Raw genomic sequence first — 56,151 nt, forward strand, 5'->3', positions numbered from 1 at the left:
GCCGGCTTCGCCGCCAGCCTGACGCTGGTCGTCTCGGTCGGGCTGATCCTCGACTGGCGCACGCCGAGCGGGTCGAGCGACTACACCCCGGACGCGTTCCGGTGGGCCATGAGCTCGCAGTACGTCCTGTGGACCGTCGGGCTCGCCCAGATCGTGCGCTACCGGCGTCGCGCCCGCCGGGTCATCGACCGGTCGGCCCTCGAGGCCGGCCTGGCCGTGACGTGAGCGAGCCGCGCCCGCAGGTCGAGCACACCCCCGACGGGCACCATGTCGTCATCGACGGCCGCCGCTGGCGCGCCACCGACCCCGACATCCCCGACGTACGGCGCGACGAGCTGCAGCACGTGCTGATGGCCTGGCGACGCGAGGTGCGGCGCACGAAGGGCACCGACGAGGAGCGGCGCGCCCGCGACGGCGTCCAGGCCGCGAAGGTGGCGCTGGGGGAGCGCGGCGACCCCTGGTGGGAGCAGACCGACGCCGAGCGCCGGGCCCGCTGGGAGACCGAGGTCCCCGAGCCGTAGACCCCAGATTTTTACCTCCCGGGTGCTGACCCGCAGCCGGGCGGCGGCTTACATTCTCGGCCTGGCCGTGCGCATCGGGGTGCGCGGCACGCAGATCGAGGTGCGCCGTGCATCCAGAGGTCCCAGCCTCACCGGGCGGTCCCGGTGCCGACGACGTCCCTGCGGCGGTCCGGTCGGTGCCCGCCTTCGCCCACGCGCCCAGCGCCCAGGTCGCCCCGCCCCGGCGCCGCCGCGGGCGGCCCCGACCGGCGCTCGTGACGGCCCTCCTCGTCGCGCTCGTGGTCGGGACCGCCGGGGCGGCCGCGGTCGTCCCCGTGGTCCGTGACCGCCACGACGCGTCGCTGGGGGTCCTGCGTCCCGGGGCCGACGACGCCCCCGTCCTCGTGGCCGACGCGGCGCCGGCCACGACCGAGCCGGCGGTCGAGCGTCCTGCGCGCCCCGGACCCGTGCCGCTGCGACCCCGGGTGCGGGTGCGTGCCGACGACGGGGCGCTGCGGGTGCGGTTGTCCGCGCCGGTCCGCGGGACCGTGCGCTGGCTGCTGCGGGGCCCGCAGGGACGCGTGCGCGACCGCCGGGTGCTGGTCGTCGGGCCGCGACCCACCCGGCTGACCGTCGCCCGCCTCGCGCCCGGGCGCTACCGGTGGCGGGTCCTCCCGGTGGCCGCCGGTCGCCCGCGCCACGGCACCGCCGTCGTACCGCCCGTCCTCCCGGCGCCGGTCCCACCACCGGTCGCCCCACCCGCCCTACCCGTCCCACCCACCGCACCCACCGCACCCACCAGCCCGGCCGGCACGCCCGACCCGACCGGCCCGCGCCACCACCGGGGGCCACGCCGCCACGGCAGTCCGTCGGCCGAGCCCGAGGACCCCGCCGACACGATCGGCCCCGACGACATCCCCGACCCCGTCGACCCCCACCCCTGAGCAGGCAGGAGCGCCGATGCACCCCTCTCCCCGACGCGCCACCCTCGCAGTGGCGGCCGTGGTCGCGACCGTCCTGGCGGTGCTCGCCGGGCCCGCCCCGTCACCGGCCGAGCCACCGCCCCCGACCGCCGCGCGCGTGCGACCCGCGGACCGGCCGTGGACCGGGTTCGCGATCCCGCGGACCGGGCGCGCCGCCTCGGGCTGGATCGGCGCCCGCCGCCTCCACGGCGCGGTGGTCGTCTACCGCACCGACCCCCGGCGCAGGGCCACCTCCCGGGCCTTCGTCGGCGCCCGGACCACCCGCAGCTTCCGCGCCGGCGGCGGCCGCCGGGTCGGTCCCTCCCGGACGGCGTGCGCCGCGCTCCTGCTGGGGCGCTACGGCGTCCCGGCGCGGTCCTCGACCCCCGCCGAGCGACGGCTCCAGGCCGCGGCGGTCGACGTGGCGGTGCTGCACCTGCTCTTCGGGCGCGGCTACCGCTACGACGGGCTGGCCCAGCGGCGGCGTACCGACCAGCGCCGCAACGGCCCGCTCATCCGTGCCTACGCCCGCGAGCTCCTCGCCGGCTGTGACCAGGCCGGCCCCTACCGCGTCCGGCTGGAGGCTGCGACGGACCGGGTCGACGTCGGTGACCGGGTCGACCTCACCGCGACGGTCCTCTCGCGCGCCGGACTCCCGGTGGCCGGGGTCACCGTCGGGGTGACGCCGGGCGACGGGAGCCCGCCCTATGACGTGGTGACCGGGTCCGACGGCACCACCACCGTCGCGGTGACCCCGCGCTCCTCCGGCCCGCTGACCCCGGCGACGGTGACGCGGCGCCTGCCGTCGACCGCGCTGCGGGTGCTGGTGCCCCGGGCACGGGGCGCGTCGCGCGTGGTGCAGGCCGGGCTCAAGCTCGGTGACGCCTACCCGCGCAGCGTGACGGTCGTGGTGCAGGGTCAGCCGACGCTGCGCCTGCTGGCGGTCGGTCCCGTGGACCGCAACACGCAGTTCCGCACGACGTTCCGGCTGGGCGCTGCCTACCCCGGCCGGCGTACGGCGACCGTGCAGGTCTTCGGGCCGCTGGCGTCCGAGCCGGTCGTCGCGGGTGAGCCCGACCCGCGGTGCCGGCCGCGGTCGCTGGTCCGGCAGCGCCGGGTGGTCGTCGACGCCGCCGGCACTTACCGCACCGAGCCGCTGGCGCTCGGCAAGCGCGGCACCTACGTGTGGCGGGTCGTGGTGCCCGGCGACACCTACAACAAGCCGGTCTCGCTGTGCGGGGGGCAGTTCCGGGTGCGGTGAGCCGCGCTCACGCGGCGACGCGGAAGCCGATGTTGCCGGTGTGGTCGGTCAGCAGGTTCTTGTCGCGGGCCGCGACGCGGTAGCGGTTGCAGTAGGAGTCGTGGCACAGGTAGGAACCACCGCGCCGGACCCGCTGCTCGGGGTCGACGACGCCGTCGAGCGACCACGGGTCGGCGGTCCACTCCCAGACGTTGCCGGAGGCCTGGTAGAGCCCGTAGCCGTTGGGCCGGTGGGTCTTGACCGGGGTGGTGCCCACGGCGGCCGGTCCGCCCTCGTGGCGCACCGGGAAGTCACCGCGCCAGATCGTGCACGGCGGCGTCCGCAGCGACTCGGGGTGCTCGTCGCCCCAGGGGTACGTCGCCCCCTCGAGACCGCCGCGCGCCGCGCGCTCCCACTCGGCCTCGGTCGGCAGCCGGGTGCCGCTCCACGCGCAGTAGGCCTCGGCGTCACCGACCGAGACGTGCACGACGGGGTGCTGCGCCATCCGCCCGGCGTCGCTGCCGGGGCCGTGGGGGTGGCGCCAGTCGGCGCCGTCGACGCCGAGCCACCACTCGGCCCCACCGGCCCGGCCGCGCACGGCCGCGGGGTCGGCGACCAGCAGGTGGAAGACGAACGACCAGCCGGTCCGCTCGGCCTCGGTGACGTGGCCGGTGGCCTTGACGAAGGTCGCGAACTGCTGGTTGGTCACCGTCGTCGCGCCGATCCGGAAGGCCGCGACCTCGACGTCGCGTACCGGTCCCTCGCCCTCTCCCGGGTTGACCAGGAGGCCGTCGTCGCCCATCGCGAACGTCCCGGCCGGTACGTCGACCAGACCGGTCGCGCGGACCCGGGCGGCTCGTGCGACGGGCGCGACCGGCGCAGCTGACGCTGGCGCGGTCTCCGGGTCCTCGGTGCGCGAGGGGGCGCAGCACGAGTGCCCGGGACCCGACTCCATGACCGCCAGCCTAGTGAGCGACGCCTCGGACCCCGATCGGTCCGGTCCAGCACCGGTCGTCCACCTCGGTCTGGGACGCTTCGGCGGTGACCACGGCACGGCGACCCGACGACGTCATCTCGCTGAGGACAGCCGCCGGGGCGTGGTTCCTGATCTCCCTGCAGACCTTCGGCGGACCCGCCGGCCAGATCGCGGTCATGCAGCGCACGCTGGTCGACGAGCGCCGGTGGGTCGGTCAGCAGCGCTTCCTCTTCGCGCTGTCCTACTGCACCCTGCTGCCCGGCCCCGAGGCGCAGCAGCTGGCGACCTACGTCGGCTGGCTGCTCAACGGCCTGCGCGGCGCCCTGGTGGCCGGGATCCTCTTCGTGCTGCCCGGCGTGGTCGCGATCATGGCCCTGTCGGTCGTCTATGTCTCCTACGGCGACACGACCGTGCTCGACGGGCTGTTCCTCGGCCTGGGGCCGGCGGTGCTGGCGATCGTCGTGCAGGCGGTGGTCCGGGTCGCGGGCAAGGGCCTGACCCACCCGGCCCTCGTGGCGGTCGCCGCCGCGTCGTTCGTGGCCCTCACCTTCCTTGCGGTGCCGTTCCCGGTCGTGGTCGCGGCGGCCGCCGCGACCGGCTGGGTGCTGGGGCGGCGCTACCCGTCGTTCGCGCGGCCGGCACCGGTGGGCGCCGCCGACGGCCCCGCCCCGCTCGTCCCCGACGACGCCCTGCACAGCGAGCGGCCCACGGTGCGGCGCTCGGTGCTGGTGCTGGTCGTCGGGCTGCTGCTGTGGACGACCCCGGTGCTCCTGGCCGGGGCCGTGCTCGGCCGCCAGAGCATCCTGGTCGACCAGGGCCTGTTCTTCGGCGGCACCGCGGTCGTCTCCTTCGGCGGCGCCTACGCGGTGCTGGCCTTCGTCGCCCAGCGCGCCGTCGAGGTCTACGGCTGGCTCGCGCCGGGGGAGATGGTGCGCGGTCTCGCGCTGGCCGAGACCACGCCGGGGCCACTGATCATGGTGGTGCAGTTCGTGGCCTTCGTCGGCGCCTACCGCGACCCCGGTGCGCTCGCCCCGTGGGTCGCGGCCGTCCTGGCCGCCCTGCTCACCACCTGGGTCACCTTCGTCCCGAGCTTCGTGTTCATCCTGCTCGGGGCGCCGTACGTCGAGCGGTTGCGGGGCAACCGGGCCCTGGCCTGCGCGCTGGCGGGCATCACCGCGGCGGTCGTCGGGGTGATCGCGAGCCTGGCGCTCTACTTCTCCCTGCACACGCTGTTCGACCAGACCCGTCACCTCTCGCCGTGGCTGCTGTCGTTCGACGTGCCCCGCCTCGCGACCGTGCGCTGGGACGCCGTGGCGATGGCCGGGCTCGGCTTCGCGCTCGTCCTCGGGGCGCGGTGGAGCGTGCTGCGCACGCTGGGGGTCTGCGCCGCCGTCGGCCTGGCGGTCGGGGTGGCGCGCAGCCTGGCGTGAGCAGTGCTCTCGTAAGGCCTCAGCCGGCGATCGCCGCGAGCACCACCAGCACGGCCACGCCGGCCAGCCCCACCAGCAGTGCGTGACGGCCGAGGGGGGCCAGGGCCTGCGCCGGGCCCCGCGACGTCGTGCTGCCGGTCCCAGTCGCGGTCCCGGTCCCGGCCAGCGCTGCCGCCACCACACCGCCGGTGGCCGCGACGACCAGGAGCCGGCCCACCGGGAGGTCGACGCCCGCGAGCAGGTCGGGGTCGGGCGTGCGACCGGTGGCCAGCAGCCAGGCGCCGACGGCGCCGTAGGCGACCACGGCCGCGGTGAGCGTCACCGCCCCGGCCCGCGAGGCCAGGAACGCCCCGACGGCGCGCCGGTGGACGCCGAGCACGAGCCCGTGCACCAGCAGCAGCTGCCACACCAGGGGCGGGAAGGCGTCGACGACCTGCGCCGGCGACCACTGCGGGTCCCAGGCCCGGCCCACGGCCCACAGGGCCCACGACAGCACCAGCGCGAGCCACCACGACCGGCGTACGAGCCACAGCGCGGCGGGGGTCACCACCGCCAGCAGCACGAACAGGCCGAGCATCGAGGTGACCCACGGGCCGACCTCCAGCAGGAGCAGGCGTCGCGCCGGTCCCCACGGGGTCGGGTAGTCGAAGAGGCGGTCGGCGTCGGGGAAGAGCTGTCGGCGCTCCCTGGTGGCAGGGTCGGTGATCGAGGTGAGGCGCCCCAGGTCGACCCCCGGCACCACGGACACGACGTGCACGACGAGCGCCGTGGCCACGGCCGCGAGGTAGAGCATCAGGGCCCGGCGGACCGCCGGCACGGCCGGCGCCACCGCCAGGGCGAGGCCCGAGACCACGACGAGACCCTCCGGCACCGGCACCGACCCCAGGACCGTGCGCACGGCGTCGCGCTCGCCGAGCAGGACGACGGCGCTGCCCACGAGCGCGACGGCCACCAGCAGGCCCCGCACCGCGTCGAGCCGCGGGTCGCGCGCCCCGGCCTCGCCTCCGGGCGCCGGCCCCGGATCCGGCGTCGCCGAGGTCGGGCGCGAGCGCCGGACCACGACGGCCGCCAGGAGCAGCAGCAGGACCCCGGCCGCCAGGGTCATGCCCAGCGCAGTCGGCGCGGGCGTCACCGTCGGCACGACGTCGCTGGTCGGATCGGGGAGCTCGCGCGCGCCGTCACCCGGCCCACCGGGCACGCCCGGCCCGCCCGTGCCGCCGGGACCGCCGGTCCCGCCGGTCCCGTACGGGTCCTCGACGACCTTGCTCACCGGGCCGAGGTCGACCGAGGACGTCGACAGGTCGGCGCGGATCGCGCGCGCGATCTCGGGGTCGACAGTCACGCGCCAGTCGACGGCCTGGGTGGCGACCTCGGGCTCGATGCGGTTGACCTCGAGCCAGCTGATCAGCCCGATCAGCGGGTGGTCGGCGGCCGAGCCGAAGACCTGGCGCCACCACGACCGCTTCAGCGCGAGCTCGCTGGCCCCCGGCACCGCCGGGTTGTACAACGCGGAGGTCTGCACGAGCATCGGCCGGTCGCCGTCGGCGGCGAAGCGGTCGTAGAAGCTGGCGCGGCCGGCGTCGTCGCCGTACCCCCAGGTCTCCTGCAGCCGGGCGGTGAACTCGCCGCGTGGGACGACGTTGCGCTCGATGCCCTGGTCCTGGCCGAAGCGGTAGAGGGTCAGGCCCACCCAGTCGACGACGTCGTCACCGGGGAAGTAGGGGCCGTAAGGGTCGTCGCGCCGGGTCAGGCGCCCGTCGCCGTCGGTGTCGAGGGGACCCGACTCGCGCTGCTCGGACAGGTCGCGGGCGCCGTCGGCGTCGCGGTAGGGGTACCCGGAGCCGTAGACCGGCGACCACACGGTCTCGACGTGGGGCGCGGTCGTGGCCAGGGCGGCGGCCAGGGTGCGGAACGCCGCGATGAAGGCGTCGGGCTGCTGGCCCCATGGCTCCCACGAGCCGTTCATCTCCGCGGCGAACCGCACCAGGAACCACGTGCCGAGCTCGTCGTGGAGCGTGTCGAGCATCCGCCCGAGGTCCTCGGCGTCGGCGGTCGTCAGCCCGGCCAGCCCGGCGCGCGGCTGCAGGTCGAGGACGACGACCGAGCCGAGCGTCGAGATCGCCCGCACCTGGCGCTCGAGGAACACCTGGTCGTCGGCCACGACCGGGTAGTCGATCTGGAAGGTGAACGACGAGGGTGAGGCCCCCAGGTCGTCGGCGTAGTCGGCCGGGACGGCCGTCTCGATGTCGAGCTCGGGCCCGAACCACGGGTGACCGGGCTCCGGTCGCGGCATCGTCGCGTCGCCGTCGGCGGCGCCGGCGGCGCTGCCGGCCGAGGTGCCCAGCAGCACGACCAGGGAGAGCGCCAGCAGCGGGGACAGCAGGACACCGAGGGCGCGACGAGACGGCGACGCCACGGTCAGCTGCCGCCCCGCAGCACCACGAGGTCCCAGAGGTTGCGCCCGTCGATGCGTCGGTAGGACAGGCTGTCGAGAGCCGCCTTCGCCAGCGCCAGGCCGCGACCGTCCTCGGCCAGCTCGTCGGGCATCGTGGCCTTGCTGAGGTCCATCTCGACCGGGATCCCGTTGTCGCCCAGTCGTGCGACGACGTCGTCGCGGCCGACGTCGAGGACGATGTCGAAGCGGCGTCCGTCGCCGGGTGCGCTGCCGACCAGGGCGTGCTCGACGATGTTGCCGAGGATCTCGATCACGGAGGTCTCGAACCTCACCCGCTGCTGCGCGGTGACCTCGTGGGTCGTCCACAGGTGGGCCATCATCGCGTGCACCAGCTCGAGGATCTCGGGCGTCGCCGGGGCGGAGAGCTCCAGGCGACCGTCGCGTCCGGTGTAGTCGGGCACGGGGTCAGTCATCGAAGGCGCCGTCGACGGAGGGACGAGGCCGCAGGATGCGGTCGAGGTTGGTCAGCTCGAAGACCGACAGCACCGCGGGGGAGACCCGGGCCACCCGGAGGTCACCGCCGGCCTGCCGGGCGGTCTTGAGACCGCCGATGAGCGCCCCGAGACCGGAGGAGTCGACGAAGGTCGTCTCGCCCAGGTCGACCACGATCCGTGAGGTGCCCCGCTCGACGAGGCCGACCAGCACCTCCCGCAGGCGGCGTGCCGACACCATGTTGAGGCGACCCTCGGGGGTCACCACCCCGACCCCGTCGGCCCGGGTCTCGACGCCGAACTCGGTCATGATGCTCCTTCTGTGGTGCGGTCGGTGGTGCGGTCGGTGGTGCGGGGTGAGGTGTGATCGTCGTCGGCGACCTCAGGCACGTCGTCCACGCCCGCAACGGGCGCGAATCCGCGGTAGCGCGCCGCCTGGATGATGACGGAGAAGATCAGCAGGTCGAAGGCGACCCACACGAGGTTGAACGCCGTCCCGGGCACGTTGGCCTGACCGGTCGCGACCCGGACGACGCCGGCGACGGCCGCGACGACCAGCAGCGCCATGGCCCACAGCTGGGGACGCACCAGGTGCCAGGCGGGCCCCTGTGGCTCGCGCCGCGTCTTGGGGGTCACGGCGAAGTCGAGGCTGCGACCGCGGAAGACGTTGCCGAACGCGGTGGTGACCGACGCGATCCACACCGGGAACAGCGCCAGCGAGTACTGCTGGCCGCGCCAGGTCGGCCGGCCGTCGGCGACGACCCAGAACAGCAGCTGGTTGACCACCAGGAAGGGCACCAGCCGAATGAAGAACTCGGTGCTCAGCGCCGAGACGGGCAGGATGCCGAGCGTGAGGTAGACCACCGGCGCCGCGATGTAGACCAGCGCGGCGAACCCCGCGAGGTAGCTCCACATGGTCGCGAAGTACATCAGCCGCTGGGCGATCGTGAGGCCGCGCTGCACCAGGGGGTTCTCGCGGAACATCACCTGCATCGTGCCCTGGGCCCAGCGCAGCCGCTGGGTGAGCATGGTCTGCAGGTCCTCGGGCGCCAGCCCGTGCGCCAGGACCTCGTCGTGGTAGGCCGATCGCCACCCCAGGCCGTGCAGCCGCATGCAGGTGGCCATGTCCTCGGTGACCGAGATGGTGGCCAGCGGCATGATCGCCTGCGCCTCGCCGGACCGGTCGACGTCGACGGCCTCGACCAGCGCCTGCACGGTCTCGACCGCGCCCAGCGGCGACCAGTCGCGGTGGGCCAGCTGCTGCAGGACCCCCTCGTCGACGTCGGCGAACACGAGGTCGGGGTCGGCACCGATGCCCTCGAGCTCGGCGATGGCGGCGAGGTCGGACTGCAGGGTCTGCAGGTCGGCCGCCACCAGCTGTCGGCGCACGTCGGCGACGCGCTGCTGGAAGCGGTAGGTGACGTCGTACAGCGCGGCGCCGCCGCTGATCGCGCGGCGCGCCTCGGTGACCTCGCGGGCGATCGAGTCGAGGGCCTCGCGCACCACGACGTCGTCGCGGGCCACCGAGCGGCGGGCCTGGCGCAGCACCGCGCGGGCGGTGCGCAGGGCGCGGTGGACGCCGAGCTCGACCTCGCCGACGTAGCGTGAGACACCGAGCTGCATCATCGCCTCGCGGCGGATCACGGCGTTGGACCCGCAGAAGAACGCGGCGTTCCACCCGTCCTTGCCCTGCTGGATCGGACCGTAGAACAGCGGCGCCTGGCTCCCGAGCGGGTCGTGGTCGGGCACGTTCTCGAACCACTGCGGGGTCTGCACCATCGCCATCTTCTCGTCGGCGAAGTAGCCGAGCGTCTTGTCGAGGATGTCGGGCAGCGGCACCTGGTCGGCGTCGAGGATGAGGAAGAACTCGCCCTCGGTGGCGAGCAGGGCGTTGTTGAGGTTGCCGGCCTTGGCGTGGCGCGGCATGCCGGCCCAGTCGGCGGAGCGCGTGAGCCACTCGATGCCCTCGGCCTCGGCGGCGCGGCGCATCTCGGGGCGGTTGCCGTCGTCGAGCACGTAGGTGCGGTGCGGGTAGGTGATCGCCTGGGCGGCCCGCGCCGTGCGCATGACCAGGTCGATGGGCTCGTTGTAGGTCGCGATGAAGACGTCGACGGTCAGGCCCGGCTCGGGGGGCGGCGGGGTGTCGCGGTCGCGCAGGCGCCACATGGTGAGCCCGAAGAGCAACGAGTCGACGAGGCTGTAGGTCTCGGCGACCACGAGGGGCACCGCGATCCACCAGGCGTCCCAGTTGACCGAGACCAGCCACCGCCAGGCGACGTAGTTGACGCCGAGGAGCGCCGTCAGGACGACGATCACCCGGACCACGAGCAGCCGGAGGTTCACCGCCCGCCCTCCGTGCCGCGGAACACCGCCACCGCGGTCACGTCGTCGAGCGGGACCCCGTCGCGGGAGAGCCGGGCCAGGGCGGCCAGGAGGTCGGTGGTGTCGCGCGCGGCTCTCACCAGCTCGGCCAGCGGCTCCCACCAGGTGAGGGGGTCGTCGAGGAGGTCGAGGACGCCGTCGCTGAGGACGAGCAGGCGCGCCCCGGGCGCCATGGTGGCGGTGTGCTCGGTCCAGGAGTCGTCGTCGAGGATGCCGAAGGGCCGGTCCCGGCTGCTCAGGCGCCGCGTGGTGCCGTCGGGCTCGACCAGCAGGCACAGCCCCGACCCGGCATCGACGTAGCGCACCGTGCCGTCGCGCAGGTCGAGGACGGCGCGGAACAGCGTGACGAACGAGGTGGCCCGCTCGAGGTCGGAGATCAGGCTGCGGGCGACCCGGGTGGTGGTGGCGCCCAGGTCGGCCCCGCCGGCGACCTCGTCGTCGGTGGCGCGCAGCGCGGCGCGCACGCCGGCACCGACGAGCGCGGCCCCGGTGCCCTTGCCCATGACGTCGGCCAGGCTCAGGTGGGCGACGTCGCCGGCCAGGCCGTGGTCGTAGAAGTCGCCCCCGACCGCGAGCGCCGGCACGCAGGCCCCGGCGATCTCCCAGCCGTGGGCGCGGATGGGGTGCGCGGGCAGCATCGAGGCCTGAACCTGACCGGCCTGCCTCATCTCGCTCGACGCGGTCAGCTCCTGCTGGGCCCAGCAGGCCAGGTCGAGGAAGGCGACCAGCAGGTCACCCTCGAGCGTGCGGGGTCGGCTGTCGTAGAGGCAGAAGGTGCCGATCACGTGCCCGGCCGGGTCGTGCAGCGGCTGGCCGGCGTAGAAGCGGATGGCGCCGGCCCGCACGGCCGGGAGGTCCTTGAAGCGCTCGTCCTGGGTGGCGTCCTCGACGAGGATCAGCTGGTCCTCGGCCGTCGTGCGGTCGCAGAAGGTCTCGTTGCGCGGGGCCTCGGTGACGTCGAGCCCGGCCGACCCCGGGAACCAGGCGCGGTCGCCGTCGAGGACCGTGATGGTCGACAGCGGGACGCCGAACATGGTGCGGGCCATCCGGGTGAGCCGGTCGAAGCGCTCGGTCTGGGGGTCGTCGAGCAGCTGCAGGCTCTCGACGGCCCGTTGCCGGTGCCGTTCGACGGCCTCCGTACGGGCACCGGACGTCATCGTGGTCGCCTTCCTCGAGATCGCTGCGCACGAGCCCGTCGGGGTGACGGGTCGAGCAGACGGGCAGGGCGGCTCTGCCCCAGCCTGTCTATCGGCAGGCCGTGCCCGTTCCTTGAGGTGTTCATGCCCGTCCCCGCGGACCGGGACCGAGCGCCTACGCCAGACCCTTGGGCCAGCGCTGCTGGCGGGCCTGCTTCTTCTCCAGACGACGGGCCTCGTCGCGCACGATCTCGTCGCGCGAGGCCAGCACGCGTCCGAGGTTGAGCAGCGACAGGGCCGCGAACGCCAGGGGCCAGTAGATGTCGAAGGAGGCCACGAACCCCGTGACGACCAGGACCGTCAGGAACGAGAAGACCGCGCTGCGTCGACGGCTGTGCCACGTCTCGACCGCGCGGTCGTGGATCTCGGCGGGCGACAGGGGGGCCAGGGAGCTCGGCCGGACGATCGCCGGCGGCTTGAGCGGCACCAGGTCGGACACCAGGGGCGGCAGCTCGCCCAGGGTCCGCGCGGCAGCGACGTCGGCCATCCGCTCCTCGAGTTCGTCGCGCTCGAGCCGCCCGTCGGCGAAGGCCGAGGTGAGCACGCCGGTGATGCGGTCGCGGTCCTCGTCGGAGGCGCGCAGCCCGGCGTGGGCGCGGTCGCGCGGGTCGAGGGGGAACGTGGACCACAGGTCGACGCCGTGCGCCATCGAGATACCTCCCCTCCCGGGTGCCCGGGCCCGTCCACGGCGGTCCCGGCCGGTCCGGGACGACGATCCGACATTCCGCATCCTAGAGAGCGGCCCCCACCTACCCTGGTCGGCACGGGGTGACGGCGGTCACCACAGAGGTGCCCACCACACCCCTAAGACGGCTCTCGTTGTCCAAAACGAGAACACGTTCTATGGTCGGGGCCTTCGTGCCGACGGGACTCGTGGGGAAGGGGTGGCGGCGATGGCGCTCAGCGCTGCGGGCGTCATCCGCGGGCCCGGCGAGGTGGCGGTGATGACCGTCGACGTGGTCAAGCGCCTGTTCACCACGCGCTTCCAGTTCCGCGAGTTCGTCGAGCAGGCGTGGTTCATCACCAGCGTCACCCTGATGCCGACGATCCTGGTCTCGATCCCGTTCGGAGCGGTCATCTCGCTCCAGGTCGGCAACCTCACCGGCCAGCTCGGCGCCCAGTCCTTCGCCGGGGCGACCGCCGTGCTCGCGGTGGTGCGCGAGGCCGCACCGATCGCCGCCGCGCTGATCATCGCCGGGGCCGCGGGCTCCGCGATCTGCTCCGACATGGGCGCCCGCAAGATCCGCGAGGAGATCGACGCCATGGAGGTCCTCGGCGTCGATCCGCTCGAGCGCCTGGTCGCGCCCCGGGTCGCGGCGACGATGTTCGTGGCCCTGATGATCATCGGCATCGTCATCGGTGCCGGCATCGGCGGCGGCTACTTCTTCACCGTGATCGTCCAGGGCGGCTCGGCCGGGGCGTTCTTGTCGAACTTCACCGCCCTCGCCTCGATCAGCGACCTCTACATCGCGATCATCAAGGCCGTCGTGTTCGGCGCGATGGCCGCGATCGTCGGCGCCTACAAGGGTCTCAACGCCGGCGGCGGCCCCAGCGGCGTGGGGCGTGCGGTCAACGAGTCGGTGATCATCGCCTTCATGCTGCTGTTCTTCATGAACGCGGTGATCACGGCGATCTACTTCCAGGTCGTCCCCCCGGTGGGCATCTGATGGCCTCTCTCGGATCGGTCGCCGGCGCGGCCCTCAAGGCTCCCCGGCGCTCCCTCGAGGGCTACGGCGACCAGCTGCTGTTCTACGTCCGCGCCCTGGTCTGGGTGCCGCGCGCGATCCGCCGCTACCCGCGCGAGATCACCGCGACCCTCGCCGAGGTGACCTTCGGCTCGGGCGCCCTCGCCCTGATCGCGGGCAGCGTCGGCGTGATCGCGTTCCTCGCCTTCTTCGCCGGCACCGAGGTCGGCATCCAGGGCTACGCCTCGCTGAGCCAGATCGGCGTCGCGAAGTTCAGCGCGTTCATCTCCGCCTACTTCAACACTCGCGAGGTCGCGCCGCTGATCTCCTCGATCGCCCTGGCCGCCACCGTCGGGTGCGGCTACACCGCCCGCCTGGGCGCGATGCGGATCTCGGAGGAGATCGACGCCCTCGAGGTGATGGGCATCCCGTCGCTGCCGTTCCTGGTCACGACCCGGATGATCGCGGCGTTCGTCGCCGTCATCCCGCTCTACATCGTGGCGCTCAGCGCGTCGTACCTGTCGCCGCGCCTGATCGTCGTCCACGTCTACGGCCAGTCCAGCGGCACCTACGACCACTACTTCCTGCAGTTCCTGCCGCCGATCGACATCCTGTGGTCCTTCGCCAAGCTGCTGTTCCTCGCCGCGGCGATCATCCTGATCCACTGCTACTACGGCTACACGGCCTCCGGCGGGCCGGCCGGCGTCGGTCAGGCGGTCGGCCGAGCCATCCGCACCAGCATCGTCTTCACGGTGGTCGCCGACTTCTTCCTGAGCTTCGCCATCTGGGGCTCCACGACCACGGTGCGGATCACCGGATGAGCGGGGCCCCCTGATGCCGCTGCTGGTCAACATCCACCACGACACCGCGCGCGAGCACCGGCGCCTGCTCGTCGCCGGCATCGCCTTCCTCACGAGCATGGCCCTGCTGGTGGCGCTGTCGATCGCGATCTACGACAAGAAGTTCGTCGACGTGACCACCGTCGTCATCCGTGCCGACCGCGCCGGCCTCCAGCTGGCCACGTTCGGCGACGTACGCCGCCACGGCGTCCTGATCGGGCAGGTCCGCAGCGTCTCCGAGGTCGACGGCGAGGCCGAGATCGAGGTCGCCCTCGACCCGGCCGCCGCGCGCGACATCCCCGACAACGCGACCGTCCAGATCCTGCCGACGACCCTGTTCGGCCAGAAGTTCGTCTCGTTCGTCGACCCCGCCACCCCGTCACCGACCGCGCTGGCGCCCGGCGCGGTGATCCCCTCGTCGCGCGTCGAGACCAACGTCGAGCTGAGCCGGATCCTGGCCGACCTGTTCCCACTGCTGCGCGCGGTCCGCCCCGCCGACCTCAACGCGACGCTCAACGCCCTGTCCGACGCCCTCGAGGGCCGCGGCGACCAGCTCGGCGGCACCCTCGACGACCTCGACCGCTACCTCACCGGCATCCAGGGCTCCCTGCCCACGCTCAAGCAGGACCTCGGGCTGATCGCCGACGTGGCCGACACCTACGACCTCGCAGCCCCCGACCTGCTGCGCGTGCTCGGCAACCTCACCGTCACCAGCCGCACCGTGCTGCAGAAGAAGCAGTCGCTCGACGTCTTCTTCGGCGATCTGACCGGGCTGGCCGACACCAGCCGCACGATCCTGGCGGCCAACGAGTCCGACCTCATCGAGGTGGGCGAGGTCGGCGCCCCCGTCCTCAAGCTGCTGGCGACCTACTCACCCGAGCTGCCGTGCCTGCTCAAGGGAGCAGCGCGCTACGCCCCCATCCTGTCGCGAACCTTCGAGGGCAACCAGGTCAAGCAGTACATCGAGATCGGTTCCGCCCAGTACGGCGCCTACACCCGCGACGACCTGCCGAAGTACGGCGAGATCGGCCACGGCCCCTGGTGCTCGGGCCTGCCCTACCCGCCGGTGCCGATCGGCCCGGTCCGGTTCGACGACGGCACCGACATCGACGACGACCCGCCCACCAGCGACGTGCCGGTGCTGCCGCTGCCGCGCAGCGCGCCCGGGTGGACCCGGCGCAGCGGCTTCGGCGTCGGCATGTCGAGCGGGTACGCCGGCACCGCGGGGGAGCAGCAGGTCGTCAACGCGCTGCTGTCCGACCGCACCGGCCGCCCCGCCGACGCCTACGGCTCGCTCGGCTCCCTGCTCTACGGCCCCGTCGTGCGCGGGGGTGCGCGATGACCGGCGCCTCCACCCGCAACAGCACGACCGTCGCGGCCGGCATCAAGCTCGGCGTCTTCACGGTGGTGTCCCTGCTGGTCACCGGGCTGCTCGCCGTGATCATGGGCAACATCGGTTTCGGCGACAGCCGCACCTACCGGGCCGAGTTCGTCGAGGCCAGCTCGCTGGAGAAGGGCGACGACGTCCGCGTGGCCGGGGTCAGCGTCGGCGAGGTCACCGCCGTCGAGCACTACGGCGACGACAACGCCAACGCACTGGTGACCTTCCGGGTCGAGGCCGACGTACCGCTGACCACCGCGTCGCTGGCCAGGGTCAAGTTCCTCAACCTCGTCGGCGACCGCTACCTCGCGCTCGAGGAGGGCGTCGACAAGGGCGCCAGCAGGCTCGGTGACAACGGCCTGATCACCATGGACCACACCGAGCCGGCGCTCGACCTCACCGCGCTGTTCAACGGCTTCAAGCCGCTCTTCCAGGCGCTGCGGCCCGAGGACGTCAACGAGCTGTCGATGAACATCGTCCAGGTGCTGCAGGGCGAGGGCGGCACCGTCGCGTCGCTGCTGGCCAACACCGCCTCGCTCACCAACACCCTCGCCGACCGCGACCAGCTGATCGGCGAGGTCGTCGACAACCTCGGCACCACCCTCGAGACCGTCGACTCGCGCCACGTGCAGCTCGAGCGACTGATCGTCGAGCTGCGCGACTGGATGGGCGACCTGGCCGACGACCGTCAGACCATCGGACGCTCGCTGGCCAGCATCTCCGACCTCACCGCCGTGGTCGCCGACCTGCTGCAGGAGGGGCGCCCGTTGCTCCAGGGCGACATCGCCGAGCTGCGCACGCTCTCCCGCCTGCTCAACGAGCCGGAGAACAAGAAGCTCGTCGTCGAGATCTTCGACCGGCTGCCCGAGTCGATGACCGACCAGACCCGCACCGGCACCTACGGCTCTTGGTACAACTACTACATCTGCGGCTTCTCCGGGAAGATCACCCTGCCGGTCATCAGCGGGCTGCCGATCATCAAGCAGCTCAACCAGCAGCTCAACAGCATCGACTTCCGCTCCACGGCCCCCAGGTGCAATCCATGATCACCCCAGGACGTTCTGGGGCTCCTCCGCTGCGCTCCTCCGCCCCACAACGCCCCGGGGACCCCGAATGACGGGCCGCAAGGACGAGCGTCGCGTGATGCGCTACGGCGCCCTCACCCTGGTGCTGGTGCTGCTGGTCGTCAGCGCGGCCTTCAACCTCTCCAAGTTCCCGGGCTTCCGCGGCGAGACCTACCAGGCCTGGTTCACCGACGCGTCCGGCATCCGCAAGGGCAGCAGCGTGCAGGTCGGCGGCATCCGCTCGGGCCGGGTCTCGGCCGTCGAGCTCGAGGACTCCCAGGTGCTGGTCACCTTCAGCGTCGACCAGGGCATCGACATGGGCACCGAGACCACGGCGGCCGTCGAGGTCCTCAACCTGCTGGGCGAGAAGTACCTCCGGGTCACCCCGGTCGGCGGCGGCGAGCTGTCGCAGGACGAGCCGATCCCGCTCGAGCGCACCCGGTCGGCCTACGACATCATCGGCGTCTTCGGCGACCTCACCACCACGACCGAGGACATCGACAAGGACGCCCTCAAGGACGCCTTCGACGTCCTGAGCGACACCGTCGACTCCGCCGCCCCCGAGATCGCCGAGAGCTTCCGCGGCCTCAGCAGGCTGTCACGCTCGATCTCGTCGCGCGACGAGCAGCTGCGGCGGCTGTTCGAGCGCTCCGACGACGTGTCGAAGGTGCTGGCCGACCGCAGCGACGAGCTCGTCGACCTGATGGGCAGCGCCGACCTGGTCTTCGACGAGCTGCAGAAGCGCAAGGACGCAATCCACCGGCTGCTGGTCAACGCCCGGCTCCTGGCCCGCGAGCTGCGCGGCGTCGTCACCGACAACCAGGCCCAGGTCGGGCCCGCCCTGCGGCAGGTCGACGACCTGCTCGACACCCTCATCAGCCGCGAGAAGGAGCTCAAGGCCACGCTCGCGGCCCTCGGCCCCTACACCCAGATCCTCAGCAACATCATCGGCACGGGCCCGTGGTTCGACGCCTACGCCGTCAACCTGCTGGCCATCCCGACCGGCGAGTTCCTGCCCGGCACGCCGGAGGTGCTGAAGTGAGGGCCCTGGTCACCACCCGCACGGCCGTGCTGCTGGTCGTCGTGGCCGTCGTCGCCGGGCTGCTGCTCGTGCGTGGCAGCGACGAGGTCGCGCCCAAGCGGCTCACCGCCCACTTCGACCGCGCCGTCAGCATCTACGAGGGCACCGACGTCAAGGTGCTCGGCGTCTCGGTCGGCAAGGTCACCGAGGTGACCCCCGAGGGTGCGTCGGTCCGCGTCGAGATGCAGTACGACGGCGACGTCCGGCTCCCGGCCGACGCGCGTGCCGTCATCGTCACCCCGACCCTGGTCGCCGACCGGTTCGTGCAGCTGACGCCGGTGTGGGTCGAGGGCGACGACGTGATGGCCGACGGCCACGACCTGCCCCTGCCGCAGACCGCCGTGCCCGTCGAGCTCGACCGCATCTACGCCTCCTTGCGCGACCTCACCGCGACACTCGGGCCCAACGGCGTCAACGCCGACGGCACCCTCAACCACCTCGTCAAGGCCGGCGCCGGTGCGCTCGAGGGCCAGGGCAAGGCCGGCAACGCGATGCTGCGCAACCTCGCCGCTGCGGCGACGACCTTCGGCAACAGCAGCGGCGACCTGTTCGCGACGGTGAGCCAGCTCGCCGACTTCACCAGCACCCTGGCCGACAACGACAAGCGCGTCCGGGCCTTCATGGCCGACCTGGCCGGGGTCTCCAGGCAGCTCTCCGACGAGCGCGGTGAGCTGCAGGCCACGCTCGCCGCCGTCGCCGACACCGTCGGCAGCGTGCGCGGGTTCGTCCAGGACAACCGCCGGGCCCTGGTCACCGACGTCCGCAAGCTGAGCCGGATCGTGCGCACCATCGCGTCGGAGAAGAGCAGCCTCGACGACGCGCTCGACGTCGCCCCGGTCGCGATGGGCAACCTGGTGCTGGCGTTCAACGTCGAGTCCGGCTCGATCGGCTCGCGCGTCGGCGTGAGCGGCAACGCCTTCGACGCCGACGGCTTCCTCTGCTCGATCGTGCAGCAGTCCTCGATCCCCACCGTCAGCAAGGACCTCGCCTGCCAGCTCTTCGCCGCGCTCCTCGAGCCGGCCGAGAACCAGCTGCCCACCCTCCCGCCGGCCCCCCGCAGCACCGCCACCACGTCCCCCCGACCGGCGACCGGCGGCCGGGCCCCGTCCCCTGCTCAGGTCGACGCCTACACCAGCGACGAGGCCCCGACGTTCGCCGAGCTGCTCGCCGGAGGCACCCGATGAGGCGCCTGCTGACCGCGCTGCTCACCGGTGCGCTGCTCAGTGGCGGCCTGGGCGCGTGCGACTTCGACGGCGCCTACGACCTGCCGCTGCCGGGCTCGCCGGTCGACGCCGACCGGGCCTTCGAGGTCACCGCCGACTTCGAGGACATCCTCAGCGTCGTACCGCGCTCGCCGGTCATGGTCGACGACGTGACCGTCGGCGAGGTCACCGAGGTCGAGCGGGTCGGCTGGCACGCGCGCGTCACCCTGCGCGTGCGAGACGACATCGTGCTGCCCGACAACGCGATCGCCGAGATCCGCCAGGTGAGCCTGCTCGGCGAGAAGTACGTCGCCCTCGAGGCCCCCACCGACCAGGCGCCGGTCGGCCGGCTCGGCGACAGCCCGCAGGACACGATCGGCCTCGACCGCACGGGCCGCAACCCCGAGGTCGAGGAGGTCCTGGGCGCGCTGGCCAGCCTGCTCACCGGCGGCGGGGTCGCCCAGCTGGGCACCATCACCCGCGAGCTCAACGCGGCGATGGACGGTCGCGAGGACGAGCTGCGCCACCTCCTGGGCAGCCTCGACCGCTTCGTCGGCACCCTCGACGACCAGAAGGGCGACATCATCCGCGCCCTGGAGTCGCTCAACGACCTCACCGCCACCCTCAACCGCGAGAAGACGACCATCCAGGACGCCCTCGACGTGACCGGCCCCGCGATCGACGTGCTCGGGCAGCAGACCGACGAGCTGGTCGGCATGCTGTCGGCGCTCGACCGGCTCGGGGTCGTCGGCACCCGCGTCATCCGCTCCAGTCGAGAGGACCTGCTGGCCCAGCTGCGCGACCTGCAGCCGATCGTCCGCAACCTCAGCGCGGCCGGCGACTCGCTGGCGCCGGGTCTCAACCTCCTGGTGAGCTTCCCCTTCCCCAAGGAGGCCTCCGAGATCGTGCGCGGTGACTACGCCAACACCGCGATCCGCGCCGACATCAGCCTCGAGAACCTCCTGCCGCAGGGCGGGCAGTCCGGGTTGCCCGGGCTGCCGGACCTGCCCGACGTACCGGTCGTGGGCGACGCGCTCGACCAGGTGCTGTCGTGCCTGCGCAGCGGCGCCATCGGCTCCCGGTCGTGCCGGGTGGTGCTGCGCTCGGTCCGGCTGATGCCCGCGCTGATCACCCGCTGCGCGACCCGCCGGTGGGACGACAACGCGGTCTGCCGGGGCCTCGGCCCCGTCGACGACCTCCTGGGCGGTCTCGGAGGACTGGGCGTGAAGGTCCCCGACCTGGGGGCGCTCAGCCGCCTGAGCGCGGCACTCAGCAGCGGAGACCCGGCACCCACTGCCGACACCACGACCCTGTTCGGGGGTGCCGCATGACGCGCGTCGTCCGGGTCCGCCTGCTCGCCTTCGTCGTGCTGTCAGCGGTCGGCATCGTCTACGTCGCCGCCGCCTACCTCGGGCTGGTCGACAAGGTGCTCGGCCGCGGCTACGCCGTCCACGTGACGCTGCCGACGTCCGGCGGGCTGTTCGAGGGCAGCGAGGTCACCTACCGCGGCACCAAGATCGGCAAGGTCACCGCGATGGACACCACCCGCGAGGGCGTCGACCTCACGCTGACCCTGCAGGAGGGCACCCGGCTGCCGCTCGACTCGCCGATGTACGTGCACAACCTCTCGGCGGTGGGGGAGCAGTACCTCGACTTCGAGCCGCCCGACCAGGACCCGCCGTACGCCGAGGACGGCGACACCATGGCCGGGTCGGCCGACGCACTCCCGGTCGACGAGGCCGACCTGCTCGTCGAGCTCGACAGCTTCGTCGGCTCCGTCGACCAGCGCAGCCTGCAGGTGCTCATCGAGGAGCTCGGCGACATGTTCGCCGACACCGGGCGCCCGCTGCAGCAGCTCATCGACGACGGCGGCACCTTCATCGACGCCGCGGCCGCCAGCACCGACGACACCGTCCGGCTGCTCGACTCGGCGCTGACCGCCCTGCGGACCCAGCGCGACAACGCCGACAACATCACCTCGTTCTCCCGCGACCTCGCCGACCTCACCGACGCGCTGCGCGAGTCCGACGGCGACCTCCGCACGGTCCTCGACCAGACGCCGCCGGCGGCTCGCGAGATCACTGCTCTGCTGCGAGACCTCGGACCGACGCTGCCGGTGCTGCTGAGCGACCTGATCACCGTCAACCAGACGGTCGTCTCGCACCTCGACGGGGTCGAGCAGCTGCTCGTCACGTTCCCCCGGGTGATCGCGGGCGGCTTCACCGGGTCGCCGCCCGACGGCTACGGCCACGTCAACCTCCAGCTCGACTACAGCGTCCCGCCGTGCACCGAGGGCTACAAGCCGCGCGACGAGTGGCGTCGCGGCGACGAGCTCACCGACGCGCCGATCTTCCCCGCCCGCTGCACCAGCGGCGCGCCGTACGTCCAGCGCGGCACGCCCAACGTGCCCGGCACCCCAGCCAACCCGGGCAACAACTCCTCGGCGAGGTCCTACGGTGGTGCCGTGCCCGGCTCCTACGACCCCGCCACCGGCCTCGTGGCCGGCGTGGTCGACCGCGACGGCCGACCGGTCCGCGTCGGCTCCGCCGGCGACCTGTCGATCCTCGGCAGCGACTCCTGGAAGTGGCTGCTCATCGGCCCGGTGGCCAGCCCGTGACGACGTCGTCCCGGCGGCTGGTCCCCGTGCTCTTCGTCGTCGCCCTCGTGCTCGCCTGTGCGTGTGTCGTGGGCGGTGTCCTGGTGGTGCGCGAGGCACGTGACCGTGCCGGCGGGTCGGGTGCGCAGACTCCCACCGCCGCCGAGCAGGACCGCTACGGCGAGGTCAAGCTGGCGGCCGAGGCCACCGCCACGGCCCTGGTCAACATCGACTACCGCGACCCGCAGAAGAGCTTCGACGCCGTGGCGGCCACCGCGACCGGCACCTTCCTCGACCAGTACCAGGCCTCCGCCGACAGCCTGGTCAAGCTCGTCACGTCGTTCAAGTCGGTCCTCACCGGCACCGTGGCGGTCTCCGCGGTCGACGACATCGACGCCGACAGCGCCAGCGTCCTGGTCGCGACCGACGGCAAGGTCAGCAACGCCCAGACCGGGGAGACCACCCAGGTCCGCAACTTCCGCCTGCTGGTCAAGCTCGTGCGCCAGGACGGCGTCTGGCTGGCCAACGACCTCCAGTTCGTCGGATAGGCCGCACCCGTGTCCCAGACCCCCCGCAGGCCCGTGCGTCCCGCGCGCACGCCCACCTCGCGCCCGCGCAAGATCGCGGGACAGCAGCGCCCGGAGCCCGTGGCGCCGGTGGTGGTGCCGGACGTGGCGCCGGGCGAGCCGGCGGAGGCCCCGGCGGGGCCCGTCGAGCCCACCGAGCCCACCGAGCCCACCGAGCCCGACGTGGCGTCGTACGACGAGCAGCCGGCCGGCCGCGGCCCGCTGGTGGGCCTCGTCGTCGCGATCGTGCTGCTGCTCGGGCTCGGCGTGGCCGAGGTCGTCTACCTCCGCTCCGACCCCGAGCCGTCGCGCACGCCGCTCTCGGCCGAGCGGCCGGTGCAGGTGGCCGACCTCGAGGTGCGCCGGGTGGTCGACCAGGCCGCGACCGCGGCCGACCTGATCCTGTCGGCGTCCTCGAAGGACTACGACGGCCAGGTGGCGAAGGCGACCGCCACGATGACCGACCCGTTCGCGGCGAAGTACCGCCAGACCAAGGCCGACATCAAGGACGAGTTCGTGGCCGCGCAGACCGAGGTCGTCGTCGACATCTCCGCGCAGGGCGTCGTCAGCGCGAGCGACCAGGAGATCAAGGCCCTGCTGTTCCTCACCCAGACCACGCAGAAGGGCACCCGGGGCGGCGTCAAGCCGGTGCAGTACCGCGTGACGGTGACGATGGTCGACACGGCGGACGGGTGGCTGGTCTCCGACCTGGTCGCGCTGTAGTGTTCGGTCAGAACTAGAACACGTTCCAGTTCTCCCCCCGGGGCTTGACGACGACGGAAGGATCGCCTGCGTGACCACCGTCGACGTCGACCTGCTCATCATCGGTGCCGGGCCCACGGGCCTCTACGCCGCCTACTACGCCGGGTTCCGTGGCCACCGCATCGCGGTGGTCGACTCGCTGCCCGAGCTGGGTGGCCAGGTCACCGCGATGTACCCCGAGAAGCAGATCTTCGACGTCGCGGGCTTCCCGGCGGTCAAGGGTCGCGACCTCGTCGCCGGCCTGGTCGACCAGGCCAACACCGCGCAGCCCGAGTACCTCCTCGACCGCACGGCCACGACGTTGCAGAGCGACGACGACGGCGTCACCGTCGGGCTCGACGACGGCACCCAGGTGCGGGCGGGCGCGGTCATCATCACCGCCGGCATCGGCAAGTTCTCCCCGCGGCCGCTGCCCGCCGGCGACGGCTGGGTGGGGCGCGGCCTGGAGTTCTTCGTGCCCAGCTTCGCCCCGTACGCCGGCAAGGACGTCGTCATCGTCGGTGGCGGTGACAGCGCCTTCGACTGGGCGCTGCACCTGCAGCCGATCGCCCGGTCGGTCACGCTGGTCCACCGGCGCGACGCCTTCCGGGCCCACGAGCGGACCGTCCAGCAGGTCCAGGCCATGCCGGTCGACATCATCACCAAGGCGCAGGTCACCGCCCTGCGCGGCGAGACCGTGGTCGAGGCGGTCGACATCGAGGTGGACGGCGTCGTCACGACCCGCCCCTGCCAGGCCGTGGTCGCCGCGCTCGGCTTCGTCGCCGACCTCGGCCCCATGCAGCAGTGGGGGCTCGAGGTGCACAAGCGCCACATCTGCGTGAGCCCGTCGATGCAGACCAACCTGCCGCGCGTCTTCGCTGCCGGCGACATCACCGAGTACGACGGCAAGGTGCGCCTGATCGCCGTCGGGTTCGGCGAGGCCGCCACCGCCGTCAACAACGCCACCGTCGCGATCGACCCGAGCGCGAAGGTGTTCCCGGGTCACTCGTCCGAAGGTTCGTGAAAGGAACTGTCATGAAGATCAAGGTCGACTTCGACCTCTGCGAGTCCAACGCGCTGTGCGAGGCGATGGCCCCCGAGGTGTTCGAGCTGGACGACGACGACTACCTCGTGGTCAAGACCGACGAGACGACGCCGGAGAACATCGACGACGTCAAGCGTGCCGTGGCTGCCTGCCCGCGCGCGGCGATCACCCTCGTGGAGGACTGAGTGAGCAGCAGCGACACCGGCCTCGACGGACGCGTCGCGATCGTCACCGGCGCCGGTGCGGGGCTCGGTCGGGCCGAGGCCGTCGCGCTGGCCAGGGCCGGGGCGCGGGTCGTCCTCAACGACCTGCCCGGCGCGGCCGACGACGCCGCCGACGAGATCAAGGCGCTCGGTGCCGAGGTCGCCGTCGTCGAGGGCGACGTCTCCGACTCGTCGGTCTCCGAGGCCATGATGAAGGCGGCCGTCGACGGCTTCGGCTCGCTCGAGGTCGTCGTCAACAACGCCGGCATGACCCGCGACCGGATGCTGTTCAACATGAGCGACGACGAGTGGGACGCCGTGATCCGCGTGCACCTGCGCGGCCACTTCCTGCTCTCGCGCAACGCCGCGTCCTACTGGCGCGCGGCCTCCAAGGCCGCCGACGGGCCCGTCTACGCCCGCGTCGTCAACACCGCCTCCGAGGCGTTCCTCGGTGGTTCGCCCGGTCAGGCCAACTACGCCGCCGCCAAGGCCGGCATCACCGCGCTCACGCTGTCGACGGCCCGCGGCCTCGGCAGGGTCGGCGTCCGCGCCAACGCGATCTGCCCGCGCGCCCGTACCGCGATGACCGCGCAGGTCTTCGGTGAGGACACCTCCGGCCAGGAGGTCGACCCCTACTCGCCCGAGCACGTCGCCCCTCTCGTCGCCTACCTCGCCTCCCCGGCGGCCGACGCCATCACCGGGCAGGTGTTCGTCGTCTACGGCGGCATGGTCGCCCTCGTCGCGGCCCCCGTCGTCGAGCAGCGCTTCGACAAGAGCGGTGCTCTGTGGACCGCTGACGACCTCTCCGACCAGCTGGGCGGCTACTTCGCCGACCGCGACCCCTCCATCGGCTTCGCCGCCGACTCCATCATGAAGCTCGAGGTGTGACGTGACCGGTCGTCTAGCCGGCAAGGTCGCCATCGTCACCGGCGGCGCGATGGGCCAGGGGGCCGGCATCTGCCGTGCCTACGTCGCCGAGGGTGCACGCACGGTGATCGCCGACGTCGCCAAGGACGAGGGTCAGGCCCTCGCCGACGAGCTCGGCGAGCTCGCCCACTTCGCCCACCACGACGTCTCCGACCAGGCCTCGTGGACCGCCCTGGTCGCCGACGCCAACGAGCGGTTCGGCCCGGTCTCCATTCTGGCCAACAACGCCGGCATCCTGCGCTTCGGCTCGATCGCCGACATGCCGCTGGCCGAGGTCGAGCTGCTGTTCCGCGTCAACCAGCTCGGTTGCTGGCTCGGCATGCAGTCGGTGGTCGCGACGATGAAGGCCAACGGCGGGGGAGCGATCATCAACTCCTCGTCGACCGAGGGGCTGGCCGGCATGGCCAACACCGCGGCGTACGGCGCGACCAAGTTCGCGATCCGCGGCATGACCAAGGCCGCCGCCCACGAGCTGGGCCGCTACAACATCCGCACCAACACCGTGCACCCCGGCATGATCGACACCCCGATGACCCGGGTCCACGGTGGTGACGTGGCGATGGAGTACGGCGCCTCCAAGGTGCCGCTGCGCCGCGTCGGCACTCCCGACGACGTCGCCCCGCTCTACGTCTTCCTCGGCAGCGACGAGGCCACCTACATCAACGGCGCCGAGATCGCGATCGACGGCGGCGTCACCGCGACCCACGGCTTCGGCGGCTAGGTCGCTAGGTTCTCCAACGTGGCCAACCAGCGTGCGCAGATCGTCATGTCCGACCCCGAGGTCGACACCTTCTTGACCCAGCAGCGGTCCTCGACCGTCGCCACCGTCGGCAAGGGCGGCCAGGTCAACCTCGTCGCCATGTGGTACGCGTGGCGCGACGGCCACGTCTGGATCGAGACCAAGGCCAAGTCGCAGAAGGTGGTCAACCTGCGCCGCGACCCGCGGATGAGCTTCCTCGTCGAGGCCGGCGAGACCTACGACCAGCTGCGCGGCGTCGCGATCGAGGGCACCGGCGTGGTCGTCGAGGACCCCGACGTCGTCTGGGACGTGTGCGTGGAGATCTTCGAGCGCTACAACGCGCCGTACACCGAGGAGCTCAAGCCGATCGTCGAGCTGATGGCCAAGAACCGCGTCGTCGTCCGCCTCGACGCCGACCGGGTGCGCAGCTGGGACCACCGCAAGCTCGGCCTGCCCCCCATCGAGCTGGGCGGCACCACGGCCGAGTTCCTCTAGCCGCCCACGGTGGTCGAGGAGGACGTCACGCGCGTCCCAGGATTCACCGGCCGGCCGGTGAATCCCTGACCGGGACGACAAGATTTCAGCGTTCAGGTGGGGGTTTCAGCGTCCCGCTGCTGGCTCGACGACTATGCGGCGTCCGCTCGAAACAAGAAGTCCCTGATCGTGTCCCCGGTCTCCACCGGTCGCTCCATCTCGGACCAGATCACCCGGATCGGCTGCCAGCTGGTCAGTCGCCGGACGAGTTCCTCACGCCTCTTCTCGCGCAGGATGCACTGCTCGATCGTCTCGCCCGGACGTCGTAGCTTGAGGTACTTGGTGAATCCATCGAACTCGATCCATCGCCTGAACTGCGGCCAGGCGCCGTCGAGGCGCGCCGCGAGCCTCCCGTTGGGGTGGAACACCTCGTACTGGGGCTCGAACATCGGGATGCCTCGATCGCGGCACAGCAGGTGACCGCGGGTCTCGAGCGGCGACTCCGCGAGGCCGTTGCTCAGCCTCAGCTTGTAGCGCAGCCCCGCCACGTCGTGCCACCGGGCCATGCGCTCGATTCCGTGCTCCAGCTGCTCGCGGCTTGCTTGACCACTCGACTGTGCCCAGTCGAGCACCGCCACCGCCGGGTCGCGGCCGGCGAGTGCAGCCGTGTCGAGGACGGTGCGGGCAGGCGCGGTGATCCAGGAGCCGTCCTTCCTGGTCAGGTCGTCGACGAGCGTGAGGCCACGGTGGTGGACGATGGACGACTGGGTGCGCTCGCCGATGCCGTTCAGGTTGGTCAGGTGCACCTTCGAGCAGTCGATGCCCCAGTCGGGTCCGCCGAGCTCGAGCAGTGCCGAAATGTGCGAGCGCGCTACGTCGTCACCGTACAACCGCTGAACCACGTGTGACTTCAGACGATGTCGCTCCGCACGGTCTGCCTCTTCCCAGACGTGGAACCGGCAATAACCACCGTGGTGGATCCGGAGGATGAGCTTGTCCCTGCCGGCCCGCGTGATGAGGCTGTCGTCGAAGCCGGCCGCGATGACGTCTCGGCGGAGCAGGGTGCCCCTGGGGTCGATGAAGTGTTCGATCATGCCGTGGAGGGTGCGTGGTCGTAGGGCGTGTCGGCCAGCCGCGCTTCTGCGCCTGTGGACGGAAGCGTGAATCGTCCGTCGGTTCGGTGCAAACACCTCGCTGTACTCAGCCAGGCGTGGCGACCCGACCCTCGCGGATACTGGCCGACCGGGACGACGAAAGCCGCACAGGGACGACGAAGTTCCAGCGTCCCGGTGAGGCATTCACCGGCCGGCCGGTGAATACTGAGGCGCGTGCGACTGACGAGCGGTCAGTCGCGCAGCAGCAACCCGACGGCGGTCTCCATGTGCGCGCCGGTCTCGGCGGCGGTGGAGCGGCCGGTGACCCAGGCGACCAGGGCGGAGAGCCACACGTCGCCGATGACGCGGGCGATGGCGACGTCCTGGTCGGTGGGCTCGTGGTCGTCGTCGGGGTGCATCGCCCGGGTGAGCATCGAGGTGAGCAGCATGCCGACGGTGTGGATCTCGGTGGCGACCGAGGCGTCGGCGAACATGAAGGCCCGGGTCAGGGCCTCGGTGAGCTTGGGGTCGCCCTGCAGGCCGCGGGTGGTGCGCTTCATGACGAAGATGACGCGCTCGGCGGCGGTGTCGCCGGGGATCTCCATCTTGCGGAAGAGCGCCTCGTTGCGCTCGAACTCGCGGGCCAGCGCCGAGACGAGCAGGTGGATCTTGGAGGGGAAGTAGCGGTAGAGCGTGCCGAGGGCCACCTCGGCCGAGTCGGCGACCGCGCGCATCTGCACGGCGTCGAAACCGCCGTCGCGGGCCAGGTCGTAGGTCGCGTCGAGGATGCGTTTACGGCGCTCGCGCTGAGCCGCGGAGCCGAGGTCGTCCGCGGTCAGGGAGTTGGTCGTGCTCATCGGGACCCCCATGGTCATCAGGGTCGCCCACGGCACTCGCGCATCATCGTTGAACCGTGAATGCGCCGGGGACGGCTGCTCGTTGTCTGATCTTCCCCACTAGGCTATCGCTCGGTGGGCCATAATAGGAACACGTTCTACGTCGTGCGGCCCTGTGTCGTACCCAGCACCGGAGGGTCGAGCCGCATATGCGCATCGCCATGCTGTCCTACCGCAGCAAGCCACACTGTGGAGGGCAGGGGATCTACCTGCGTCACCTGAGCCGCGAGCTCACGGCCCTGGGCCACGAGGTCGAGGTGTTCTCGGGCCAGCCCTACCCCGTCCTCGACGAGGGGGTGGTGCTGACCAGGGTGCCCAGCCTCGACCTCTACCGCGAGCCCGACCCGTTCCGCGTGCCCAGGCTGCGCGAGTTCCGCGACCGCATCGACGTCGAGGAGTTCGCCACCATGTGCGTGGCCGGCTTCCCCGAGCCGCGGACCTTCTCCAAACGGATCAGCCGGATCCTCGCCGAGCGCGCGGGCGAGTTCGACATCGCCCACGACAACCAGGTGCTCGGCACCGGGATGCTCGACATCGAAGGCTACGGCCTGCCGCTGATCACCACGATCCACCACCCGATCACCTACGACCGCCGCATCGACCTGGCCCAGACCCGCAACCCGTGGCGCCAGCTCACCCTGCGCCGCTGGTACGGCTTCGTGGCCATGCAGGGCAAGGTCGCGCGCCAGGCCCGCAAGATCCTCACGCCCTCGGAGACCTCCCGGCGCGACATCGCGAAGGACTTCGGCGTCGACCCGGCCCGGATGCAGACCATCCTGCTCGGCGTCGACGACATGTTCGTGCCGCCCGACCCGGTGGCCGCGCCGCGGGTGCCCGGTCGGATCATGGCGATGGCCAGTGCCGACGCGCCGATGAAGGGAATCGCGACCCTCCTCGAGGCCTTCGCCAAGATCCGCACCGAGCGCGACGCTGAGCTCGTCCTGGTCACCAAGCCGTCGCCCGGCGGTCGTACCGAGAAGCTCATCGAGCGGCTCGGCATCGGCCCCCACGTCCGGTTCGTCCACGGCATCAGCGACACCGAGCTCGTCGCGCTGATGGGGTCGGCCGAGCTCGCGTGCGTCCCGTCGCTGTACGAGGGCTTCTCGCTGCCCACGGCCGAGCTGATGGCCTGCGCCACCCCGCTGGTCGTCTCGCGCGCCGGGGCGATCCCCGAGGTGGTCGGCCCCGACGGCGAGTGCGCCGACCTGGTCACCGCCGGCGACGTCGAGGAGCTCAAGTCGGCGATCACCGCGCTGCTCGACGACCCCGAGCGCCGGGCCCGGATGGGTGAGGCCGGACGTCGTCGCGTCCAGGAGCTCTTCAGCTGGCGCGCGGTGGCCGTCAAGGTGGCCGCGGCGTACGAAGAAGTGATCGCCGACTTCGCGCGCGAGCGCGGGGCCGCGACGAGCAAGACCACCGAGGAGGACTGAACCGTGCTGACCGTTGACTTCGACCGCCTGGGACTGACCGCCGGCGACCGCGTGCTCGACATGGGCTGCGGCGCGGGGCGCCACGCCTTCGAGATGTACCGCCGCGGCGCCGACGTCGTCGCCTTCGACATGGACGCCGACGAGCTGTCCGGGGTGCTCGAGCTGTTCGGCGCGATGAAGGAGGCCGGCGAGGTCCCCGAGGGTGCCGAGGCCGACATCAAGCAGGGCGACGCACTCTCGCTGCCCTTCGCCGACGGCGAGTTCGACCGCGTCGTGGCCGCCGAGGTGCTCGAGCACATCCACGCCGACGTCGACGCGATCAAGGAGCTCGTCCGCGTGCTGCGCCCGGGCGGCACCCTGGCCGTCTCGGTGCCGCGGTGGCTGCCCGAGGTCATCAACTGGAAGCTCTCCGACGACTACCACAACGCCGAGGGCGGCCACATCCGCATCTACACCGACCACGAGCTGATCGACAAGGTCACCAAGGCGGGCCGCTTCAACGACGGCACCCCCGGCGACGCCATGGTCTTCGAGGGCAAGAGCTACGCCCACGGCCTGCACGCGCCGTACTGGTGGATCAAGTGCGCGGTCGGCGTCACCAACGACGACCACCCGGCCGCGCGGGCCTACCACAAGCTCCTGGTGTGGGAGATCATGAAGCAGCCCAAGGCCCTGCGGTACGCCGGCAAGGTGCTCGACCCGCTGATCGGCAAGTCGATGGTGCTCTACTTCCGCAAGCCCGACGTCACGGTCGCCGATGCCTGAGCCGCTGCCCTACGTCACCGGCGTCGTCAGCGCCGCCCAGCTCGCCGAGACCGCCGCGTCGATCGCGGCCATGCAGGAGCCCTGCGGCGCGATCCCGTGGACCCCCGGCGAGCACGTCGACATCTGGAACCACGTCGAGGCCGCGATGGCCCTGCTCGTCGGCGGCGAGGTCGAGGCCGCCGAGCGCGCGCTCGACTGGGTGCCCACGATGCAGCGCGCCGACGGCTCGTGGCCGATGAAGATCGTCGCCGGCGAGGTCGACGACCCGCGCGGCGAGGTCAACATGAGCGCCTACTTCGCGGTCGGCATCTGGCACCACTGGCTGGTGCGTCACGACATCTCCTACGTCGTGCGCCACTGGCCGTCGGTGCGCGCGGGTCTCGACTGGGTCGTGTCGCAGCAGGTCGCCTTCGGTGGCATCGGCTGGACCCCGACCGAGGACTTCTGCCTGCTCGCCGGCTCCTCCTCGATCTACCAGTCGCTGCGCGCGGGCGTCGCGCTCGCCGAGCTGCTCGACGACCCGCAGCCCGAGTGGGAGCTCGCCGGCGGTCGGCTGGGCCACGCCATCCGCGAGCACCGCGACCTGTTCGAGGACAAGTCGACCTACTCCATGGACTGGTACTACCCGGTGCTCGGCGGCGCCGTGCGCGGCCAGGCGGCGCTCGACCTGCTCGCCACCCGCTGGGACGACTTCGTCGTGCCCGGCCTGGGCATCCACTGCGTCGACACCAACCCCTGGGTCACCGGGGCCGAGACGTGCGAGCTCGCGATGGCGCTCGACAGCATCGGTGACCACAAGCGCGCGCTGACGTTGCTGCAGGACATGCAGCACACGCGCGGCGAGGGCGGCGCCTACTGGACCGGCTGGGTCTACGCGACCCCCGACGGCAAGCCCGACGAGCCCAGCGACGTCTACTGGCCCGTCGAGCACACGACCTACACCGCGGCCGCGATGATCCTGGCCGTCGACGCCCTGGGGGAGACCTACGGGCACAGCTCGCCGGGCTCCGGCATCATGCGCGGCACCTCGCTGGCCCCCCACTTCGCCGAGCTCGCCCTCGAGTGCGGCTGCGAGAGCGAGCGCGTCCCCGGCTGACCCAGCCTGTGGACAACCCCCAGGCCATGTCCCCAGAGATCGCCGACCCGTCGCGTAGACGCGACGGGTCGGCGTGGGATCGTGGATAAGTAGGGCCGGGGGTGGGGTCAGCCGACGGGGTGGCCGGCGTCGCCGGTCACCCGGCGCAGGACCCGCATGGAGCCGACCGTCTCGACCTCGGCGAACGCGCCGCTCTTCAGGGCGCGCAGGAAGACGTGGTAGGGCGGCTGCCCGCCGTCGGCGGGGTCGGGGAAGACGTCGTGGATGACCAGCAGGCCACCGGGCATCACCCAGGGCGCCCAGCCGGCGTAGTCGTTCTGGGCGTGCTCCTCGGCGTGCCCGCCGTCGATGAAGAGCAGGCTGAGCGGGGTGCGCCAGTGGCTGCTCACCGTGGTGCTGCGCCCGACGACGGCGACGACGGTGTCCTCGAGGCCTGCGGCCTGGAGGGTGCGGCGGAAGACCGGCAGCGTGTCCATCAGGCCCGTCTCAGGGTCGACCAGCGTCGGGTCGTGGTACTCCCACCCGGCCTGGTTCTCCTCCGAGCCGCGGTGGTGGTCGACGGTGAACACCGTGCCGCCCACCGGCCGGGCGGCGGTGCCGAGGTAGATCGCCGACTTGCCGCAGTAGGTGCCGACCTCGAGCAGCGGACCTGCGCCCGCCCGCTCGGCGGCGTGACGGAAGAGCAGCGCACCCTCGTCCTCGGGCATGAAGCCCTTGGCGGCCAGGGCGTGGGCGAGCAGGTCGGCGGGCATGGCGGTGGGGATCTCGGGCACGCACCGGACCCTAGTGGCGGACGACCTCGGCACCGCGCCCGACCTCGGCTAGAATCTGCAACACGTTCTAGTTTTCAGGAGTGGGGATGTCGATCGGGATCACCGACGAGCACGTCGAGCTGGCCGCGAGCCTGCGCAGGTGGGCGGCGTCCCTCGGCGGCATCGAGGCGGCGCGGCTGGCCGAGTCCGACGGTGAGGAGACCTTCGACGAGACCTGGAAGGCCGTCGGCGAGATGGGCGTGGCGACGATCGGGCTGCCCGAGTCGGCCGGCGGTGGCGGCGGCTCGCCGCTCGACGTCGCCGTCGCGCTGGAGGCGTGCGCACGCGAGCTGGTCCCCGGTCCGCTGCTGAGCAACGCCGTGACGGCCGCGCTGCTGGGTCGCGACGAGCGGTGCGCGCTCGCGCTCGACCCCGACCTGCGCGTGGTCCTCGACCTGCCCGGGGCGACCCACGTGCTGCTGCCCGACGCCGACGACGCCTGGTGGGTGGTGCCGGCCTCGGCGCTGTCGGCCACGACGTCGCCCGGCCTCGACCTGACGCGACGCTTCTCAAGTGCCACGGTCGACCTGGCCGACGCGACCCGCGCCGAGGGCGCCACGGGCGACCTCGTGCGCCGCGCCCTGACGACGTACGCCGCCGCCGAGGCCAGCGGGGTCGCGCGCTGGTGCCTGGCGACCGCGGTCGAGCACGCGAAGGTGCGCGAGCAGTTCGGCAAGCCGATCGGGGCCTTCCAGGCGGTCAAGCACCTGTGCGTCGAGATGCTCGAGGCCGCCGAGGCCGTCACGGCCGCCGCCTGGGACGTCGCCGCGGTCGCGTTCGGTCCCGACGACGACCAGTGGGCCTTCGCCGCCGACGTGGCGCGGGTGACCGCGTTCGACGGGGCCGTCGAGATCGCCAAGTCGTGCATCCAGGTGCTCGGCGGCATCGGATTCACCTACGAGCACGACGCCCACCTCTACCTGCGCCGCGCCCTGGCGCTGCGGGCGCTGGTCGGTGACGCCGACCAGGCCGCCGTCGCCCTGACCGCCAGGGCCGTGTCGGGCACCCGTCGCCAGGTCGAGGTCGACCTCGAGGGCCGCGACGACGCCGTACGCCCCCAGGTGCGGGCGACCGTCGCGACCATCGCCGCGGCCGCCGACACCCGGCGCGCCCTGGTCGAGACCGGCTACCTCACCCCGCACTGGCCGGCCCCCGCCGGGCTGGCGGCCGACGCCGTCACGCAGGTCGTCATCGACGAGGAGCTGGCCCGCGCCGGGATCACCCGCCCCGACATCGTCATCGCCGGGTGGGCGCTGCCCACGATCCTCGAGCACGGCACCGACGCGCAGCGCGAGCGCTTCGTGACGCCCTCGCTGCTCGGCGACCTCGTGTGGTGCCAGCTGTTCTCCGAGCCCGGCTCGGGCTCCGACCTGGCCTCGCTGCGCACCCGGGCGACCAAGGTCGACGGCGGGTGGCGCCTCGACGGCCAGAAGGTCTGGACCTCGGTCGCCGACCGCGCCGACTGGGCCATCTGCCTGGCCCGCACCGACCCGGAGACCCAGCACACCAAGCCCCACCAGGGCATCGGCTACTTCCTGGTCGACATGAGGAACAGCGACGGCATCGAGGTGCGCCCGCTGCGCGAGATCACCGGCGAGGCGCTGTTCAACGAGGTGTTCCTCGACGACGTCTTCGTGCCCGACGACTGCCTGGTCGCCGGCCCCACCGACGGCTGGCGCCTGGCCCGCACCACGCTGGCCAACGAGCGGGTCGCGATGGCGACCTCGCGGCTCGACAAGAGCACCGAGCGTGCCGTCGCGCTGGCCGCTGACGGCGGGCTCCCGGTCACCCAGCAGGTCGCGGTCGGCCGCTCGGTCGCGCTGTCGACCGTGTGTGCGCTGCTCGGTGTGCGTACCGTGCTGCGCTCGCTGGGCGGTCAGGGCCCCGGCGCCGAGTCGTCGGTCGCCAAGCTGCTCGGCGTCCGCAACCGCCAGGACGGCTCCGAGCTCGTCGTGCGCCTGCTGGGCGAGCGGGTGCTGACCGCCGTCGACGACGACGAGGTGGCCGCGGCGACGTGGGAGATGCTCAACACCCGCTGCCTGTCCATCGCCGGCGGGACGACGCAGATCATGCGCAACGTCGCGGGCGAGCGGATCCTCGGCCTGCCCCGGGGCTAGGGCGTCGGAACTAGCGGTCGGTGGCGCCGACCTGGTCGGTGCGGTCGAGCCCCGCGCGCCAGGTGTTCCAGTGCCAGTGCAGGTAGCGGTCGATCGCGCGCACCACGTGGGCCGAGCGGATCGAGGGGAAGACGTCGAACGCGTGCTGCGCGCCGGGCAGCTCGGCATAGACGACCGACCGGCGGGAGACCCGGCGCAGCTCGTCGACGAAGAGCCGGGCCTCGGCCACGTCGACCAGGCTGTCGTGGGAGCCGTGCAGCACGAAGAAGTCGGGGGCGTCGGGCGTGACCCGCAGCAGGGGCGAGGCCGCCTCGAACGCCTCGGGGTCGTCGGCCCAGCGCTTCATGAGCACGCGGCGGGCCAGGAAGCCGTCGCGCATCAGCTCGGCCGAGCGCAGGCCGGTGGAGCCGGCGAAGTCGTAGACGCCGTAGTGGGGGACCGCGCAGGCGACCGAGGTGTCGGCGTCCTCGAAGCCCGGCTGCCACTCGGTGTCACCGGGGGTCAGCGCGGCCAGGGTCGCGAGGTGGCCGCCGGCCGAGCCGCCGGTGATGGCGACGTACGACGGGTCGCCGCCGTAGTGGGCGATGTGCTGCTTGATCCAGGCGATGGACTGCTTGACGTCGATCACGTGCGCGGGGAACGGGTCGCGCGGCGCGAGCCGGTAGTTGATGGCCACGCACACCCAACCCTTGGCGGCGAGGTGGGTCATCAGGGGGATGCCCTGTTCCTCCTTCTTGCCGATCGTCCAGCCTCCGCCGTGGACCTGCAGCAGCACGGGTGCGCCGCCCTCGGGCACTCCGGCGGCGGGTGTGTAGATGTCGAGCCGGCCACGCCGACCGTGCTCGTTGTAGGCGATGTCGCGCTCGACGTGGACGTCCTTGCTGCGCACGCGGAACGGGTAGACGAGCCGGCGCCAGGGGACCGCGAGGTCGGCGGGGGTGGGCAGCGCGTCGAGCCGGTCGAGGTAGTCGGGTCCGAGGCCGTCGACGAGCGCGTCCTCGACGACCGTGCCGACCTGCAGGCTCTGTCGGACCACGTAGGCCAGCCCGGCCGTGCTGAGGCCGGCCAGGGCGAGGGCACGCCGGTCGCGGCGGGGCCCGGTGGCGTGCTTGACGGCGTCCGCGACCGTCACCGCGAGCACGTGCGGGGCGAGCTCGGTGGTCAGCCAGCCGGCGAAGAACGCCGGGATCGCCGTTCCGTAGCCAGGCATCGGGCGCAGGGCGTTGGCGGTGAGGGCGGCGGTGACGACCTGACGACGGAGGAACCCCATGCCGCGAGCCTAGCCGGGCTAAGCCGACGTCTTACCGAGCGGACGTGACGGCCGTCGCCGTGACGTCGTCGGTTGTGAGACGTTGGCACCAGAACACGTTCTATTGCTCGTTCTACTGCGAAGGACCCCCATGGACCGCATGTCCGGACTCGACGCGAGCTTCCTCTACCTCGAGACGCCCGCCCAGCTGATGCACGTCTGCGGCGTGATCGTCCTCGACCCGAGCACGATGACCACGCCGTACTCGTTCGACACGTTGCAGGCCGGCATCGAGTCCCACGTGCGCGACGTCGCCGAGTTCACCCGCAAGCTGCGCCGGGTCCCGCTCGGGCTCGACCACCCGATCTGGGTGCGCGACCGTCAGTTCGACGTCGAGCGGCACGTGCACCGCCTGGCGCTGCCGAGCCCCGGCGGCTACGCCGAGCTGATGGCGCTGACCGCCCACCTCGCGGGCCTGCCGCTCGACCGCTCGCGCCCGCTGTGGGAGATGTGGGTGATCGAGGGCTACGACGACGGCAAGGTCGTGGTCTTCATGAAGATGCACCACGCCACCGTCGACGGGGTCTCGGGCAACAACCTGCTCTCGCACCTGTGCTCCCTCGAGCCCGACGCGGCGCCGCTGGTGCCCGCCGAGCCGCGGCAGCACGGCCGCGACGCCAGCTCGCGCGAGCTGCTCGGCCGTGCCGTCGTCAGCCGGGCCGCGCTACCGGTCCACATGGCCAGGATCGTGGCCCCCACGCTCAGCGGAGTGGTCAACACCATCGGTCGGGCTCGTGCGGGCACCGCGATGGCTGCCCCGCTCACCGCCCCGCGCACGTCGTTCAACGGCACCATCACCGGCCACCGCAGCATCGCCCTGGCCGACCTCGACCTCGCCGACGTACGCGCGGTCAAGACGGCCACCGGCACCACCGTCAACGACGTGGTCCTGGCCCTCGCCGGTGGGGCGCTGCGGGCCTACCTCGACGACCGCGGCGAGCTGCCCGACACCTCGTTGCTCGCCTCGGTCCCGGTCAGCGTGCGCGAGCAGTCGCGGCGCGAGGTGGGCGCCAACAAGGTCTCGACCCTCTTCGCCCGGCTCGGCACCGACGTCGAGGACCCGCTGGAGCGCCTCGAGGCGATGGCGGTCTCCAACCGGCAGGCCAAGGAGCACCACCAGGCGATCAGCGCCGACTCGTTGCAGGACTGGGCCGAGTTCGCCGCACCGCGCACCTTCGGCCTCGCCGTGCGCGCGTACGCCGGGCTGCGGCTCGCCGAGAAGCACCCGCCGGCGATCAACCTGGTGATCTCCAACGTCCCGGGCCCCCCAGTGCCGATCTACTTCCTCGGCGGCAAGGTCGTGGGGCTCTACCCCCTGGGCCCCGTCTTCCACGGCGCCGGACTCAACATCACGGTGATGAGCAACAACGGCACCGTGCACGTGGGGGTCATCGCGTGCCGCGAGTCGATGCCCGACGCCGAGGCGCTGGTGTCGCACTTCCCGACCGAGCTGGCCCGCCTGCGTGAGGCCGTGGCCGGCCAGGACGCCGTCACCCCGATCAGCAAGGCCCGCACGCGCGAGTCGTAGCGTGGTGCGCATGACGCGCACGGTCGAGGTCGACTACCTGGTGATCGGCGCCGGCGCGGCCGGCATGGCGTTCACCGACGCCCTCATCGACCACCGCGACGCGCGCGTCGGCCTCGTCGACCGCCGGCGCGGGGTCGGTGGTCACTGGCGCGAGGCCTACCCGTTCGTGCGGTTGCACCAGGCGTCGATGTTCTACGGCGTCGCCTCGACGGTCCTCGGCGGTGAGCTCCAGGTCGACGGGCCCGAGGCGGGGCTGCACCAACGCGCCGACCAGACCGCCATCACGGCCTACTACGACCGGGTGCTGGCCGAACGCATGGTCGGGCCCGGGCGCGTCGAGCTGTTCGCGGGCTGCGACTATCTCGGCGACCGCACGTTCGTGTCGCTCGACACCGGCGAGCGGTACGCCGTGCCGGAGCACTGCCGGGTCGTCGACGCGCGCTACCTGGCCCCCGAGATCCCGGCCGAGACGCCGCCGCGCTTCGCGGTCGGCGACGGGGTCCGGGTCGTGCCGGTCAACGACCTGGTGGCGGCGGGCCCCGACGAGCGTCACTACGTCGTGGTCGGGTCGGGCAAGACCGCGACCGACGCGATCGTCTGGCTGCTCACCCACGGCACCGACCCCGACGCGATCTGCTGGGTCCGCCCGCGCGAGCCCTGGATGCTCAACCGGGCCCTGGTGCAGCCCGACGCCGCGACGTACCTCGGCATGGTCGCCGACCTGATGGCCGCGGCCGCCGCCGGCTCCTCGCTCGACGACGTCTTCTGCCGCCTCGAGGACTCCGGCATCATGCTGCGCATCGACCGTGCGGTGACCCCGACGATGGCCAAGGCACCCACCCTCGGCACGTGGGAGCTCGACCTCCTGCGCTCGGTCACCCACGTCGTACGCCGGGGGCGCATCCGCTCGGTGCGCCGCGGCCACCTCGACCTCGACGACGGGTCGGTGCCGGTCGCCGACGACGCGCTCGTGGTCAACTGCGCGGCCGACGGGCTCAAGAACCCGCCACGGGTCCCGATCTGGCGGCCGGAGGTCATCACCGTCCAGCCGGTGCGGGCCGGCTTCCCGTGCTTCGGCGCCGCGTTGACCGGCTACGTCGAGGCGACCCGCGACGACGACACCGACAAGAACCGGTTGTGCCCGCCGTCGTCGTACGGCAACACGCTGGTGCAGTGGGCCGAGATGAACGTCCTCGGGATGCGCGCCTCCGCGTCCTTCGGGGCCGAGCCCGACATCGCCGACTGGGCCCGCGGCGTCGCCCTCAACCCTGCCCGCATCCCGCCCGACCACCCCGGCTCGCCCGCGCTCGACGACGCCCTCGCGCGGTTGCAGGCCCACACCGGTCCGGGCCTGGCTCGGCTCGCCGAGCTCGCCGGGCTCGGCTGAGGTGGTCGGGGCCGTAGCCGGACGTACAGAGATGCGTCGGCCCTGGCTGTCCCACGCTCGGGTCTCGACCCGGGTACCGCAAGATCGCGCATTGTGTACGTCCGATTACGGCGCGCCTCGCCGGGGAGCCGGGTGACTGCCCGCAGCGCCGGCTGAGTCGTTTCGAGGCTCGGCGAGCACCTAGGGACGTGGTGTCTCCAGAGCGAACGGCTCAGACCTGCCCGTCCGCAGGTGACGCGCGGTGAGCCGGTCATCGGGTCACTGGGTTCGACCTTCCGGCTGAGCCAAGCCCGCCAGTGCGTCCCGCTCGGCAGCGGTGCCAGGCTGGTGCCGTGCCACCCCGCTCGCCCCTGCCCCCACGCCACGGCCTGAGCGCGGCGTGGGTGGTGACGCCCCACCGTGACCCGGCGCGGCCCGAGCCCTGGACGACGATGGGCGCCTGGCTGCGCGACCACGTCGACGCGCGCGTCGACGTGGCCGGTCTGCTGGCCGAGGAGCGCTTCGTCTACGCCGACGCGGCACCCGTGCGCGAGGGCGACGCCTACCGGCCGCACGTCTTCGTGTGGTTCCACCGCGACCTGCGCGACGAGCCGGTGGTCCCGGGCGAGCTCAGCGTGGTGCACCGCGACGAGCGGGTGGTTGTCGTCGACAAGCCCGCGTTCCTGTCGACGGTGCCCCGCGGCCGCCACGTGACCCAGAGCCTGGTGGTCAGGCTGCGCGACGAGCTCGGCCTGCCGGAGCTCACGCCGATGCACCGCCTCGACCGGGTGACGTCGGGCCTGGTGCTGTGCGCGACCCAGCGGCGGTGGCGGGCGGCGTACCAGGCGATGTTCGCCGACGGCACCGTGCGCAAGACCTACCGTGCGCTGGCGCCGTGGCGGGCCGACCTGACGACGCCGGTGACCGTGCGTGACCACGTCGCGCCGGTCCCGCGCACCGGACGCGCCCGGGTCGTGCCCGGTGCGCCGGTCAACGCCGAGACCCTCGTCGAGCTCGAGGAGCAGCGTGGGGACCTCGGCGTCTACCGCCTGAGCCCGCGCACGGGCCGCACGCACCAGCTGCGGCTGCACCTGCTCGGGCTCGGTGCGCCGATCGTCGACGACCCGCTCTACCCCGTCGACCTCGAGGTCGACGTCGACGACTTCTCACGACCCTTGCAGCTGCTGGCCGCCGAGCTCGACTTCACCGACCCCGTCGACGGGCGCGTACGCCGCTTCGTCAGCCCGCGACGGCTGCCGCTGGAACCGGCCTGACGGCCGGATCAGCCTGTGGTGGGGCGTCGGAAGTCGCGGCTGCGCGCGTTGACGGTCGCGACCGCCTCGAGGAACGCGGGCACGAACTTCTCCGACTCGAGCACGCACGCCGCGTGTCCCGAGTCGACCTCGTGCATGGTCGCGCCGCGGATGGCGCGGGCCAGGCCCACCTGGCGGGCCGCGGGGATCACCCGGTCGGAGGTGGTGACCACGACCGCGGTGGGCACGTCGATGCGGCCCAGCCAGGGTCGGGAGTGGTGACGGCCCAGCGCCGCGAGGGCCTGCCCAACGGCCCAGGGGCTGGTGGAGCGGAACTCGGCGATCGCCCACTCCTGGATGTCGCTGGGCTGTAGGACGGCCTCGGCGGCGGCGCGGGCCGCCCGGAGCGTGGTGCGCGAGCGCGAGACCTCGCGCAGCCCGAGCATGGTGGCGCCCATCCCGGTGAAGAACAGCCGCTCGGCCGGGTTGAGCTGGAAGCGGTCGGTCGTGGAGCAGAGCACGAGCCCCTGCACCACCTGCGGGTGCTGGCGCCACACGCGCTGGGCCACGACGCCGCCCATGGAGTAGCCGACGACGATGACCTCGGTCAGGCCGAGCACCTCGACCAGCGCGGCGACGTCGTCGGCGCAGTCGTGGAGGGAGAACTCGTCGCTGCGGATGCCCTGGCCGTGCCAGCGCTGGTCCATCGTCACGACGCGGTGCTTCTGCGCCAGCCGCGCGATCGTGGGGAACCAGGTGAGCAGCCCGGTGCACCCCAGCGCGTGCAGCAGCACGACCGTCGAGGAGTCGGGGGAGGGACCTGGGGTGTCGGTGACGTAGGTCGTCCCGCGGCCGGGCAGCTCGACGAGCCGGCCCCCGGGGATCGCGACCCACGGCACGTAGAAGCGGTTGCGGACCAGCCCGAGCGGCGAGGGTGGGGCCATGGCGGACTCCTGGTGGTGCGGGGGTGGCGCGGGGCGGTGCGGGGTGGTGCGGGTGCCGAACGGGTGGTGCGGAGGGCGTAGCAGGAAGAACTAGAACAGGTTACAGTTTCGCCCGTGACCTCCGTCGAAGGCTATGCGCCCGCGGACCAGGAGTCGGTCGAGGCCGTCCGGTCCGTCATCACCTCGGTGCTCGCGAAAGCACCTGACTCCGGCCCCTCCTGGCAGGGGCTCGCCGAAGCCGGCCTGCTGTCGCTGCCGGTGCCCGAGTCCCACGGCGGCGAGGGTCTCGGCCTCGCCGAGGTCGGGGTGCTGCTGCGCGAGACCGGTGTCCGCGCGGTGCACCTGCCGGTGTGGGAGACCCTGTGCTGCGGCGTCCTGACCCTCGCCGCGCGCGGCACCGAGGGGCAGCAGGCGGCGCTGCTGCCCGGCGTCGCCGCCGGCGACGTCGTGCTCACCCCGGCCCTGCGCGAGGTCGGCCGACGCCTCACCGACCGCCCCGAGACGTCGTACGCCGAAGGCACGGTGACCGGGCGCAAGATCGGCGTGTCCTACGCGGCCTCGTCGGTCGGCAGCACCACCCGGCTGCTGGTCACCGCGCGTGACGGCGACCGCGACGTGGTCGTCCTGGTCGACCCGGCCGGCCCCGGCGTCACGCTGGTCGAGTCGGGCTCGTCGGCGCGGATCACCCAGCACACCGTGGTGCTCGACCACGCTCCCGCCGACCTCCTCGGCGGCGCCGGCGCCGAGGGTGCCGCGGGGGTGCTCGTCGAGCACGCCGTCGCGGGCCTGGCCCTGCTCGCGGCCGGGGTCGTCCAGGGTGCGGTCGACCTGACCGCCGACTACATCAAGGGTCGCGAGCAGTTCGGCCGCGCGCTGGCGCAGTTCCAGGCCGTGGCCATGCAGGCCGCCGACCTCTACATCGCCGCCCGCACGCTCGACCTCGTCGCCGAGAACGTGTCGTGGCGCGTGCGCAGTGGGCTCGACGCCACCGACGACCTGGCCGTGGCGGCCTACTGGGTCTGCACCGAGGCGCCGAAGGCGCTGCGCACCTGCCACCACCTGCACGGCGGCATGGGCGTCGACACGACCTACCCGCTGCACCACTACTACTCGTGGGTCGTCGACATCAGCCACGCGCTCGGCACCCTGCCGGGCGACGTCGCGGTCGAGGACCCCACGACCAAGAACCTCGAGCTCAGCGCCGAGCAGCGCGCCCTCAAGGCCGAGATCCGCAGCTACTTCCACGGTCTGGCCTCCCACGACGAGCACGTCGAGATGGTCCAGGACCGTCACGGCGAGACCTACCAGCGCCTCATCCGCCAGATGGGCGAGGACGGCTGGATGGGCGTCGGCTGGCCGAAGGAGTACGGCGGGCACGGGCTCGGCGAGATCGAGCAGACGATCTTCGCCAACGAGGCCCAGCACGCCGACGTCCACCTGCCGGCCGTGACGCTGCAGACCGTCGGCCCGACCCTCATCCGGCACGGCACGCAGAAGCAGAAGGACCTGTTCCTGCGCCGCATCCTGGCCGGCGACGTGCACTTCGCGATCGGTTACAGCGAGCCCGACGCCGGCACCGACCTCGCGGCGCTGCGCACGACCGCCCGCCGCGACGGCGACCACTACGTCGTCAACGGCCAGAAGATGTGGACCACCGGCGGCCACCAGGCCGACTTCGTGTGGCTGGCCGTGCGCACCGACCCCGACGCCCCCAAGCACAAGGGCATCTCGATCCTCATCGTCGACACCACCGACCCGGGCTACTCGTTCACGCCGATCATCACCGCCGACGGCGCCCACCACACCAACGCGACATACTACAACGACGTCCGCGTGCCGGTCGACATGCTCGTCGGCGAGGAGAACCAGGGCTGGAAGCTGATCACCACCCAGCTCAACCACGAGCGCGTCATGCTCGGCCCGGCGGGCCGCATCGAGGGCCTGCGCGATCGGATCGTCGACTGGGCGACCAAGGCCGGCGTCGCCGAGCGGGCCGACGTCCGCGACGTGCTCGGTCGTGTGACCGCGGTCTTCCGCGTCAACGAGCTGCTCAACTGGGAGGTCGCCCGGGCGGCCGCCACCGGTGAGATCTCGGTCGGCGACGCGTCGTCGTCGAAGGTGTTCGCCGCCGACCAGGTCCAGCACCTGTCGGCCGACCTGGTCGCGATCGTGCAGCGCTACGGCGACCCGGCCGACGAGGAGACGAGAGCACTGCTCCGTTACCTCGACGACCAGGCCAAGCGCAACCTCGTGCTGACCTTCGGCGGCGGCGTCCAGGAGGTCCAGCGCGAGCTCATCGCGATGTTCGGCCTCGGGCTCCCGCGGGTCCCGCGTTGAGCGAGGTCCACGAGCGCATCATGGCCGAGGCCGAGCGCATCAAGGCGCTCGGCGAGGCGTCGGAGTCGCGGGCGCCGTACGCCGTCAACCAGGCCACCATCGGCACCTGGCTCGACGCGATGGGCTACGACAACGACCGCTTCCGCCAGGGCGAGGCCCCGCCGTCGATGGCGCAGGTCTGGACGATGCCCGGCCTCGGGCGGCGGCGTCCTCCCGAGGACCCGCTGAGCCGGATGACCGAGATGCTGACCGCCGAGGGCTACACCGCCGTGCTCGGCACCAACTGCGAGCAGACCTACGAGCGCTACCTGCGCGTCGGCGAGGAGGTCCGCGTGACCAGTGCTCTCGACTCGGTCGTCGGGCCGAAGAGCACCGGCATGGGCGTCGGCTACTTCGTGACCTCGCGCAACACCTGGTACGTCGACCACCCCGACGGCACCGCGGAGAAGGTCGCCACGATGCTCTTCCGCGTGCTGAAGTTCGTACCGAAGGAGAAGTCCGCATGACCGTGCGCCCGATGGTCAACCGCGACTCGCAGTTCTTCTGGGACGGCACCCAGGTCGGTGAGCTGCGCATCCAGGTGTGCAACGCCTGCGGGGCCAAGCGCTTCCCGCCCGGCCCGGCCTGCCAGTCCTGCGAGGCCTACGACCGCGGCTTCGAGGTCGCGTCGGGGGAGGGCACGGTCTTCTCCTACGTCGTGCACCGCCACCCGCCGGTGCCCGGCAAGGAGCTGCCGATCGTCATCGCCCTGGTCGACCTCGACGAGGGCGTGCGGATGGTCGGCGAGGTCGTCGGCGCTGGTGCGTCGGACGGCGACATCGCGATCTGCGACCGGCTGCGCGTCGACTACAACCGCGTCGACGACGACCTGACGCTGCCGGTCTGGAGGAAGGCATGAAGACGCTCGAGGCGGGTCAGGTGATCCCCGAGTGGAGCCTGCCGCTGACCCCCACCACGATCGTGAGCACCGCGATCGCCACCCGTGACTGGCAGGACGTCCACCACGACCGCGACGTCGCGCAGGCGGCCGGGTCGAAGGACATCTTCATGAACATCCTGACCAGCAACGCCCTGGTCGAGCGCTACGTCGTCGACTGGGCCGGCCACGACACCGAGCTCAAGGGCATCGCGATCCGTCTCGGTGCCCCGGCGCACCCCTACGACACCCTCACCTTCAGCGGCGAGGTCACCGAGGTCACCGACGGGGTCGCGACCATCAGCGTCGTCGGCCGGGTCTCGATGGGCGACCACGTCACCGGCACCGTCAAGGTGGCGGTGTGAGCGGCCCGTCGGGCGGGCTGTCCGGCCGCGCCGCGATCGTCGGCATCGGCGCGACCGAGTTCTCCAAGGCGTCGGGTCGCTCCGAGCTGCAGCTGTCGGTCGAGGCGGTCCGCGCGGCGGTCGCCGACGCGGGGCTGTCGATGGCGGAGGTCGACGGGCTGACGACGTTCACCATGGACACCTCGTCGGAGATCGCGGTCGCCCGCGAGCTCGGGCTGTCAGAGCTGCGGTTCTTCAGCCGCATCAACTACGGCGGCGGCGCGGCCTGCGCGACCGTCCAGCAGGCGGCGATGGCCGTGGCGACCGGCGTCGCCGACGTCGTCGTGGCCTACCGCGGCTTCAACGAGCGCTCCGAGAGCCGCTTCGGGCAGTTCTCGGTGGCGGCCGCCACCCAGGTCAACACCAACGGTCTCGACAACGCCTGGTCCTACCCGTTCGGCCTGGGCACCCCCGCGGCGACCGTGGCGATGCAGGCGCGCCGCTACATGCACGAGTACGGCGCCACCTCCGCCGACTTCGGTGCGGTCGCCGTCGCCGACCGACGCCACGCCGCCACCAACCCGGCCGCGTTCTTCCACGGCAAGCCGATCACGATCGAGGACCACCAGGCCTCGCGGATGATCGCCGACCCGCTCCACCTGCTCGACTGCTGCCAGGAGAGCGACGGCGCCCAGGCCCTGGTGGTGGTCTCGGCCGAGCGGGCCCGCGACCTGCCGCAGAAGCCGGCGTACGTCGCCGCGGCGGCCCAGGGGAGCGGACGCGACCAGTTCGTGATGACGTCCTACTACCGCGACGACATCGGCATCCCCGAGATGGGCGTCGTCGGGCGCGAGCTGTGGCGCCAGTCGGGGCTGACCCCGGCCGACATGCCGATGGCGATCCTCTACGACCACTTCACGCCCTACGTGCTGATGCAGCTCGAGGAGCTGGGGTTCTGCGGCCGGGGCGAGGCTCCCGGGTTCGTCGCCGACGGCGCGATCGAGGTGGGCGGTCGGCTGCCGCTCAACACCCACGGCGGGCAGCTGGGAGAGGCCTACATCCACGGCATGAACGGCATCGCCGAAGGCGTGCGCCAGATCCGGGGCACCTCGGTCAACCCCGTCGCGGCCGCGGCCGACTCGCACGTGCTGGTCACGGCCGGCACCGGGGTGCCGACGAGCGGCCTGATTCTCAGCGCCTGAAGCCCATATCTTCATTTCTCACAGATGAAGGTATGATCTTCATGTGTCGGACCTGAAGCAGTCGCCGCCGGTCGTGGTGATCGGCGACCTCGTCGGGTCGCGGGTCGTCGCCGACCGCGCAGGCCTGCACCACGTGCTGGCCGGTGCGCTGAGCGCGGTCAACGACCGGTGGGGCACCGACCTGCGGATCACCGTCGGCGACGAGTTCCAGGGCACCGTGCCCTCGCTCGGCGCGGCCACGTCGATCACGCTGGCGCTGCGGCTCGCGCTGCTGCCCGACCACGACCTGCGCTGCGGCATCGGCCGGGGCGCGACCGCCGTGCTCGACGCCACGTCGGGCATCGAGGACGGCCCGGGCTGGTGGGCCGCCCGTGCGGCGATCGAGGCCGTCGAGGCGCTGGCCGACCGGCCCGCGACCCGGGGTGCGCGCACGGCGTACCGCTCGACCGACGTGACCGAACCGGTCGGTGCGCTCGACGCGGCCCTGCTCGCCCGCGACGAGCTCGTCGGGCGGCTCTCGTCCCGCTCCTCGTCGGTGCTGCGTGGTCTGCTGTCCGGGCGGACCCAGCGCGAGGTCGCCGCCGACGAGCAGGTCTCGGAGTCGGCGGTCTCTCAACGGGTGCGCCGCGACGGCATCGGCGTCGTCGTGACGATGAGTGAGTGGCTGGAGAGCCTGGAATGACGCGATGACCTGGCTCGGGCTGGTGCTCCTCGGGGTCGGCACGACCGATCTCGTCTACTCCTGGTGGGGGCGGCCGCGCCTGGCCGAGGGCCTGTCGGCCGTCGTAGCCGTCGTGGTCGCGCTGCTGGCCGGGGTCGGCGGGCTCGGGCTGCCCGGCCTGCTCGGCGTCGTCGCCGTCGTCGTGGCGGTCGTCGTGTGGGGCGAGAGCGTGACCTACGGCTTCGGGGCCAGGCGCTACGCGCTGCCGCTCGTCGTGCTCGGCGGCGTCGTCGTCGCAGGGGTCCTCGCCTCGGTCGCCGCGTCACCCGACGACTCGTGGCTCGGTGACTGGCTCGACTCCTCGACGCTGCCGGCGCTCGCCGACCTCGACGCCGGGCGCGCGCTGCTCGTCGCCGGCACCCTGCTGGTCCAGCTGTCGACCGGCAACGTCGTGGTCCGGCTGGTCCTCGGGGTCACCGGCACGACCAACCCGATGCGCTCCACCACCGGGCCCGCGCCGGCGCTCAAGGGCGGGCGCCTGCTCGGACCGATGGAGCGGCTCTTCATCGTCGGACTCGGCCTCGCGGGCCAGGTGACCGCCGCCAGCATCGTGATCGCGGCCAAGGGGCTGCTGCGCTTCCCCGAGCTGCAGTCGGCGCGGGCCTCCCCGTCGTCCGCGGGCCCGGGCATCCACGAGGTCACCGAGTACTTCCTGGTCGGCAGCTTCGTGTCGTGGTCGGTGTCCCTGGTCTCGCTGGTGCTGGTCGCCACCTGACAATGGACCCATGACGTCCGAGCCGACCGGGCCCACCGTCCACGCGATCCACGTGGCCAAGGCGACCCGGCTCCCGATGCGCACGGTCGACCGCGTCGAGGTCGAGGCCGGCAAGGGCATCGTCGGCGACCGCTACCACGGCACCAAGCACCGTCACGTGACCGTGCAGAGCCTGTCCACGCTCGCCGAGGCCGCGGAGGTCTACGGCGCCGGCGTGCCGGCCCACCTGACCCGCCGCAACCTCACCCTCGACCACGGCACCGTGCCCCGCGAGCCCGGCGCGCTGATCCGGGTCGGGCCGGTGCTGCTCCAGGTCGTCCGCGTGGCCGCCCCCTGCAAGCTCCTCGACGACACCATCGGTCCCGGCGCCCACCACGCCATGCGCCACCGCGGCGGCTCGGTGTGCCGTGTCCTCGAGGGTGGGGCGGTCGTCGTCGGCGATCCGGTCGACCTCGACCCTCCTGACCAGCTCGCCTGACCTCACACGCACGACGTCACCCCACGGTGGTCGAGGAGGTCGCCCGCGACCGTCTCGAGACCACGCCACCGCAGCCGACGTAGGTGACTTGACCGGCCCCCTGCGGCTGTGTGGTTTCGTGACGGCCGCGGGCGGCCTCCTCCACCACCGTGGGGTGGGTGTGGGCGTGCCGGTGACCCCGCTGTGGTGGTGGTGGGCGGGGTCTTTGGGGCGTTCAGGGTTGTCGGCGCGGTGGGCGGGGTGGGTGGAGTGGTGGGGGTCTGCGGTCGACGAGGTAGGTGGCGCCGGTGGGGCTGGTCCAGTGGTAGAGCCCGGGTCGGAGCATGACGTAGCGCCACCGGGAGTGGGTCTTGGCTCGGTGGTGCCGGCGGCAGAGCATGGCGAGGTTGTGCGCCGACGTGGGTCCGCCGGCGGTGAACGGGACGATGTGGTCGAGGTCGACGCGGCGTCTGGTGCAGCCGGGGAACACGCAGGTGTGGTCCCTGAGTCGTACGAGCTCGCGGATGGCGTCGGTGGGCTCGTAGGCCTCGGTGGACGGGTCGGTGGCGAGGTCGACGACGGGTTTGACGGTGACCTTGGTGCCGGCGGTCTGGCACCACTGACGTATCTGCTCGATGAGGACCGGGGACCAGGTGTTGTCGAGGAACCCGGGCAGGTCGGGGTGCTCGGCGTCCAGGTGGGCGTAGAGCGTGATCCGACGACCAGTGCCACTGGTGATCTCGCCGGTGAGGAGGTCGAGGGCGAGTTGCTGGCGGCCCATCTCCCCAAGGGCCTGGGAGCGGCGGACGTCGAGGGTCTCGGTGGACCCGAGGTCGGCCAGCGCCTGGGCGCCGTTCTTCAACGCGGCTTCGAGGTCGATCGCGTCGGCCAGGTCGAGGGTGGCGGTCATCTCCACGGTGCCGGAGGTGGTGGCGCCGTCGAGGTGGACGTCGGCGTGGCGGTGCTCGGCGGCCTTCTTGCGGCGGCGTTCGGCTTCGTCGGGGTCGTGCTTGGCGCGGGCGGCGTCGACGGCGCGGTCCACTTGGGCCCAGGAGCAGGTGTGCAGGAACGGGGCGATGTCCTTGTCGACGTCGGCCGCACCGGCGAGGGGGAGGTCGGTGGTGTGCTCGGCGACGCGGAACGCCTTCCACACCGGGACCTGGAGCTTCACGACCCGGGCGTAGAGCCGTGGGAGGCGGTAGCGCAGCTCGAGGGCCTTGCCGAGGTAGGCCAGACCCGCATCAGTAGACATCCCCAACGACAACGCCAGGTCGAGGGCGGCGTACTCACCGATCACCGGGCACCCGAGGCCGCCCAGGTGCAGCGCCGGCTCTTCCATCGGATCGAGCAGGGCTGCGGTCTCGTCGGGGTCAGCGGTGTTGACCGCTGCCCAGTCGAGGACGGCGTTGAGCTTGGCGACCTGGACCCTGGACTCGGCGTCGCAGTGCGCGCGCACGGACTCCAGCAGCGGGTCGCTGCTGCGGGTCCGGGTGCGATTGCTCATGGGTTCATTCTACGCCTTGTGGCTTGTATTCGAAAGTGTGTACTACGCATCTATGGATGGGTTTTCGGGGCCGGTTCCGGTGGGTGGGTCTCGTGACGGCCACGGGTGGCCTCCTCAACCACCCTGTGGCCCGGTTGTCGCACGGCTCGTGACGGGCGCCAGCGCGACCTCCTCGACCACCGTGAGAAGCCACCGCGTCAGGGGCCGGCCGCGATGAGCCGACGGACCTCGTCGAGGTCGAGGTCGAAGGGCCCGATGCGGGTGAGCACCCAGGAGGCACCGAGGTCGAGCCAGGGGAGCGGGTCCTGCTCCGGTTGCAGGTCGATGACGACCTCGAGACCGGGCGCAGGGGTGTGCACGGCGAGGCCGGTGGTCACCTCGAGCAGGTCGTCGGGGGTGTCGAGGCCGATGACGAAGTAGCCGTCGTGTCGTGCCGCGCGGCGCAGCGGCACCCGGTTGCCGAACCGACCGGCCAACCAGATCGGAACGGTGGGAGCCGGCTGGAAGCGCGCGCCGCGGACGGTGAAGTGGTCCGAGGCGTGCTCGACCGGCTCGCCGCTCAGCAGCCCGACGAGCACCTCGAGGCCCTCGTCGAGCATCCGGCCGCGGGTGCGTGGGTCGGGCTCGTCGCCGAAGGCGCTGAACTCGCCCACCCAGTCGTCGCCCAGGCCCAGGCCCAGCACGAACCGTCCGCCCGACAGCACCGCCAGGCTGGCGGCCTGGCGGGCCAGCACCTGCGGGCGGCGGCGCGCCAGCGGGGTGACCATCGGGCCGAGCAGCAGACGTTCGGTCCGCATCGCGACCGCCGCGCAGCAGGTCCACACGTCGGCGATCGCCGTGACCTGGTCGCCGTAGAGGAGGTGGTCCCAGACGAAGAAGCCCTCCCAGCCGGCCGCCTCCGCCGTGGCGGCGAGGTCACCGACCACCCGCGGGTCGGCCAGGGCGTCGAAGGGGGCGACGAACAGCCCCCGGCGGGCACGACCCACGGCTACCCGACCTGCAGCTTGTCGCTGAAGAACGCGAGCACCCGGTCGACGCCCTCCTGCTGGCGGTGGGCGGTGACCGTCGAGTGCTTGCGGCCGGGGAACTCCACCCGGATGAACGCGTCGCCGATCTCGCTGGTCAGCCGGTCGAAGCGGGTCCCGGTGGCGGGGTCCTTGTCGAACTGCAGGCCCAGCACCTGGCAGCCACCGGCGGCGCGTCGCCTGACCGTGGCGAGGTCGGCGTCGGAGAGGTTGAGGTCGGCGGCGCGGGCCTTGCCGACGGGGAACGGTGCCGACGGCTGGCACAGCACGGGTGCGGCGACCGCGTCGTCGACCATCATGGCGAGCGCGAAGCCGCCGGTGAAGCACATGCCGAGTGCCCCGACGCCGGGTCCGCCGAGCTCGGCGTGCAGCTCGCGGGCCAGGCTGCGCAGCCACCCGGCGACCGGGCTGGTCTCGCGGGTCGCGAGCTTGGTGAACTCCTTGCTGACGCAGACCTGGCGGAGCGTGCCGGCGATCGCGAGCGGTCCGGCGCCGGTCTCCGGCTTGCCGAACAGGTGCGGCATCACGACCGTGAACCCCGCGGCGACGACCTCCTCCCCGAAGCCGATCACGTCGGCGGTGAGGCCGGGGATCTCGTGGATGACGATGACGCCCGGGCCGCTGCCCTTGCGGTACGTCGGGTGGGTCGTGCCGTCGGCGTCGGTGTGGTCACCGAGGGTCCAGGAGGCGAGGAGGCTCATGAGGGTGAATCTAGGGCCGCCACCGACCTCTAGGTTGCGGTTCATGGCCGAACACCACGTCCGACTCGTCCTGCCGCACCAGCTCTTCGAGTCCCACCTCGACGCCGAGGAGGGGACGACGTTCGTCCTGGTCGAGCACGACCTGATGTTCCGCCAGTACCGCTTCCACACCCAGAAGCTCGTGCTCCACCGCGCGAGCATGCGTCGTTTCGCCGACCGCCTGCGCGAGCGGGGCTTCGACGTCGAGGTGGTCGAGACCGACGGGCGCACGACCTCGCGCGCCGCCGTGGCCCGCACGATCTCCCGGCTCGCGCCGACCTCGGTGACCGTCCACGACGTCGTCGACGACTGGTTGAGCCAGGATCTGACGCACGCCCTGGCCGACGCCGGGCACGAGCTGCGAGCCGAGGAGGTGCTCGAGACCCCCAACTTCCTCACCACCCGCGCGCAGGTCGCCGACTTCTTCACCGGCCGCCGTTCGCGGATGAGCGCGTTCTACGAGTACCAGCGTCGCCGGCTCGACGTGCTCATGGACGGCGACCAGCCGGTCGGCGGGCGCTGGTCCTTCGACGAGGACAACCGCAAGAAGCTGCCCAAGGCCCATCCGGTCCCGGCCGCCGACCCCGCCCCGACCAGCCAGGACCGGCACGAGCACGTCGAGGAGGCCATCGCCTGGGTGGGCCGTGCGTTCCCCGACAATCCCGGTCGCGCGGCGTCGTTCGCGTGGCCCACCAGCCACGCCGAGGCCGAGGCCGGCCTCGAGCAGTTCCTGGCCGACCGGTTCCACGAGTTCGGCCCCTACGAGGACGCCCTGTCCGTCGAGCACCCGTTCGTCTTCCACTCGCTGCTGACGCCCGGCCTCAACATCGGGCTGCTGTCGCCGCGGCACGTGCTCGACCGGGCCCTCGAGGTGGGGGAGGCCAACGACGTGCCGCTCGCGAGTCTCGAGGGTTTCGTGCGCCAGGTGATCGGGTGGCGCGAGTACATGCGGGCGACGTACGTCGTGCAGGGACGCCGGATGCGCAGCCGCAACCACCTGGCCCACTCGCGCCCGCTCGATGAGGGGTGGTGGACGGCGCGGACCGGTCTGGCACCGGTCGACCACGTCGTCGACCGCGTGCTCGAGCACGGCTACGCCCACCACATCGAGCGGCTGATGGTGCTCGGCAACGCGATGTGTCTGCTGCGGGTCGACCCCGACGCGGTCTACGAGTGGTTCATGGAGATGTTCGTCGACGCCTACGACTGGGTGATGGTGCCCAACACGTACGCGATGAGCCAGTTCGCCGCAGGCGCCTCGATCACCACCAAGCCCTACGTCTCGGGCAGCAACTACCTGCGCAAGATGGGCGACTACGGCTCGGCCGGGTGGGGCCGCGACTGGCAGGACGACTGGGACGCGCTCTACTGGACCTTCGTCCGCGACCACCGTGACGTGTTCGAGGCCAACGGGCGCTCCCAGTTCGTGACCAGCGCCTACGACCGCATGGACCCCGCCAAGAAGGCCGCGCACACCCGCACGGCCTCTCGCTGGCTGACCTGACCCGGACCCAGCGACGCACGAACGGGCCGGACAGCTCTCGCTGTCCGGCCCGTCCGGGGTGGTGCAGGTGGATCAGGCAGCGACCTTGCCGGGCGCCACGACGTCGTGGTGGTCGCCGTACGTCGCCGGGTCCTCCTGGATGCTCTGGAGCTGCGCCAGGCGGAAGATCAGGATGCCGAAGAGCGCCTTCGCGACGATGTCGGCGATCGAGTAGCCCACCTGCTTGGCCACGAAGCCGTCGGCACCGCTGAAGAAGTCGCCACCCAGGAGCGGGAACGCGTAGGCGATCGGGTAGACGCCCCACGAGGCGAGCAGCAGCCAGCGCAGGTTGGAGATCCGCTGGCGTACCTCGGCCGACTTGCCGTCGAGGGCCTTGGTCAGCTCGACGAAGAGGACGTAGAGCAGGAAGAGGAAGGGGATGGTCGACAGCACGCCCCACAGGACGCGGGTGCCGTCGTCGAGGCTGATCTCGCCCGGGTAGCCGAGCAGGATCATCAGGGCCGCGGCCGGCACCAGCCGGACGAGGAGGCGCTGCGAGGCGGCGCGGGTGAGCGCGAGGACGGCGACGGTCTCGACCAGCAGCAGCGGGACGGTCAGGAACCAGTCGACGTAGCGGTAGCCCTCGTTGAACTCGATGTTGGACAGCATGTGGGCGGCGTCCACGGTGGCGCCGGCGGGGTAGCTGTCCTTGAAGTTGTCGAAGATGCGGAAGTAGTGGTACGTCGCGATGCCGCAGACCGTGGCCGAGACGATGATGGCCGAGCGGAAGCGAGGGGCGACCGTGCGCTGCATGAGCAGCAGGTAGAACACCGTGAAGCCGAGGCTCGCGATGGCCAGGGACAGCACGTTGTAGACGGCCGCGTACTGCCCGGACGTCAGTGACTCGATGTAGTCCGGGCCAGAACTTGCGTAGGTCGTAATCATCAGGATCCTCAAGGGGTGAGCGCTGCTCCGATGCAGCGAACGGACCTTGCTCCCTGGATCGTCGGGAGTTCGGCCGACACGGGAGCAGTGCTCCGAACCTACTCGCGCAAATTCAACTTGCACAAGTTTGCCTTTGGGGTGAGTTGCGCCCGCGGGCGGAGGGTCACCGACCGCCGAGCAGGTCGACCGCCTCGCGCAGCCCGGAGGCGTACGACACGCCGGGAGGCAGGTCGGCCGGCCACCCGTCACCGCCGAGCACCAGCACGGTCGCGGGCCGGGTGCGGGGCAGCGCCGCCACGAGGGTGGCCGGGTCGGCGTCGTCGCACACGACGCAACTGACGAACACCGCCGCCGGGCGGATGCGGCGTACTGCGGTGGCCAGGCTGGCGACCGGGACCTGCGCGCCGATCACCCGGGCCGGGCACCGCTGCTCGGAAAGCCCCAGCGCCAGCACGTGCAGCGGGAGCGTGTGCTGGTCGCCCGGCGCGGTGGCGAGGAGGACCGGCGGGCGGTCGTCGGCCGCCGGCAGCTCGACGCGGCGCCGGCGCAGGGCGCCGAGCGAGGCCTCGGACAGCACGTGCTCGACCTCGATGGCCTCGCCGGACTCCGCCCACCTCCTGCCCACCGCGGTGAGGACCGGGCGCATCAGCTCGTCCCAGGCCCGGACGACGCCACGTTCGCGCAGCACCTCCAGCATGATCTCCTCGGCGGCGTCGAGGTCGAGCTGGCCGGCAGCGCGGGCCAGGCCACGAGTGGTGTCGTCGGCGCCCGGTACGGCGAGGACGCGGCCCCCCGGCCCGGCGCGGCGGCGCGATGCCGGTCGGGTTGCCGTCGGGGGACCGTCGGCGTCGGTCAGGGCGGCCGCCGCGGCCGCCGCGGGCGCGGCCCCGGCCCGGATCTGCGCCTGCACCTGGTCGAGCCGGGCCAGGTCGGCCTCGGAGTAGCGACGGTGCCCGCCCTTGGTCCGCAGGGACGGCACCACGCCGTAGCGGGTGCCCCAGCTGCGCAGGGTGCTGGTCGTGACACCCAGCCGCGCCGCCGCGACCCCGACCGGCACCCCGACCGGCACGCCAGCGGTCTCGCCGCGCGTCGGGTCCGGTGCCATGCCCCCATCGTAGGTGGGGAGGTCCGGGGGCCGGTCGCCGTGTGGGTCCTGCTCCTGCGGGTCCTACTCCTCGGGGGCCAGCAGCTCCAGGTTGATGTCGTCGGGGTCCTGGAAGGAAAGGATCGACATGCCGAACCCGGTCAGCGAGGTGACCCCGCCGTTGACGATCCCGGCCGCGTCGAGCCGCTCGGCGGCGGCCGTCAGCTCGGCCTTGGTGGCCACGGAGAACGACACGTGGTCGAGGCCGACCCGCGTGGAGTCGAAGCGGTCACCGGGTGCGGCCACCGGTCGGAGCCCGAACAGCTGGCCCTCCACCGCGAAGATGCACCCGCCGTAGAAGCGCTGCGGGTCCTCGGCGGCGCCCGGCTCGCCGTGGTGCTCGGTGGCGTCGATCTGCGGCTCGCGGCCGAAGAGGTTCGAGTAGAAGTCCTTGGAGCGGGCGATGTCGGTCACCGTGATCCGGACGTGGTGGATCCCCTGCACAGGGGCGATCGGCGTGGAGTCGGCCATGGCCCCACCCTGGTGGGTCCGCACAACCCACTGGCCACCCGCAGGGGTGCCTCGTAGCGTTCGCCCCGATGAGCAGTCATGGGAACACACGTGGGAACAGTCATGGGAACGGCTACCGCGACACCGCCGAGGCCGGCTGGGCCTGGACCCTCGACCACGTGGCGTACGACGCCGACGGACCCTCGTTGCCCGCCCCGACGCAACCCGGTCAGGAGCTGGGCCCCCGGGCGGGCCTGCACAGCGGGGTGGGCGGCCTGGGCCTCGCGCTCGCCGAGGTGCGTCGTACCCGCCCGTGGACCGAACCCGAGGCGACGCTCGCCGAGCAGGTCGTCGTGGCGGTCCGTGCCGACGTCGAGGTCACGACGGACGCGTCGTGGTTCGACGGCCTCCCGGGGCACCTCGAGGTCCTCCGGGCCCTCGGCGCCGACGGGGCCGACCGGGTGGTGGCGCGGTTGCTCGAGGTCGCGACACCTACCGGGTGGCCGACCCCGTGGTTCGGACCCCCGCGCTTCCTCCCGGACGCCCGGGTCAACGACGCGACCCTCGGCACCGCCGCGGTGCTGCACGCCGCCGTGGCCGCCCACGCCGACGACGTCCCCGGCGCCGCCCGACTGGCCACCGTGGCCGGTGACCTGCTGGTCGGCGAGGCCATCGAGGACGAGCACGGCCTGACCTGGCCGTTCGTGCCGTTGCGCTACCGGACCGACCCAGCGACCGAGATGCCCAACTGGTCCCACGGTGCGGCGGGCATCGCGCACGCGCTCGCCGACGCCGGCGCCGCGCTCGACCGCCCCGACTGGGTCGACCTCGCCCGGCACGCGGGGGAGCGGCTCGTCGCGATCGGCGACCACACCGGCGGCGCGCTGCGGGTGCGCCACCTGCTTCCCAAGCCGGAGGCGGCCGACGAGGCCGGGATCGCCGACTTCAGCTACGGCTGGTGCCACGGCCCGAGCGGCACCTCGCAGGTGTACACCGCCCTGGCCGCCGCCGGGGTCGCCTCCGTGGCCGGGGAGCACCCGGCGACGTGGGCCGCACGGTGCTGGCGGGCGGTCGCCGCCAGTGGCCTGCCGGCCCGTCTCGAGCCGGGCTCGTGGGACAACGACGGTCGTTGCTGCGGCACGGCCGGGGTCGCCGACCTCGCCCTGACCGCCGGGGAGGTCGACCTGGCCGTGGCCTGCGGCGACGCCCTTGTCGAGCGCGCGGTCCCGGACGGGCCGGGCGTGTGCTGGCGCTTCGTCGAGCACCGGCTGCCCGAGCCGCTGCTCGCGCCCGAACCCGGGTGGATGCAGGGGTCCGCCGGCATCGCTGCGCTGCTGTTCCGGCTCGACCGGGAGCTCGATGCACGAGGGTGACGGCCGGCGCCCGGCCGACCTCGACCAGCACCCCTGCCAGGATGGGGCGATGCGTCACGCCGTCGGTCCC

General features: G+C 72.4%; 56 protein-coding genes (2 of these 56 running past the window's edge). 38 read left to right on the top strand and 18 right to left on the bottom strand.

Annotated elements, in window-relative coordinates; translation table 11 throughout:
* The 4 genes from FZC61_RS04675 to FZC61_RS04690 form a co-directional block, all read left to right on the top strand.
* Positions 1 to 225: the 3' end of an MFS transporter gene (locus FZC61_RS04675; protein WP_246142527.1), read on the top strand. Its footprint begins 1,071 nt before the window's first position; 225 of the gene's 1,296 nt are visible here — the last part of the coding sequence; its start codon lies off the left edge, out of view; it ends in the stop codon at positions 223 to 225.
* Positions 222 to 521: a hypothetical protein gene (locus tag FZC61_RS04680; protein WP_148612980.1), complete on the top strand. Its 300-nt coding sequence runs from the start codon at positions 222 to 224 to the stop codon at positions 519 to 521. Before FZC61_RS04675 ends, FZC61_RS04680 begins: the two co-directional genes overlap by 4 nt.
* Before the next feature lie 176 nt (positions 522 to 697).
* The gene (locus tag FZC61_RS04685; RefSeq protein WP_148612981.1) at positions 698 to 1,444 is read left to right on the top strand and encodes a hypothetical protein; all 747 of its coding nucleotides are present in this window, start codon (positions 698 to 700) and stop codon (positions 1,442 to 1,444) included.
* Between the two features lie 16 nt (positions 1,445 to 1,460).
* Entirely contained in the window at positions 1,461 to 2,723 is a 1,263-nt protein-coding gene (locus tag FZC61_RS04690) for an Ig-like domain-containing protein (RefSeq protein ID WP_148612982.1), read from the top strand.
* 7 nt (positions 2,724 to 2,730) lie between these two features.
* On the opposite strand, the gene FZC61_RS04695 is transcribed toward FZC61_RS04690, so the two are convergent.
* Complete coding sequence (locus FZC61_RS04695; RefSeq protein WP_148612983.1) at positions 2,731 to 3,657, bottom strand: formylglycine-generating enzyme family protein; 927 nt, start codon at positions 3,655 to 3,657, stop codon at positions 2,731 to 2,733.
* A gap of 86 nt (positions 3,658 to 3,743) precedes the next feature.
* Between FZC61_RS04695 and chrA the strand changes: the two genes are divergently transcribed.
* Positions 3,744 to 5,108: a chromate efflux transporter gene (chrA, locus tag FZC61_RS04700; protein WP_148612984.1), complete on the top strand. Its 1,365-nt coding sequence runs from the start codon at positions 3,744 to 3,746 to the stop codon at positions 5,106 to 5,108.
* A 19-nt stretch (positions 5,109 to 5,127) separates the two neighbouring features.
* On the opposite strand, the gene opgC is transcribed toward chrA, so the two are convergent.
* The 6 genes from opgC to FZC61_RS04730 form a co-directional block, all read right to left on the bottom strand.
* The gene (gene opgC / locus FZC61_RS04705) at positions 5,128 to 7,524 is read right to left on the bottom strand and encodes an OpgC domain-containing protein (RefSeq protein ID WP_148612985.1); all 2,397 of its coding nucleotides are present in this window, start codon (positions 7,522 to 7,524) and stop codon (positions 5,128 to 5,130) included.
* Positions 7,525 to 7,526: 2 nt separating this feature from the next.
* The gene (locus FZC61_RS04710) at positions 7,527 to 7,976 is read right to left on the bottom strand and encodes an ATP-binding protein (RefSeq protein WP_148612986.1); all 450 of its coding nucleotides are present in this window, start codon (positions 7,974 to 7,976) and stop codon (positions 7,527 to 7,529) included.
* On the bottom strand, positions 7,969 to 8,304 hold the full coding sequence (locus FZC61_RS04715) for an STAS domain-containing protein (protein ID WP_148612987.1): 336 nt from the start codon (positions 8,302 to 8,304) through the stop codon (positions 7,969 to 7,971). The genes FZC61_RS04710 and FZC61_RS04715 overlap by 8 nt, the downstream gene beginning before the upstream one ends.
* A complete protein-coding gene (locus FZC61_RS04720) occupies positions 8,301 to 10,337 on the bottom strand; it encodes a glycosyltransferase (protein WP_211357091.1) in 2,037 nt (678 codons plus the stop codon). The genes FZC61_RS04715 and FZC61_RS04720 overlap by 4 nt, the downstream gene beginning before the upstream one ends.
* The gene (locus FZC61_RS04725) at positions 10,334 to 11,533 is read right to left on the bottom strand and encodes a PP2C family protein-serine/threonine phosphatase (RefSeq protein WP_148612988.1); all 1,200 of its coding nucleotides are present in this window, start codon (positions 11,531 to 11,533) and stop codon (positions 10,334 to 10,336) included. Before FZC61_RS04725 ends, FZC61_RS04720 begins: the two co-directional genes overlap by 4 nt.
* 154 nt (positions 11,534 to 11,687) lie before the next feature.
* The gene (locus tag FZC61_RS04730; RefSeq protein ID WP_148612989.1) at positions 11,688 to 12,221 is read right to left on the bottom strand and encodes a DUF1707 SHOCT-like domain-containing protein; all 534 of its coding nucleotides are present in this window, start codon (positions 12,219 to 12,221) and stop codon (positions 11,688 to 11,690) included.
* A gap of 244 nt (positions 12,222 to 12,465) precedes the next feature.
* Between FZC61_RS04730 and FZC61_RS04735 the strand changes: the two genes are divergently transcribed.
* From FZC61_RS04735 to FZC61_RS04805, 15 genes are all read left to right on the top strand, one after another.
* Positions 12,466 to 13,239: an MlaE family ABC transporter permease gene (locus tag FZC61_RS04735; RefSeq protein ID WP_148612990.1), complete on the top strand. Its 774-nt coding sequence runs from the start codon at positions 12,466 to 12,468 to the stop codon at positions 13,237 to 13,239.
* Entirely contained in the window at positions 13,239 to 14,078 is an 840-nt protein-coding gene (locus FZC61_RS04740) for an MlaE family ABC transporter permease (RefSeq protein WP_148612991.1), read from the top strand. The genes FZC61_RS04735 and FZC61_RS04740 overlap by 1 nt, the downstream gene beginning before the upstream one ends.
* 13 nt (positions 14,079 to 14,091) lie before the next feature.
* Positions 14,092 to 15,438 carry an MCE family protein gene (locus FZC61_RS04745; RefSeq protein ID WP_246142528.1) on the top strand — a complete coding sequence of 449 codons (1,347 nt, stop codon included), beginning with the start codon at positions 14,092 to 14,094 and terminating at the stop codon, positions 15,436 to 15,438.
* Positions 15,435 to 16,523 carry an MCE family protein gene (locus FZC61_RS04750; RefSeq protein ID WP_148612992.1) on the top strand — a complete coding sequence of 363 codons (1,089 nt, stop codon included), beginning with the start codon at positions 15,435 to 15,437 and terminating at the stop codon, positions 16,521 to 16,523. Before FZC61_RS04745 ends, FZC61_RS04750 begins: the two co-directional genes overlap by 4 nt.
* A gap of 67 nt (positions 16,524 to 16,590) precedes the next feature.
* Positions 16,591 to 17,583, top strand: a complete 993-nt coding sequence (locus tag FZC61_RS04755) for an MCE family protein (protein ID WP_148612993.1) — start codon at positions 16,591 to 16,593, stop codon at positions 17,581 to 17,583.
* The gene (locus tag FZC61_RS04760) at positions 17,580 to 18,806 is read left to right on the top strand and encodes an MCE family protein (RefSeq protein WP_170285984.1); all 1,227 of its coding nucleotides are present in this window, start codon (positions 17,580 to 17,582) and stop codon (positions 18,804 to 18,806) included. The genes FZC61_RS04755 and FZC61_RS04760 overlap by 4 nt, the downstream gene beginning before the upstream one ends.
* Positions 18,803 to 20,155: an MCE family protein gene (locus FZC61_RS04765; RefSeq protein WP_148612995.1), complete on the top strand. Its 1,353-nt coding sequence runs from the start codon at positions 18,803 to 18,805 to the stop codon at positions 20,153 to 20,155. Before FZC61_RS04760 ends, FZC61_RS04765 begins: the two co-directional genes overlap by 4 nt.
* Positions 20,152 to 21,441, top strand: coding sequence for an MCE family protein (locus FZC61_RS04770; RefSeq protein WP_148612996.1), 1,290 nt, complete (start codon positions 20,152 to 20,154; stop codon positions 21,439 to 21,441). The genes FZC61_RS04765 and FZC61_RS04770 overlap by 4 nt, the downstream gene beginning before the upstream one ends.
* On the top strand, positions 21,438 to 21,968 hold the full coding sequence (locus tag FZC61_RS04775; protein ID WP_148612997.1) for a hypothetical protein: 531 nt from the start codon (positions 21,438 to 21,440) through the stop codon (positions 21,966 to 21,968). The genes FZC61_RS04770 and FZC61_RS04775 overlap by 4 nt, the downstream gene beginning before the upstream one ends.
* Before the next feature lie 9 nt (positions 21,969 to 21,977).
* A complete protein-coding gene (locus FZC61_RS04780; protein WP_148612998.1) occupies positions 21,978 to 22,709 on the top strand; it encodes a hypothetical protein in 732 nt (243 codons plus the stop codon).
* A gap of 70 nt (positions 22,710 to 22,779) precedes the next feature.
* On the top strand, positions 22,780 to 23,751 hold the full coding sequence (locus tag FZC61_RS04785) for an NAD(P)/FAD-dependent oxidoreductase (protein ID WP_246142529.1): 972 nt from the start codon (positions 22,780 to 22,782) through the stop codon (positions 23,749 to 23,751).
* Positions 23,752 to 23,762: 11 nt separating this feature from the next.
* Positions 23,763 to 23,957 (top strand): ferredoxin, encoded by a 195-nt coding sequence (locus tag FZC61_RS04790; protein ID WP_148613000.1) that lies wholly within the window; start codon positions 23,763 to 23,765, stop codon positions 23,955 to 23,957.
* Positions 23,958 to 24,863 carry a 3-oxoacyl-ACP reductase gene (locus FZC61_RS04795; RefSeq protein WP_148613001.1) on the top strand — a complete coding sequence of 302 codons (906 nt, stop codon included), beginning with the start codon at positions 23,958 to 23,960 and terminating at the stop codon, positions 24,861 to 24,863.
* A gap of 1 nt (position 24,864) precedes the next feature.
* Positions 24,865 to 25,623, top strand: coding sequence for a glucose 1-dehydrogenase (locus FZC61_RS04800; protein ID WP_148613002.1), 759 nt, complete (start codon positions 24,865 to 24,867; stop codon positions 25,621 to 25,623).
* Between the two features lie 18 nt (positions 25,624 to 25,641).
* Positions 25,642 to 26,136, top strand: coding sequence for a pyridoxamine 5'-phosphate oxidase family protein (locus FZC61_RS04805; RefSeq protein WP_211357092.1), 495 nt, complete (start codon positions 25,642 to 25,644; stop codon positions 26,134 to 26,136).
* A gap of 131 nt (positions 26,137 to 26,267) precedes the next feature.
* Here FZC61_RS04805 and FZC61_RS04810 read toward each other — a convergent pair whose 3' ends face one another.
* Complete coding sequence (locus FZC61_RS04810; RefSeq protein ID WP_148613003.1) at positions 26,268 to 27,209, bottom strand: hypothetical protein; 942 nt, start codon at positions 27,207 to 27,209, stop codon at positions 26,268 to 26,270.
* Positions 27,210 to 27,460: 251 nt separating this feature from the next.
* Complete coding sequence (locus FZC61_RS04815; protein ID WP_246142530.1) at positions 27,461 to 28,102, bottom strand: TetR family transcriptional regulator; 642 nt, start codon at positions 28,100 to 28,102, stop codon at positions 27,461 to 27,463.
* A gap of 152 nt (positions 28,103 to 28,254) precedes the next feature.
* On the opposite strand from FZC61_RS04815, the gene FZC61_RS04820 reads away from it, so the two are divergent.
* From FZC61_RS04820 to FZC61_RS04830, 3 genes are read left to right on the top strand one after another with little or no spacing between them, the layout of a single operon-like run.
* A complete protein-coding gene (locus tag FZC61_RS04820) occupies positions 28,255 to 29,535 on the top strand; it encodes a glycosyltransferase family 4 protein (RefSeq protein WP_148613004.1) in 1,281 nt (426 codons plus the stop codon).
* A 3-nt stretch (positions 29,536 to 29,538) separates the two neighbouring features.
* Positions 29,539 to 30,300 (top strand): class I SAM-dependent methyltransferase, encoded by a 762-nt coding sequence (locus FZC61_RS04825; protein ID WP_148613005.1) that lies wholly within the window; start codon positions 29,539 to 29,541, stop codon positions 30,298 to 30,300.
* The gene (locus FZC61_RS04830) at positions 30,293 to 31,396 is read left to right on the top strand and encodes a prenyltransferase/squalene oxidase repeat-containing protein (protein ID WP_148613006.1); all 1,104 of its coding nucleotides are present in this window, start codon (positions 30,293 to 30,295) and stop codon (positions 31,394 to 31,396) included. The genes FZC61_RS04825 and FZC61_RS04830 overlap by 8 nt, the downstream gene beginning before the upstream one ends.
* A gap of 107 nt (positions 31,397 to 31,503) precedes the next feature.
* Here the strand turns inward: FZC61_RS04830 and FZC61_RS04835 are convergent, their stop codons facing one another.
* The gene (locus FZC61_RS04835; RefSeq protein ID WP_246142531.1) at positions 31,504 to 32,169 is read right to left on the bottom strand and encodes a class I SAM-dependent methyltransferase; all 666 of its coding nucleotides are present in this window, start codon (positions 32,167 to 32,169) and stop codon (positions 31,504 to 31,506) included.
* 86 nt (positions 32,170 to 32,255) lie between these two features.
* Here FZC61_RS04835 and FZC61_RS04840 point away from each other — a divergent pair, with 86 nt between their 5' ends.
* A complete protein-coding gene (locus tag FZC61_RS04840; protein WP_148613007.1) occupies positions 32,256 to 34,325 on the top strand; it encodes an acyl-CoA dehydrogenase family protein in 2,070 nt (689 codons plus the stop codon).
* Between the two features lie 10 nt (positions 34,326 to 34,335).
* Here the strand turns inward: FZC61_RS04840 and FZC61_RS04845 are convergent, their stop codons facing one another.
* On the bottom strand, positions 34,336 to 35,595 hold the full coding sequence (locus FZC61_RS04845; RefSeq protein ID WP_148613008.1) for an alpha/beta hydrolase: 1,260 nt from the start codon (positions 35,593 to 35,595) through the stop codon (positions 34,336 to 34,338).
* A 139-nt stretch (positions 35,596 to 35,734) separates the two neighbouring features.
* On the opposite strand from FZC61_RS04845, the gene FZC61_RS04850 reads away from it, so the two are divergent.
* The 3 genes from FZC61_RS04850 to FZC61_RS04860 all read left to right on the top strand — a co-directional run bounded on the left by FZC61_RS04850 (position 35,735) and on the right by FZC61_RS04860 (position 39,802).
* Entirely contained in the window at positions 35,735 to 37,162 is a 1,428-nt protein-coding gene (locus FZC61_RS04850) for a WS/DGAT/MGAT family O-acyltransferase (protein ID WP_246142532.1), read from the top strand.
* A 10-nt stretch (positions 37,163 to 37,172) separates the two neighbouring features.
* Positions 37,173 to 38,549, top strand: a complete 1,377-nt coding sequence (locus tag FZC61_RS04855) for an NAD(P)-binding protein (RefSeq protein ID WP_148613010.1) — start codon at positions 37,173 to 37,175, stop codon at positions 38,547 to 38,549.
* Between the two features lie 443 nt (positions 38,550 to 38,992).
* Positions 38,993 to 39,802, top strand: coding sequence for a pseudouridine synthase (locus FZC61_RS04860; RefSeq protein WP_425465810.1), 810 nt, complete (start codon positions 38,993 to 38,995; stop codon positions 39,800 to 39,802).
* A gap of 8 nt (positions 39,803 to 39,810) precedes the next feature.
* Here the strand turns inward: FZC61_RS04860 and FZC61_RS04865 are convergent, their stop codons facing one another.
* The gene (locus FZC61_RS04865; RefSeq protein WP_148613012.1) at positions 39,811 to 40,725 is read right to left on the bottom strand and encodes an alpha/beta fold hydrolase; all 915 of its coding nucleotides are present in this window, start codon (positions 40,723 to 40,725) and stop codon (positions 39,811 to 39,813) included.
* Positions 40,726 to 40,839: 114 nt separating this feature from the next.
* Here FZC61_RS04865 and FZC61_RS04870 point away from each other — a divergent pair, with 114 nt between their 5' ends.
* Genes FZC61_RS04870 through FZC61_RS04900 form a run of 8 tightly spaced genes read left to right on the top strand, consistent with a single transcriptional unit; the run spans position 40,840 to position 47,438 of the window.
* Positions 40,840 to 43,062 (top strand): acyl-CoA dehydrogenase family protein, encoded by a 2,223-nt coding sequence (locus FZC61_RS04870; protein WP_148613013.1) that lies wholly within the window; start codon positions 40,840 to 40,842, stop codon positions 43,060 to 43,062.
* Entirely contained in the window at positions 43,059 to 43,568 is a 510-nt protein-coding gene (locus FZC61_RS23370; protein WP_246142533.1) for an FAS1-like dehydratase domain-containing protein, read from the top strand. The genes FZC61_RS04870 and FZC61_RS23370 overlap by 4 nt, the downstream gene beginning before the upstream one ends.
* Positions 43,565 to 43,960: a Zn-ribbon domain-containing OB-fold protein gene (locus FZC61_RS23375; protein ID WP_211357093.1), complete on the top strand. Its 396-nt coding sequence runs from the start codon at positions 43,565 to 43,567 to the stop codon at positions 43,958 to 43,960. Before FZC61_RS23370 ends, FZC61_RS23375 begins: the two co-directional genes overlap by 4 nt.
* On the top strand, positions 43,957 to 44,343 hold the full coding sequence (locus tag FZC61_RS04880) for a MaoC family dehydratase (RefSeq protein ID WP_148613014.1): 387 nt from the start codon (positions 43,957 to 43,959) through the stop codon (positions 44,341 to 44,343). Before FZC61_RS23375 ends, FZC61_RS04880 begins: the two co-directional genes overlap by 4 nt.
* Positions 44,340 to 45,524, top strand: a complete 1,185-nt coding sequence (locus FZC61_RS04885; protein ID WP_148613015.1) for a lipid-transfer protein — start codon at positions 44,340 to 44,342, stop codon at positions 45,522 to 45,524. The genes FZC61_RS04880 and FZC61_RS04885 overlap by 4 nt, the downstream gene beginning before the upstream one ends.
* Before the next feature lie 43 nt (positions 45,525 to 45,567).
* Positions 45,568 to 46,206 (top strand): SatD family protein, encoded by a 639-nt coding sequence (locus FZC61_RS04890; protein WP_148613016.1) that lies wholly within the window; start codon positions 45,568 to 45,570, stop codon positions 46,204 to 46,206.
* Positions 46,207 to 46,210: 4 nt separating this feature from the next.
* Positions 46,211 to 46,960, top strand: a complete 750-nt coding sequence (locus tag FZC61_RS04895) for a hypothetical protein (protein WP_148613017.1) — start codon at positions 46,211 to 46,213, stop codon at positions 46,958 to 46,960.
* Between the two features lie 10 nt (positions 46,961 to 46,970).
* On the top strand, positions 46,971 to 47,438 hold the full coding sequence (locus FZC61_RS04900) for an MOSC domain-containing protein (protein WP_148613018.1): 468 nt from the start codon (positions 46,971 to 46,973) through the stop codon (positions 47,436 to 47,438).
* Between the two features lie 214 nt (positions 47,439 to 47,652).
* Here FZC61_RS04900 and FZC61_RS04905 read toward each other — a convergent pair whose 3' ends face one another.
* From FZC61_RS04905 to FZC61_RS04915, 3 genes are all read right to left on the bottom strand, one after another.
* On the bottom strand, positions 47,653 to 48,921 hold the full coding sequence (locus FZC61_RS04905) for an HNH endonuclease signature motif containing protein (protein ID WP_148613019.1): 1,269 nt from the start codon (positions 48,919 to 48,921) through the stop codon (positions 47,653 to 47,655).
* 197 nt (positions 48,922 to 49,118) lie between these two features.
* Positions 49,119 to 49,907 (bottom strand): LLM class flavin-dependent oxidoreductase, encoded by a 789-nt coding sequence (locus FZC61_RS04910; protein WP_211357094.1) that lies wholly within the window; start codon positions 49,905 to 49,907, stop codon positions 49,119 to 49,121.
* A 2-nt stretch (positions 49,908 to 49,909) separates the two neighbouring features.
* Positions 49,910 to 50,647, bottom strand: a complete 738-nt coding sequence (locus FZC61_RS04915; RefSeq protein WP_148613020.1) for a dienelactone hydrolase family protein — start codon at positions 50,645 to 50,647, stop codon at positions 49,910 to 49,912.
* Positions 50,648 to 50,690: 43 nt separating this feature from the next.
* Between FZC61_RS04915 and FZC61_RS04920 the strand changes: the two genes are divergently transcribed.
* Complete coding sequence (locus FZC61_RS04920; RefSeq protein ID WP_148613021.1) at positions 50,691 to 52,190, top strand: cryptochrome/photolyase family protein; 1,500 nt, start codon at positions 50,691 to 50,693, stop codon at positions 52,188 to 52,190.
* Between the two features lie 72 nt (positions 52,191 to 52,262).
* Here the strand turns inward: FZC61_RS04920 and FZC61_RS04925 are convergent, their stop codons facing one another.
* The 3 genes from FZC61_RS04925 to FZC61_RS04935 all read right to left on the bottom strand — a co-directional run bounded on the left by FZC61_RS04925 (position 52,263) and on the right by FZC61_RS04935 (position 54,729).
* On the bottom strand, positions 52,263 to 53,114 hold the full coding sequence (locus FZC61_RS04925) for a bacteriorhodopsin-like (RefSeq protein ID WP_148613022.1): 852 nt from the start codon (positions 53,112 to 53,114) through the stop codon (positions 52,263 to 52,265).
* Between the two features lie 163 nt (positions 53,115 to 53,277).
* Positions 53,278 to 54,219 (bottom strand): MerR family transcriptional regulator, encoded by a 942-nt coding sequence (locus FZC61_RS04930; protein WP_148613023.1) that lies wholly within the window; start codon positions 54,217 to 54,219, stop codon positions 53,278 to 53,280.
* Positions 54,220 to 54,282: 63 nt separating this feature from the next.
* Positions 54,283 to 54,729: a VOC family protein gene (locus tag FZC61_RS04935; RefSeq protein ID WP_148613024.1), complete on the bottom strand. Its 447-nt coding sequence runs from the start codon at positions 54,727 to 54,729 to the stop codon at positions 54,283 to 54,285.
* A 68-nt stretch (positions 54,730 to 54,797) separates the two neighbouring features.
* Between FZC61_RS04935 and FZC61_RS04940 the strand changes: the two genes are divergently transcribed.
* Together FZC61_RS04940 and FZC61_RS04945 are read left to right on the top strand one after the other, a co-directional pair.
* Positions 54,798 to 56,081: a glycoside hydrolase family protein gene (locus FZC61_RS04940; RefSeq protein WP_148613025.1), complete on the top strand. Its 1,284-nt coding sequence runs from the start codon at positions 54,798 to 54,800 to the stop codon at positions 56,079 to 56,081.
* Between the two features lie 49 nt (positions 56,082 to 56,130).
* Positions 56,131 to 56,151 carry the 5' portion of an MFS transporter gene (locus FZC61_RS04945; RefSeq protein ID WP_148613026.1) on the top strand. The gene runs 1,332 nt beyond the window's last position, so the window shows 21 of its 1,353 coding nt (coding positions 1–21); its start codon is at positions 56,131 to 56,133; the stop codon falls past the right edge of the window.

The sequence above is a fragment of the Nocardioides rubriscoriae genome (genome assembly GCF_008087085.1).
In the GTDB taxonomy this organism is placed as follows: Bacteria; Actinomycetota; Actinomycetes; order Propionibacteriales; family Nocardioidaceae; genus Nocardioides; species Nocardioides rubriscoriae.

Excerpts from the sequence above, each read along its gene's own strand:
- FZC61_RS04765 (WP_148612995.1), top strand. The coding sequence starts at position 18,803 with ATGAGGCGCCTGCTGACCGCGCTGCTCACCGGTGCGCTGCTCAGTGGC.
- FZC61_RS04725 (WP_148612988.1), bottom strand. The coding sequence starts at position 11,533 with ATGACGTCCGGTGCCCGTACGGAGGCCGTCGAACGGCACCGGCAACGG.
- FZC61_RS04920 (WP_148613021.1), top strand. The coding sequence starts at position 50,691 with ATGGCCGAACACCACGTCCGACTCGTCCTGCCGCACCAGCTCTTCGAG.
- FZC61_RS04695 (WP_148612983.1), bottom strand. The coding sequence starts at position 3,657 with ATGGAGTCGGGTCCCGGGCACTCGTGCTGCGCCCCCTCGCGCACCGAG.
- FZC61_RS04745 (WP_246142528.1), top strand. The coding sequence starts at position 14,092 with ATGCCGCTGCTGGTCAACATCCACCACGACACCGCGCGCGAGCACCGG.
- FZC61_RS04715 (WP_148612987.1), bottom strand. The coding sequence starts at position 8,304 with ATGACCGAGTTCGGCGTCGAGACCCGGGCCGACGGGGTCGGGGTGGTG.
- FZC61_RS04865 (WP_148613012.1), bottom strand. The coding sequence starts at position 40,725 with ATGGCCCCACCCTCGCCGCTCGGGCTGGTCCGCAACCGCTTCTACGTG.
- FZC61_RS04820 (WP_148613004.1), top strand. The coding sequence starts at position 28,255 with ATGCGCATCGCCATGCTGTCCTACCGCAGCAAGCCACACTGTGGAGGG.
- FZC61_RS04850 (WP_246142532.1), top strand. The coding sequence starts at position 35,735 with ATGTCCGGACTCGACGCGAGCTTCCTCTACCTCGAGACGCCCGCCCAG.
- FZC61_RS04900 (WP_148613018.1), top strand. The coding sequence starts at position 46,971 with ATGACGTCCGAGCCGACCGGGCCCACCGTCCACGCGATCCACGTGGCC.
- FZC61_RS04810 (WP_148613003.1), bottom strand. The coding sequence starts at position 27,209 with ATGATCGAACACTTCATCGACCCCAGGGGCACCCTGCTCCGCCGAGAC.
- FZC61_RS04880 (WP_148613014.1), top strand. The coding sequence starts at position 43,957 with ATGAAGACGCTCGAGGCGGGTCAGGTGATCCCCGAGTGGAGCCTGCCG.
- FZC61_RS04855 (WP_148613010.1), top strand. The coding sequence starts at position 37,173 with ATGACGCGCACGGTCGAGGTCGACTACCTGGTGATCGGCGCCGGCGCG.
- FZC61_RS04895 (WP_148613017.1), top strand. The coding sequence starts at position 46,211 with ATGACCTGGCTCGGGCTGGTGCTCCTCGGGGTCGGCACGACCGATCTC.
- FZC61_RS04750 (WP_148612992.1), top strand. The coding sequence starts at position 15,435 with ATGACCGGCGCCTCCACCCGCAACAGCACGACCGTCGCGGCCGGCATC.
- FZC61_RS04770 (WP_148612996.1), top strand. The coding sequence starts at position 20,152 with ATGACGCGCGTCGTCCGGGTCCGCCTGCTCGCCTTCGTCGTGCTGTCA.
- FZC61_RS04690 (WP_148612982.1), top strand. The coding sequence starts at position 1,461 with ATGCACCCCTCTCCCCGACGCGCCACCCTCGCAGTGGCGGCCGTGGTC.
- FZC61_RS04790 (WP_148613000.1), top strand. The coding sequence starts at position 23,763 with ATGAAGATCAAGGTCGACTTCGACCTCTGCGAGTCCAACGCGCTGTGC.
- FZC61_RS04940 (WP_148613025.1), top strand. The coding sequence starts at position 54,798 with ATGAGCAGTCATGGGAACACACGTGGGAACAGTCATGGGAACGGCTAC.
- FZC61_RS04925 (WP_148613022.1), bottom strand. The coding sequence starts at position 53,114 with ATGATTACGACCTACGCAAGTTCTGGCCCGGACTACATCGAGTCACTG.
- FZC61_RS04830 (WP_148613006.1), top strand. The coding sequence starts at position 30,293 with ATGCCTGAGCCGCTGCCCTACGTCACCGGCGTCGTCAGCGCCGCCCAG.
- FZC61_RS04730 (WP_148612989.1), bottom strand. The coding sequence starts at position 12,221 with ATGGCGCACGGCGTCGACCTGTGGTCCACGTTCCCCCTCGACCCGCGC.
- FZC61_RS04710 (WP_148612986.1), bottom strand. The coding sequence starts at position 7,976 with ATGACTGACCCCGTGCCCGACTACACCGGACGCGACGGTCGCCTGGAG.
- FZC61_RS04845 (WP_148613008.1), bottom strand. The coding sequence starts at position 35,595 with ATGGGGTTCCTCCGTCGTCAGGTCGTCACCGCCGCCCTCACCGCCAAC.
- FZC61_RS04905 (WP_148613019.1), bottom strand. The coding sequence starts at position 48,921 with ATGAGCAATCGCACCCGGACCCGCAGCAGCGACCCGCTGCTGGAGTCC.
- FZC61_RS04935 (WP_148613024.1), bottom strand. The coding sequence starts at position 54,729 with ATGGCCGACTCCACGCCGATCGCCCCTGTGCAGGGGATCCACCACGTC.
- FZC61_RS04915 (WP_148613020.1), bottom strand. The coding sequence starts at position 50,647 with ATGAGCCTCCTCGCCTCCTGGACCCTCGGTGACCACACCGACGCCGAC.
- FZC61_RS04755 (WP_148612993.1), top strand. The coding sequence starts at position 16,591 with ATGACGGGCCGCAAGGACGAGCGTCGCGTGATGCGCTACGGCGCCCTC.
- FZC61_RS04930 (WP_148613023.1), bottom strand. The coding sequence starts at position 54,219 with ATGGCACCGGACCCGACGCGCGGCGAGACCGCTGGCGTGCCGGTCGGG.
- FZC61_RS04840 (WP_148613007.1), top strand. The coding sequence starts at position 32,256 with ATGTCGATCGGGATCACCGACGAGCACGTCGAGCTGGCCGCGAGCCTG.
- FZC61_RS04735 (WP_148612990.1), top strand. The coding sequence starts at position 12,466 with ATGGCGCTCAGCGCTGCGGGCGTCATCCGCGGGCCCGGCGAGGTGGCG.
- FZC61_RS04740 (WP_148612991.1), top strand. The coding sequence starts at position 13,239 with ATGGCCTCTCTCGGATCGGTCGCCGGCGCGGCCCTCAAGGCTCCCCGG.
- FZC61_RS23375 (WP_211357093.1), top strand. The coding sequence starts at position 43,565 with ATGACCGTGCGCCCGATGGTCAACCGCGACTCGCAGTTCTTCTGGGAC.